This is a genomic window from Planococcus sp. APC 3900 (assembly GCF_030407735.1).
Classification (GTDB): domain Bacteria; phylum Bacillota; class Bacilli; order Bacillales_A; family Planococcaceae; genus Planococcus; species Planococcus notacanthi.
Genome location: NZ_JASDCT010000008.1, coordinates 1 through 57671, shown reverse-complemented (window position 1 = coordinate 57671; position 57671 = coordinate 1). Strand labels below are relative to the sequence as shown.

At 44.8% G+C, this 57671-nt stretch carries 62 protein-coding genes and 2 tRNA genes (1 of these 64 running past the window's edge); 48 read left to right on the top strand and 16 right to left on the bottom strand.

Annotated elements, in window-relative coordinates:
- Positions 1-106, bottom strand: the start of a protein-coding gene (locus tag QMA04_RS15230; protein WP_290186766.1) for a SulP family inorganic anion transporter. 1361 nt of this gene lie to the left of the window's left edge; 106 of the gene's 1467 nt are visible here — the first part of the coding sequence; the start codon lies at positions 104-106; its stop codon lies beyond the left edge, outside the window.
- Between the two features lie 254 nt (positions 107-360).
- Between QMA04_RS15230 and QMA04_RS15225 the strand changes: the two genes are divergently transcribed.
- From QMA04_RS15225 to QMA04_RS15215, 3 genes are read left to right on the top strand one after another with little or no spacing between them, the layout of a single operon-like run.
- Positions 361-717 (top strand): ArsR/SmtB family transcription factor, encoded by a 357-nt coding sequence (locus QMA04_RS15225; protein WP_191715533.1) that lies wholly within the window; start codon positions 361-363, stop codon positions 715-717.
- Positions 710-2779 (top strand): heavy metal translocating P-type ATPase, encoded by a 2070-nt coding sequence (locus tag QMA04_RS15220; RefSeq protein WP_290186764.1) that lies wholly within the window; start codon positions 710-712, stop codon positions 2777-2779. The genes QMA04_RS15225 and QMA04_RS15220 overlap by 8 nt, the downstream gene beginning before the upstream one ends.
- Before the next feature lie 21 nt (positions 2780-2800).
- Positions 2801-3919, top strand: a complete 1119-nt coding sequence (locus tag QMA04_RS15215) for a GNAT family N-acetyltransferase (protein ID WP_191715535.1) — start codon at positions 2801-2803, stop codon at positions 3917-3919.
- Between the two features lie 165 nt (positions 3920-4084).
- Here QMA04_RS15215 and QMA04_RS15210 read toward each other — a convergent pair whose 3' ends face one another.
- On the bottom strand, positions 4085-4240 hold the full coding sequence (locus QMA04_RS15210; RefSeq protein ID WP_146558271.1) for a lmo0937 family membrane protein: 156 nt from the start codon (positions 4238-4240) through the stop codon (positions 4085-4087).
- A gap of 174 nt (positions 4241-4414) precedes the next feature.
- Here QMA04_RS15210 and mntR point away from each other — a divergent pair, with 174 nt between their 5' ends.
- The 6 genes from mntR (at position 4415) to QMA04_RS15180 (ending at position 9096) form a co-directional block, all read left to right on the top strand.
- Complete coding sequence (gene mntR, locus QMA04_RS15205; protein WP_191715536.1) at positions 4415-4837, top strand: transcriptional regulator MntR; 423 nt, start codon at positions 4415-4417, stop codon at positions 4835-4837.
- Positions 4838-4858: 21 nt separating this feature from the next.
- On the top strand, positions 4859-5719 hold the full coding sequence (locus tag QMA04_RS15200; protein ID WP_203340441.1) for a CvfB family protein: 861 nt from the start codon (positions 4859-4861) through the stop codon (positions 5717-5719).
- Positions 5720-5773: 54 nt separating this feature from the next.
- Positions 5774-6661 (top strand): DUF1002 domain-containing protein, encoded by an 888-nt coding sequence (locus tag QMA04_RS15195; protein WP_290186759.1) that lies wholly within the window; start codon positions 5774-5776, stop codon positions 6659-6661.
- Between the two features lie 131 nt (positions 6662-6792).
- On the top strand, positions 6793-7761 hold the full coding sequence (locus tag QMA04_RS15190; protein WP_191715539.1) for a ring-cleaving dioxygenase: 969 nt from the start codon (positions 6793-6795) through the stop codon (positions 7759-7761).
- A 17-nt stretch (positions 7762-7778) separates the two neighbouring features.
- On the top strand, positions 7779-8060 hold the full coding sequence (locus QMA04_RS15185) for a GNAT family N-acetyltransferase (protein ID WP_203340438.1): 282 nt from the start codon (positions 7779-7781) through the stop codon (positions 8058-8060).
- Between the two features lie 448 nt (positions 8061-8508).
- The gene (locus QMA04_RS15180; RefSeq protein ID WP_191715541.1) at positions 8509-9096 is read left to right on the top strand and encodes a DUF4064 domain-containing protein; all 588 of its coding nucleotides are present in this window, start codon (positions 8509-8511) and stop codon (positions 9094-9096) included.
- 85 nt (positions 9097-9181) lie between these two features.
- On the opposite strand, the gene QMA04_RS15175 is transcribed toward QMA04_RS15180, so the two are convergent.
- Entirely contained in the window at positions 9182-9679 is a 498-nt protein-coding gene (locus QMA04_RS15175) for a GNAT family N-acetyltransferase (RefSeq protein ID WP_191715542.1), read from the bottom strand.
- A 94-nt stretch (positions 9680-9773) separates the two neighbouring features.
- Between QMA04_RS15175 and QMA04_RS15170 the strand changes: the two genes are divergently transcribed.
- Positions 9774-10226: a GNAT family N-acetyltransferase gene (locus QMA04_RS15170; RefSeq protein WP_191715543.1), complete on the top strand. Its 453-nt coding sequence runs from the start codon at positions 9774-9776 to the stop codon at positions 10224-10226.
- Between the two features lie 89 nt (positions 10227-10315).
- Positions 10316-10708, top strand: coding sequence for a hypothetical protein (locus QMA04_RS15165; protein WP_290186755.1), 393 nt, complete (start codon positions 10316-10318; stop codon positions 10706-10708).
- Positions 10709-10746: 38 nt separating this feature from the next.
- Here QMA04_RS15165 and QMA04_RS15160 read toward each other — a convergent pair whose 3' ends face one another.
- Positions 10747-11877, bottom strand: a complete 1131-nt coding sequence (locus QMA04_RS15160) for an MFS transporter (RefSeq protein ID WP_290186753.1) — start codon at positions 11875-11877, stop codon at positions 10747-10749.
- Between the two features lie 105 nt (positions 11878-11982).
- Between QMA04_RS15160 and QMA04_RS15155 the strand changes: the two genes are divergently transcribed.
- The 5 genes from QMA04_RS15155 (at position 11983) to QMA04_RS15135 (ending at position 16475) form a co-directional block, all read left to right on the top strand.
- Positions 11983-12882, top strand: coding sequence for a diacylglycerol/lipid kinase family protein (locus QMA04_RS15155; RefSeq protein ID WP_191715607.1), 900 nt, complete (start codon positions 11983-11985; stop codon positions 12880-12882).
- A gap of 331 nt (positions 12883-13213) precedes the next feature.
- Positions 13214-13999 carry a helix-turn-helix domain-containing protein gene (locus QMA04_RS15150; protein WP_191715546.1) on the top strand — a complete coding sequence of 262 codons (786 nt, stop codon included), beginning with the start codon at positions 13214-13216 and terminating at the stop codon, positions 13997-13999.
- Positions 14000-14162: 163 nt separating this feature from the next.
- Positions 14163-14942: a membrane protein insertase YidC gene (gene yidC, locus QMA04_RS15145; protein ID WP_191715547.1), complete on the top strand. Its 780-nt coding sequence runs from the start codon at positions 14163-14165 to the stop codon at positions 14940-14942.
- A 53-nt stretch (positions 14943-14995) separates the two neighbouring features.
- On the top strand, positions 14996-15241 hold the full coding sequence (locus QMA04_RS15140; RefSeq protein ID WP_191715548.1) for a hypothetical protein: 246 nt from the start codon (positions 14996-14998) through the stop codon (positions 15239-15241).
- Between the two features lie 403 nt (positions 15242-15644).
- A complete protein-coding gene (locus QMA04_RS15135; protein WP_191715549.1) occupies positions 15645-16475 on the top strand; it encodes a M15 family metallopeptidase in 831 nt (276 codons plus the stop codon).
- 93 nt (positions 16476-16568) lie between these two features.
- On the opposite strand, the gene cls is transcribed toward QMA04_RS15135, so the two are convergent.
- The 5 genes from cls to QMA04_RS15110 all read right to left on the bottom strand — a co-directional run bounded on the left by cls (position 16569) and on the right by QMA04_RS15110 (position 22286).
- The gene (cls, locus tag QMA04_RS15130) at positions 16569-18023 is read right to left on the bottom strand and encodes a cardiolipin synthase (RefSeq protein WP_191715550.1); all 1455 of its coding nucleotides are present in this window, start codon (positions 18021-18023) and stop codon (positions 16569-16571) included.
- 217 nt (positions 18024-18240) lie between these two features.
- Positions 18241-19071 (bottom strand): squalene/phytoene synthase family protein, encoded by an 831-nt coding sequence (locus QMA04_RS15125; RefSeq protein ID WP_191715552.1) that lies wholly within the window; start codon positions 19069-19071, stop codon positions 18241-18243.
- A 187-nt stretch (positions 19072-19258) separates the two neighbouring features.
- Positions 19259-19960 (bottom strand): HAD-IIB family hydrolase, encoded by a 702-nt coding sequence (locus QMA04_RS15120; protein ID WP_290186747.1) that lies wholly within the window; start codon positions 19958-19960, stop codon positions 19259-19261.
- A complete protein-coding gene (locus tag QMA04_RS15115; RefSeq protein ID WP_290186745.1) occupies positions 19923-21185 on the bottom strand; it encodes a glycosyltransferase in 1263 nt (420 codons plus the stop codon). The genes QMA04_RS15120 and QMA04_RS15115 overlap by 38 nt, the downstream gene beginning before the upstream one ends.
- A 255-nt stretch (positions 21186-21440) precedes the next feature.
- The gene (locus QMA04_RS15110; RefSeq protein ID WP_191715555.1) at positions 21441-22286 is read right to left on the bottom strand and encodes an MBL fold metallo-hydrolase; all 846 of its coding nucleotides are present in this window, start codon (positions 22284-22286) and stop codon (positions 21441-21443) included.
- A 170-nt stretch (positions 22287-22456) separates the two neighbouring features.
- On the opposite strand from QMA04_RS15110, the gene QMA04_RS15105 reads away from it, so the two are divergent.
- Together QMA04_RS15105 and QMA04_RS15100 are read left to right on the top strand one after the other, a co-directional pair.
- Positions 22457-23572 (top strand): NAD(P)/FAD-dependent oxidoreductase, encoded by a 1116-nt coding sequence (locus QMA04_RS15105; protein WP_290186743.1) that lies wholly within the window; start codon positions 22457-22459, stop codon positions 23570-23572.
- A gap of 17 nt (positions 23573-23589) precedes the next feature.
- Positions 23590-25143 (top strand): GNAT family N-acetyltransferase, encoded by a 1554-nt coding sequence (locus QMA04_RS15100; RefSeq protein ID WP_290186741.1) that lies wholly within the window; start codon positions 23590-23592, stop codon positions 25141-25143.
- 13 nt (positions 25144-25156) lie between these two features.
- Here QMA04_RS15100 and QMA04_RS15095 read toward each other — a convergent pair whose 3' ends face one another.
- Complete coding sequence (locus tag QMA04_RS15095) at positions 25157-26380, bottom strand: helix-turn-helix domain-containing protein (protein ID WP_290186739.1); 1224 nt, start codon at positions 26378-26380, stop codon at positions 25157-25159.
- A 115-nt stretch (positions 26381-26495) separates the two neighbouring features.
- Here QMA04_RS15095 and QMA04_RS15090 point away from each other — a divergent pair, with 115 nt between their 5' ends.
- The 3 genes from QMA04_RS15090 to QMA04_RS15080 all read left to right on the top strand — a co-directional run bounded on the left by QMA04_RS15090 (position 26496) and on the right by QMA04_RS15080 (position 29472).
- Positions 26496-27788, top strand: a complete 1293-nt coding sequence (locus tag QMA04_RS15090) for an MFS transporter (protein WP_290186737.1) — start codon at positions 26496-26498, stop codon at positions 27786-27788.
- Between the two features lie 93 nt (positions 27789-27881).
- A complete protein-coding gene (locus tag QMA04_RS15085) occupies positions 27882-28739 on the top strand; it encodes an SDR family oxidoreductase (protein WP_191715560.1) in 858 nt (285 codons plus the stop codon).
- A 412-nt stretch (positions 28740-29151) separates the two neighbouring features.
- Positions 29152-29472 carry a DUF5658 family protein gene (locus QMA04_RS15080; protein ID WP_191715561.1) on the top strand — a complete coding sequence of 107 codons (321 nt, stop codon included), beginning with the start codon at positions 29152-29154 and terminating at the stop codon, positions 29470-29472.
- Positions 29473-30029: 557 nt separating this feature from the next.
- On the opposite strand, the gene QMA04_RS15075 is transcribed toward QMA04_RS15080, so the two are convergent.
- From QMA04_RS15075 to QMA04_RS15060, 4 genes are all read right to left on the bottom strand, one after another.
- On the bottom strand, positions 30030-31211 hold the full coding sequence (locus QMA04_RS15075; RefSeq protein ID WP_290186735.1) for an MFS transporter: 1182 nt from the start codon (positions 31209-31211) through the stop codon (positions 30030-30032).
- A gap of 113 nt (positions 31212-31324) precedes the next feature.
- On the bottom strand, positions 31325-33712 hold the full coding sequence (locus tag QMA04_RS15070; RefSeq protein ID WP_290186733.1) for a heavy metal translocating P-type ATPase: 2388 nt from the start codon (positions 33710-33712) through the stop codon (positions 31325-31327).
- Between the two features lie 76 nt (positions 33713-33788).
- On the bottom strand, positions 33789-34010 hold the full coding sequence (gene copZ, locus QMA04_RS15065) for a copper chaperone CopZ (protein ID WP_191715564.1): 222 nt from the start codon (positions 34008-34010) through the stop codon (positions 33789-33791).
- 16 nt (positions 34011-34026) lie between these two features.
- The gene (locus QMA04_RS15060) at positions 34027-34350 is read right to left on the bottom strand and encodes a metal-sensitive transcriptional regulator (protein ID WP_191715565.1); all 324 of its coding nucleotides are present in this window, start codon (positions 34348-34350) and stop codon (positions 34027-34029) included.
- Positions 34351-34582: 232 nt separating this feature from the next.
- Here QMA04_RS15060 and QMA04_RS15055 point away from each other — a divergent pair, with 232 nt between their 5' ends.
- Complete coding sequence (locus tag QMA04_RS15055; RefSeq protein ID WP_191715566.1) at positions 34583-34723, top strand: Lmo0850 family protein; 141 nt, start codon at positions 34583-34585, stop codon at positions 34721-34723.
- Between the two features lie 30 nt (positions 34724-34753).
- On the opposite strand, the gene QMA04_RS15050 is transcribed toward QMA04_RS15055, so the two are convergent.
- Entirely contained in the window at positions 34754-35935 is a 1182-nt protein-coding gene (locus tag QMA04_RS15050; protein ID WP_191715567.1) for an FtsW/RodA/SpoVE family cell cycle protein, read from the bottom strand.
- A 159-nt stretch (positions 35936-36094) separates the two neighbouring features.
- On the opposite strand from QMA04_RS15050, the gene QMA04_RS15045 reads away from it, so the two are divergent.
- From QMA04_RS15045 to QMA04_RS15005, 9 genes are all read left to right on the top strand, one after another.
- Positions 36095-36865 carry a hypothetical protein gene (locus QMA04_RS15045; RefSeq protein ID WP_191715568.1) on the top strand — a complete coding sequence of 257 codons (771 nt, stop codon included), beginning with the start codon at positions 36095-36097 and terminating at the stop codon, positions 36863-36865.
- A gap of 87 nt (positions 36866-36952) precedes the next feature.
- Complete coding sequence (locus tag QMA04_RS15040; RefSeq protein WP_191715569.1) at positions 36953-37300, top strand: DMT family transporter; 348 nt, start codon at positions 36953-36955, stop codon at positions 37298-37300.
- On the top strand, positions 37300-37617 hold the full coding sequence (locus QMA04_RS15035; protein WP_191715608.1) for a DMT family transporter: 318 nt from the start codon (positions 37300-37302) through the stop codon (positions 37615-37617). Before QMA04_RS15040 ends, QMA04_RS15035 begins: the two co-directional genes overlap by 1 nt.
- Positions 37618-37690: 73 nt before the next feature.
- The gene (locus tag QMA04_RS15030) at positions 37691-38761 is read left to right on the top strand and encodes a D-alanine--D-alanine ligase (RefSeq protein ID WP_191715570.1); all 1071 of its coding nucleotides are present in this window, start codon (positions 37691-37693) and stop codon (positions 38759-38761) included.
- Between the two features lie 13 nt (positions 38762-38774).
- Entirely contained in the window at positions 38775-40133 is a 1359-nt protein-coding gene (locus tag QMA04_RS15025) for a UDP-N-acetylmuramoyl-tripeptide--D-alanyl-D-alanine ligase (RefSeq protein WP_191715571.1), read from the top strand.
- A gap of 86 nt (positions 40134-40219) precedes the next feature.
- Positions 40220-40918 carry an alpha/beta hydrolase gene (locus QMA04_RS15020; RefSeq protein WP_191715609.1) on the top strand — a complete coding sequence of 233 codons (699 nt, stop codon included), beginning with the start codon at positions 40220-40222 and terminating at the stop codon, positions 40916-40918.
- A gap of 334 nt (positions 40919-41252) precedes the next feature.
- A complete protein-coding gene (gene cshA, locus QMA04_RS15015; RefSeq protein WP_191715572.1) occupies positions 41253-42767 on the top strand; it encodes a degradosome RNA helicase CshA in 1515 nt (504 codons plus the stop codon).
- Between the two features lie 147 nt (positions 42768-42914).
- Complete coding sequence (locus QMA04_RS15010; protein ID WP_191715573.1) at positions 42915-43394, top strand: PH domain-containing protein; 480 nt, start codon at positions 42915-42917, stop codon at positions 43392-43394.
- Positions 43387-44898 (top strand): PH domain-containing protein, encoded by a 1512-nt coding sequence (locus QMA04_RS15005; RefSeq protein WP_191715610.1) that lies wholly within the window; start codon positions 43387-43389, stop codon positions 44896-44898. Before QMA04_RS15010 ends, QMA04_RS15005 begins: the two co-directional genes overlap by 8 nt.
- A 55-nt stretch (positions 44899-44953) precedes the next feature.
- Here QMA04_RS15005 and QMA04_RS15000 read toward each other — a convergent pair whose 3' ends face one another.
- Complete coding sequence (locus QMA04_RS15000; protein ID WP_191715574.1) at positions 44954-45562, bottom strand: rhomboid family intramembrane serine protease; 609 nt, start codon at positions 45560-45562, stop codon at positions 44954-44956.
- 68 nt (positions 45563-45630) lie between these two features.
- Here QMA04_RS15000 and acpS point away from each other — a divergent pair, with 68 nt between their 5' ends.
- From acpS to QMA04_RS14915, 17 genes are all read left to right on the top strand, one after another.
- Positions 45631-45987 (top strand): holo-ACP synthase, encoded by a 357-nt coding sequence (acpS, locus tag QMA04_RS14995; protein WP_191715575.1) that lies wholly within the window; start codon positions 45631-45633, stop codon positions 45985-45987.
- Positions 45988-45999: 12 nt separating this feature from the next.
- On the top strand, positions 46000-47157 hold the full coding sequence (alr, locus tag QMA04_RS14990) for an alanine racemase (RefSeq protein ID WP_290186725.1): 1158 nt from the start codon (positions 46000-46002) through the stop codon (positions 47155-47157).
- 43 nt (positions 47158-47200) lie between these two features.
- The gene (locus QMA04_RS14985) at positions 47201-47485 is read left to right on the top strand and encodes a transcriptional regulator (protein ID WP_191715577.1); all 285 of its coding nucleotides are present in this window, start codon (positions 47201-47203) and stop codon (positions 47483-47485) included.
- 4 nt (positions 47486-47489) lie between these two features.
- Complete coding sequence (locus QMA04_RS14980; RefSeq protein WP_008432415.1) at positions 47490-47840, top strand: type II toxin-antitoxin system PemK/MazF family toxin; 351 nt, start codon at positions 47490-47492, stop codon at positions 47838-47840.
- A 168-nt stretch (positions 47841-48008) separates the two neighbouring features.
- Positions 48009-48836, top strand: coding sequence for an RsbT co-antagonist protein RsbRA (locus QMA04_RS14975; protein WP_191715578.1), 828 nt, complete (start codon positions 48009-48011; stop codon positions 48834-48836).
- Positions 48836-49198, top strand: a complete 363-nt coding sequence (locus QMA04_RS14970; protein WP_008432419.1) for an STAS domain-containing protein — start codon at positions 48836-48838, stop codon at positions 49196-49198. Before QMA04_RS14975 ends, QMA04_RS14970 begins: the two co-directional genes overlap by 1 nt.
- A gap of 2 nt (positions 49199-49200) precedes the next feature.
- Complete coding sequence (locus tag QMA04_RS14965) at positions 49201-49602, top strand: anti-sigma regulatory factor (RefSeq protein ID WP_006830184.1); 402 nt, start codon at positions 49201-49203, stop codon at positions 49600-49602.
- Positions 49603-49614: 12 nt separating this feature from the next.
- Complete coding sequence (locus QMA04_RS14960; RefSeq protein WP_191715579.1) at positions 49615-50616, top strand: PP2C family protein-serine/threonine phosphatase; 1002 nt, start codon at positions 49615-49617, stop codon at positions 50614-50616.
- A 94-nt stretch (positions 50617-50710) separates the two neighbouring features.
- The gene (locus tag QMA04_RS14955) at positions 50711-51040 is read left to right on the top strand and encodes an anti-sigma factor antagonist (protein WP_290186722.1); all 330 of its coding nucleotides are present in this window, start codon (positions 50711-50713) and stop codon (positions 51038-51040) included.
- Position 51041: 1 nt separating this feature from the next.
- Positions 51042-51512: an anti-sigma B factor RsbW gene (gene rsbW, locus QMA04_RS14950; protein WP_191715581.1), complete on the top strand. Its 471-nt coding sequence runs from the start codon at positions 51042-51044 to the stop codon at positions 51510-51512.
- The gene (gene sigB, locus QMA04_RS14945; RefSeq protein WP_191715582.1) at positions 51490-52272 is read left to right on the top strand and encodes an RNA polymerase sigma factor SigB; all 783 of its coding nucleotides are present in this window, start codon (positions 51490-51492) and stop codon (positions 52270-52272) included. Before rsbW ends, sigB begins: the two co-directional genes overlap by 23 nt.
- Positions 52272-52871 (top strand): PP2C family serine/threonine-protein phosphatase, encoded by a 600-nt coding sequence (locus tag QMA04_RS14940; RefSeq protein WP_191715583.1) that lies wholly within the window; start codon positions 52272-52274, stop codon positions 52869-52871. The genes sigB and QMA04_RS14940 overlap by 1 nt, the downstream gene beginning before the upstream one ends.
- Before the next feature lie 201 nt (positions 52872-53072).
- Entirely contained in the window at positions 53073-54320 is a 1248-nt protein-coding gene (locus tag QMA04_RS14935; RefSeq protein ID WP_203340418.1) for an MFS transporter, read from the top strand.
- 230 nt (positions 54321-54550) lie between these two features.
- Positions 54551-56716, top strand: a complete 2166-nt coding sequence (locus tag QMA04_RS14930) for a Tex family protein (RefSeq protein WP_290186720.1) — start codon at positions 54551-54553, stop codon at positions 56714-56716.
- A gap of 22 nt (positions 56717-56738) precedes the next feature.
- Positions 56739-57191: a SprT family protein gene (locus tag QMA04_RS14925; RefSeq protein WP_203340417.1), complete on the top strand. Its 453-nt coding sequence runs from the start codon at positions 56739-56741 to the stop codon at positions 57189-57191.
- A 175-nt stretch (positions 57192-57366) separates the two neighbouring features.
- Positions 57367-57441: transfer RNA gene (locus tag QMA04_RS14920), tRNA-Asn, on the top strand.
- A gap of 5 nt (positions 57442-57446) precedes the next feature.
- Positions 57447-57521 (top strand) — tRNA-Glu (locus QMA04_RS14915).
- Positions 57522-57671: the final 150 nt, after the last annotated feature.

Sequence of the window (57671 nt, the reverse complement as noted above, 5' to 3'; positions counted from 1 at the left end):
AGAAAGCGATGGCTTCCGGAATAAGCGCAAGGGCTACCACAATTCCCGACAAAATGTCTCCGCGGATATTGCCAAACCATTGCTCTTTATAAGATAAGGTATTCAAACAAGTGCACTTCCTTCTATATAAAATGAATTGATGATTCTCTTTACTATGCTTGCTTAGCATAGCAGAGAGAATGGGGTAACATGACTCCTTACTCTCAAAGAAGTCCCGGGGCACAGCAACAGCTAAAACTGTACCACCTTTTTTTCAGAGTGTAAATATGCTTCATTCAAATCAGCGTTTGACTGTAATTGCAGAGGCATATATACTGAAGTTAACAATCAAATGCTCGTTTGAATGAAAGAGGTGGCAGTATGAAAGAATTGTGTGAAGTGACCAAAGTCAATCCGGAAGTGGTGGACCATGTGCAGGAGCGTATGGCCGATTTGAGTGAAGTTGCCAACCTGTTCAAAGCGTTGGCAGATGAAACAAGGCTGAACATCGCGTATGCCTTAACGATAGAAGAAGAAATGTGCGTCTGTGACATTGCAGCAGTCATTGGCTCCTCCACAGCTACGGCTTCCCATCATTTGCGTTATTTGCGGGAGCGCGCCTTGGCGAAATCCGAGCGCAAAGGAAAACAGATTTATTATTCCTTGTCTGACGACCACGTTCGTCAATTGGTGACAATCGCTCATGAACACACGAAAGAAGGTGTGGAAAATGGTTAAAACCTATCGTCTTGAAAACTTGTCGTGCACCAGTTGTGCAGCCAAATTCGAAAAGAATGTCCGCGAATTGCCGGAAATCAGAAATGTCAATTTGAATTTTGGTGCCTCTAAATTGACGGTTGATGGAAATGTATCCATTGAAGCGCTTGAGAAAGCGGGAGCGTTTGATCATATCCGCGTCTATCCGGAAAAAGAAAAAGTAAAGCAAGTGCCATTTTACCAACGCCGCCAGACAATCGAAACAGCTTTCTCCCTGTTGTTGCTGATTGCAGGAATCATCGTTTCGTTCCAAGCGGGTGAAACACACCCTTGGTCGATTGCGCTCTTTGGCGGGTCTATGGCAATCGGCGGTTACCATATGTTCTGGACAGGGCTGAAAAACCTCAGCACATTCCAGTTTGATATGAAAACCTTGATGACGATTGCAATCATCGGTGCGGTGATCATCGGCGAATGGCGTGAAGGAGCGGTTGTCGTGTTCCTGTTCGCTGTCAGCGAAGCATTGGAGTCTTTCTCCATGAACAAAGCGCGCCAGTCGATCCGCAGCCTGATGGATCTGGCTCCGGCACGGGCATTGATTCAGCGCGACGGGGAATTAGCCGAAATGGATACGGAAGACATCCGTATTGGAGACATTCTACTTGTGAAGCCAGGACAAAAAATCGCTATGGACGGCACAGTCCTGCGCGGACAGTCCGCCGTCAACCAGGCAGCGATTACAGGAGAGTCGATTCCTGCAGTCAAAACGGTGGGAGATGAAGTTTTTGCCGGTACGATGAATGATGAAGGGGCGCTTGAAGTCACTGTCACAAAGCGTGTCGAAGATACAACCATTGCGAAGATCATCCATCTCGTCGAAGAAGCGCAGGCTGAAAAAGCACCGACACAGAAATTCATCGATCAGTTTGCCAAATATTATACACCGGCGATCATCGCCATCGCCTTTTTGGTTGCATTGGTGCCTGGCTTTATAACGGGGAACTGGGAGTTGTGGGTGTACCAAGGCTTGGCGGTTCTGGTCGTTGGATGTCCATGTGCACTGGTCGTCTCCACTCCGGTAGCTATTGTGACGGCCATCGGCAATGCTGCGCGCCAAGGTGTGCTCATTAAAGGCGGCGTTCATTTGGAAGAAACGGGCCGTATCAATGCGGTCGCTTTTGATAAAACGGGAACATTGACCAAAGGGTATCCGGAAGTGACAGATGTTCTAGTCCAAGGGACTGTCACGAAAGAAGAGTTGTTGAAACTTGCGGCATCGGTGGAAGCCATGTCGCAGCATCCTTTGGCGAGAGCCATTACAAAAGAAGCGACAGGTGTTTATGCTTCTGAAAACTTCAATTCCGTAACAGGCAAAGGCGCTTATGCAGACGTCAATGAAGAACTCATCTGTGTCGGCAGCCTGACATGGGCCGAAGAAAAGGGCTTACACATTCCGGAAAAAGCGCGTAAACTTCAGGAGAGCGGAAAGTCTGTCACTGCTGTGTTTTCAGAAACAGCTTTATTGGGCATTATCGCAGTAGCGGATGCCATCCGCACAGAAAGCCCTTCCATCATTCAAAAACTGAAGGAAATGGGCATCGGCCAGACTATCATGCTGACGGGGGACCATCCTGCAACAGCTAAGGCTATTGCGGAGGAAATCGGAGTGACCGATGTCCGGGCAGGATTGATGCCGGAAGACAAACTGGCCGCGATTAAAGGTCTGCAACAACAATATGGCCGTGTGGCGATGGTAGGCGACGGCATTAACGATGCACCGGCTCTTGCTGCATCAAATATCGGCATTGCCATGGGTGGAGCAGGGACAGATGCAGCGCTGGAAACAGCGGATATTGCATTGATGGCCGACGATTTGGAGAAATTGCCTTATACGATTCGACTCAGCCGAAAGACATTGCGTATAATAAAAGAAAATATCGTCTTTGCATTGGGGCTCAAGATCCTTGCATTGCTTTTGATCATCCCAGGTTGGTTAACCTTATGGATTGCGATTTTCGCAGATATGGGTGCCACCTTATTGGTGGTTTTGAATGCATTGCGTCTTGTGAAAGTCCAGAAGTAAGGTAGGTTTGGAGGGTAACCATTGAAATTAACAGAGTGGACAATGGAAGAACAAGAACAGCTGATTCATTTTATGACAACGAATTCATGGCCATTTCACGGTCACGAACATCCGGTCCGCGCCTTGATTGAGAAGACCATCGAAGAAGGCGGATATAAATCAGATCAAGTCACGACTTTTTGGATAGAAAACGAGGAAAGCCAGCAAGTGGGCTTAGTCAAAATCTTTGACCTGCAGGATGATATCCCGCTTTTCGATTTGCGGATTGCAGATCCGTACCGCAATAAAGGTTACGGCCCGAAGGCGTTGAAAATGGTTGCTGACTTCGTCTTTTCATTGCCGGAAAAGAAAATCCGTCTGGAAGGCAATACGCGTCATGACAATTTTGCAATGCGCAAAGCTTTTGAACGGACAGGATTTGTCAAAGAAGCACATATGCGGCAAGCCTGGTTTTCTCCGCGGGAAAACCGCTATTACGATGCCGTAACTTATGGGATGACGCGCGAAGATTGGCAGGCTGGCATCACGACACCGGTCCTGTGGGATGATGCGGTGGTGGAAGCGAAAGAACCGCCTTTCAATCCGGTATTGCTCGATTTTCCGGAAGAATTCGAATCGGAACGCCTGCTGATACGGGCGCCAAGAAGAGAAGATGCACAGGCGAGCTATGAAGCGGTTGTGCATTCATTGGAAGCTTTTCGCCCCTGGTTGCCATTTGCGCAACAGGAGCCGGATCTTGCAGAAACGGAAGCGACGCTGATTGAAGCTGAGGCGAATTTCAAATTGCGCAAGGATCTGCGTCTGCATTTCTTTTTGAAAGAAACCGGGCAATTTATCGGTTCTACAGGGCTTCACCGGATTGATTGGGAAGTGCGGAAATTTGAAATCGGCTATTGGGTCGATAACCGTTATGAAGGCAAAGGCTACGTCACGGAAGCAGTTGAGCGCATTACTCGATTTGCTTTTGAGGAGTTGGAGGCCAATCGGGTTGAAATCCGTTGCGATCCGGACAATGTCCGCAGCCGCGCAGTAGCCAACCGCCTGGATTTCGAGCTGGAAGGCATCTTGCGCAATGATACGATTTCTAAAGTAGGAAATAAACTTCGGGATACATGCATCTACGCCAAAATCCGTCAATAAAGTATATGGAGTTCCCTGACACTGAAAAGCAGGAAGGAAAATCACTAACTTTTCCTTCCTGCTTTTCCTATGGGGTTGTTGAATAACAGACATAAAGAAAGGGTTGTCCCAACAGCCATTTACAATGACTGTTGAAACAACCCTGTTGTTTAATTAACGCTGTGGCTATACGCCCTTACGTCCAGTTACTAAATTGATAACTAAAACGATTGCAGCAATAATTAAAAGAATGTGTATAAGTCCGCCTGCTACGTCCATTAAGAATCCGATAAGCCATACTACAATAATGACTGCTAAGATAATCCAAAGAATACGTCCCATGTTTTTCACCTGCCCTTTCGATAATAACTATTTTGCTTATAGTAATAACTACCCTGACAGTATTTAGCTTAAACCTTTCTGAAAAAACGGACTGTTTTAAGGACGGCAAGTCCAGTTGTTTCAATGATGGCGGTATAGTAAACTGAACATAGCTACGTGAGGGAGGAAAGAACTTTGCCTACTCCAAGTATGGAAGACCATATTGAAATCATTTATTCATTAATTGAGCAAAAGGGCTATGCGCGTGTTTCGGATATCGCGGAGGCCTTATCTGTGCTGCCTTCTTCTGTCACTAAAATGGTGCAGAAGCTGGATAAAGACGGCTACTTGATATACGAACGCTACAGAGGACTGGTTTTGACGCCAAGGGGCCAGAAGCTGGGCAAACGCCTATTGGAGCGGCACAGCCTGCTTGAACAATTTCTTCGGTTGATCGGTGTAGATGAAGAACGGATCTACGGGGATGTTGAAGGAATCGAGCACCATTTAAGCTGGAATTCAATCGATCGGATTGCCGATTTGGTCCAACTGTTGGAAGAAAGCCCGGATTTTATGGAAAAGCTGGAACAGCTGAATAAAGAAGAAAAAGAAAGTTAAGAGAAATAGGAGGAGCTAATTATGGCTTTACACCCAGGATTGAAAGCGACATTGCAAGTGAAAGACCGTTCAACGTCTCAGTGGATTTTATCGGATGGTTCAGGCGACGAAGTAATGATGAACGCATCAGAAATAGAAGAAGGTCAGGAAATCGGAGAAGAAATTGAAGTCTTCCTTTACCGCAACCGCCAAGGAGGCGTTTCGGCAACACCGATGATTCCTCATATTCTGCCAAGTGAATATGGCTGGGCAAAAGTATTGAAAGTTTCTCCACGTGAAGGTGCAGTAGTGGATATTGGTACGACTCGTGAAGTGTATCTGCTGCCGGCTGATCTTCCGCAAATCATGGAATTGTGGCCGAAGCAAGGCGACCATATTTTCATGACGCTTCGGACAGACCGCCATGGCGATTTATACGGACGCCTGGCAACGGAAGAAAAAGTATTGGAATTGATGCAGCCTGCACCAGAAACCGCTTTTAATCAAAACCTGCAGGCACGCGCTTACCGGTTGTTGCCAGTCGGGACCTTTATGCTATCGGTTCCTGAAATGTACCGTATTTTTATTCACGAAACAGAACGCCATGAAGAACCGCGCCTTGGGGAAGAAAAAACTGTCCGCATTATCGATGTAAAAGACGATGGCACACTTAACGGCTCGTTGCTTCCAAGAAAACAGGAACGTTTGGCAGATGACGCGGAAGAAATCATGCGTTATCTCGAAGAATCGGGCGGCAAGATGCCATTCACCGATAAATCTTCTCCGGACGAAATCCAGGAAATTTTCGGCATGAGCAAAGCGGCATTCAAGCGTGCACTTGGCAAATTGTATAAAAATCGCCAAATTATCCAGGAAGATGGCTGGACCAAGTCAACGAAGTAAAGGAACCTTTTCAAATTGATTTCGTATTAATTTGGAGAAAGGGGCAATATACTAATGAAAAAATTACTCACTGCCATAGCATTACTGTTTACGCTATCTGCTGTTTTGCCATCACACAGTTCGGCAAATGTCGGCATCAACGAAAAATTCGGTCTGCCGATCGTGGTTTACGGAGGCAATTTATCAGCAGATGAAAAAGCAACTGTTGCTGAAAGCCTGGATGTAGCTGGAGAAGTGGATGTAGAAGAAATTGAAGTGACGGGCCAGGATCTGATCAAGTACATTAAAGATGGCGATTCTCGTGCCAATATGTATTCATCTGCAAAAATCACGCGCAAAGATGAAGGTGCTGGACTGGTGATTGAAATTGTAACGCCTGACAACATTACTCAGGTAACCTCTGAAATGTACGGCAATGCCATGCTGACTGCGGGTATTGAAAATGCTACCGTGGAAGTGGCAGCACCCAAAGCGGTAACTGGCCACTCGGCACTTGTAGGGATCTATAAAGCCTATGAAGTAAATGGTGAAGAGCTCGACCCGGAACGGACATACGTCGCAAATGACGAATTGACCGTTGCAACGGAACTTGCAGACGGCGGCGTGGAAGACGCTAAAGTCAGCGAATTGTTAACTGAAATCAAAAAACAGATTGCTGAACAGAATCCAGCTTCGCGTGAAGAAGTGGAGCAGATTGTGGAGGAGCAATTGAGTAAGCTCCAAATTGAACTGAGCCCGGAAGACCGCCAATTGTTGGTGGATTTGATGGACCGCATTCGTAAGCTTGATATCGATTTTTCCAAATGGTCCACACAATTAGAAGATTTGAGTAAGACCATCGAAGACAAAATCGGCAAAGTCGTCAATGATGAAGGCTTTTGGGAAAGTGTAAAAACTTTCTTCAGAAATCTTGCTGATACTGTCCGCGGCTGGTTGAATTAATTTGAACAGGCAAGTCCCATTTATGGGGCTTGCCTGTTTTTGGTTTAAAGTGTGATAGCTTGCGCGTGTGAAAAGACAGTGATAATATGAAATTAATATCTCGAATTCAAGATAATTAGGAGGAAATTGATATGAAATTAGAAGGAATTCACCATGTTTCAGCTTTAACAGCCAACGTCGATGCCAATCATGACTTTTTTACACGGATCTTAGGAATGCGTTTAGTGAAAAAAAGCGTTAACCAAGACAATCCGTCATCCTATCATTTATTTTATGCAGATGCGGTCGGAACCCCAGGCACAGATATGACGTACTTTGATATTCCAATGGCTGGACGTACGCATCCAGGTGTTTCGAGCATCAGCAATACGGCGTTCCGCGTAAAAAATGAAGGAGCGTTGGATTATTGGCTCGCGCGTTTTGATGAATTTGAAGTTCCACACGGAAAAATTGAACAGCGTTTTAATCGTCCAACTTTGACTTTCCAGGATTTCGAAGGTTCCAGATTAATGCTGGTTGTTGATGATGGGAGTGGCATTGAGCATGGTATCCCTTGGACAAAAGCCGGTATTCCCGAAGAGTTCGCCATTGTCGGATTAGGCCATGTACGCTTGACGGTCCGAAAAAGCGATAAAACAGCTGCCGTTCTGACAGATATTATGGGGTTTGAACAAATTGGCCATTATCCGTCCACAGTAGACGGGCAAAAAGATATTTTAGTCTTTTCGACAGGAAAAGGCGGTCCCGCTGGCGAAATACACTTAGAGGAACGTTCAGACCTACCGCCCGAAAGACCGGGACGAGGCAGCGTCCACCATGTGGCGTTCCGTGTCAAAACGTACGAAGACTACAGCAAATGGAATGAATACTTGCGTTCCAATGGTTTTATGACTTCCGGAGAAGTAGACCGCTATTATTTCAAAGCGATATATTTCCGTGAGCCTAATGGCATTCTTTTTGAATTGTCAACAGATGAGCCAGGCTTTGCAACGGACGAACCGATGGACGCTTTAGGACAAACCTTGGCATTGCCTCCGTTTTTAGAGCCTAAACGTGCTCAAATCGAAGCATCTCTTCGTCCGTTGAGTATTAATCAATGAATAGGAGGAGAATGGAAATGGATTTTAAATTAATCGAATTAGGCAGTGACGAATTTGCGTATCGGCTTGAAGAAGATGGCCAAACAAAAGCGGAAATTACGTGGACGGAACTAGCGAATGTTATGGTCATTGAACATACCTTTGTAGACGAATCAATGCGCAACCAGGGACTTGCCAAAAAACTATTAGATCGGGCGGCCGACTATGCCCGTGAAAACAGCTTTAAAATGGAGCCGGTTTGTTCTTATGCTGTAACGGCTTTTGACCGCTATAAAGAATACGATGACGTTAAAATATAAAGGACCTACACTTTGGTGAAGGTTTTCGGCTTTGCTGAATTTTTTTAGGCACGCAAAAAGCAATCCTCTATCAGTTGAGTGGATTGCTTTTGCTATGTTATACATATGTAATTGATCATTCGTTACCTCCGTTTTTAAATGCTTGTCATAAAGAATACAATGGCAGTTAAAATTGAAGCTCCTCCAACACCATACATGAAATCAGCTTGACTAAAAATTAGATTTTTTTCCATTTTTTAGAACTCCTTTCAAATCTTTGTTATTAATATTCTACCCTTTTGAAACGTCATTAAACATTTTTTTGACAAAAGTCTATTGCTTCATCTACTTGGGATGCTGGACAGTCCTTACAGGTTTTATTAGTTTTTTTAAGGGAACAGAATAATTAAGTAACCAAATCCTTATTTGTACGTATACTGATAAGAGACTATAGGAAGAGGTGGAATGAATGAATCAAGAAACAGTTAACAGAGCGGGAGAAAAAGTGCTCGGGATCATCGGCATCGTCTTTAACATTTTGGCAATTGCCTTAATCGGATTTGGAATGGCGAGTTATTCGAGTGTTCAAGGTACACCGGAGTTTCAACAATATATAGAAGATGAAATTATGGCAGATCCTGCATTCTCCAATCCGGAAGAAGCACAAATGGTTATTGATATGATGTCTTCAAGCTTCAATATCGTAGGATGGGTATTGATTGCGCTGTTGGCGTTAAGTACAATTTTCGCCATTGTTGCTTTGGTCAATCTCCGTAAACGAGGAAAAGCGTCTATGGCAGGAGTCTTCTTTATTCTTGCCGGATTATTTGCCGGACTTCTATCGTTAACATCTATCTTGTTCTATATTGCCGCTATTATGTGCTTTGTTCGCAAACCGCGTATATCAAACAATCAAAACTTGCGCGATGATGACTTCAAGTACCAGGAAGATCAGCTGCGCCGCAAAGAAGAATCCGTTCGTCGAGAAGATGAATTGCGCCGCGATGACACAACCACAACACGCAATGACGACGATACACCTTATCGTCCGTTGTAAGTGAATGAGCTTTAAAAGAACGAATAGGCACCTTGGCAATAGTTGCCAAGGTGCCTATTTTGATGAGTGCACAAAAAACAGCTGCCTATAAAGCAGTGGCAGCTGTTTTCAAATTGTAAACGTATTTGGCTGTTTGCAGTGGATGGCCTTCGAATAATTCCTCGAACTCTTCCAGCAGCTCGAAGCCATTTGCTTCATAAAAGTTGCGGCCTTTACTGTTTTCGCTTTCGACATAAACAAAGAGCTGGTTGCCGTTGAGCAGATAGCTCAAACCGCTGTTCAACAATTGTTTGCCATAACCCGAACGCTGAAATTCGGGTTTCATGTAGATGGCGATCAATTCGGCATCACCATCTTCATCGACTTTCGTGAAGTTGGCGAAGCCGACGGGCTGGCCTTCATGTTCCGCAAGCAATATGATTGTTCTCTTTAAACGCATCTCCATCATCGGAGTAGAATAGGATTTATCTAAAAAGCTTTGTTGGATGGTAGAGGGAATGATTCCGGCATACGTATCATTCCAGCTAACTTTGGCAATCTCTTGAACAGATGCAATATCTGCAGATGTACCGGTACGAATCATGTAATCACCTCTAAATTCTTTTTGTAATCATATCAAAAATACAGCCCAATAGCCACTAATGTGGAATAATAGAAACAAAAGGAGGGTGCTGAATATGGACTGGAAGACCTATTATTTCGAAGAGTTGACGGCAAAAAAACTATATGAGGTACTGAAGCTGCGAGTTGATGTATTTGTAGTGGAACAAAACTGTCCATACCCCGAGCTGGACAATCTGGATCAGCAATCCATTCATTTGCTTTACACTGAAGATGGGGTCATCCAAGCTTATGCACGTCTAGTCCCAGGTGGTGTAAAGTACGACCTGCCATCCATTGGCAGAGTCATTGTCCGACAAGAAGCCAGAGGACGCGGATTGGCCAAGCAACTGCTTGAACACAGTATTGATTACATACTAACCGAGTGGAAGGCCCCGGCAATTCAACTGCAGGGGCAAGTCTATCTTCAGGAGTTTTACCAATCTTTCGGATTCCAACCGATTTCTGAAAGCTATGACGAAGACGGCATTCCGCATGTGGATATGAAATTAACGAACAGCAAAATGTAATACTTTTGACATACAATAAAGGATTAGCTTCATAAAAAAAGGGTAAATATATTGTAATAACCAAATTGATTGATGAAGGAGTGCTGCAAATGGCAAGAGGAAGAGGTCTCTTATTAGCAGGATTAGCTGCGGGAGCATATGCATATTTCAAAAACCCTGAAAACCGCGAAAAAGCCACAAAGGCTTTTAATGAAGCGAAAGTGAAGGTGAACTCTTACATGGAATCACAAAACCTGGATAAAGACGGCAACCCGATTTCAAAAACCACGGATACGCCAAGCACTACCGAAAAACGTGAAAACAAAATGGTCGCTGAAGGCGGAGCTTCCGCAAGTGTCCAGTATTACAACGAGCAGCAACAGAAAAAACAGGACAAAGAGAAGGGTGACGTAAAATTATCATCAAACGATGTCGGCAGCGAAAAAGCTGAAAATACGGCATCAGCATCTCCGGAAAATAAAATAAGCACAGATAACTTATAAGAAAAAGGATGGTCCAGGACCATCCTTTTTACTGCCGATTATTCTTTCTTAACCGTCAACCCATTCAATAAGGCGATTGCCAATAAGAGAAGGCTGCTGACGATAAATCCTTGATTGGGGTTTAAAGCAAATGCTCCTGTAATGCTTGAACCAGCAACAACACCGATGGAAAAGAACGCGTAAAAATACCCATAAGCCCGTCCGCGCGATGCTTCATCCGTTGAATCAATCAACAGAGAATTGATTGAAGGAAACAGCAGAGCAAAGCCGATTCCATACGTACCCATGCTAGCGTACAATAGGGATTCAATGGATGCTGCACTCAAAAAAAGCAGCGATGCACCCATCACAGTAAAGCCGGCGATTAAAGTATAGATAGGTTTTGTGACATCAAAAATGCGATTGATGGGGAGCAGAAAAACTAGAATAGCTGAAATTCCGAAAACGCTTAATAACAGACCGCTCAGCTGAGAATCCAAACCAAGCGCTTCAACTTTGAGCGGCAGCATATAGGCCAAAACCCCTTGGGAAAACATCAGAAAGAATGCGCCTGAAAAAGAGCGGATCAACCCTTTGTTTTTCAGAATATCCATGAGCGCAACAGTTTTCCTGGCCGTTTTGTTTTTGGTTATGGCTGTTTGCCGCAACAAGAAAAATGCAGCTATGCCAATCAGCAAAATCAGCATACCGGTAAGAAACATGGTTTGTGGAACGTCATTGCGGCTGGTATATACTGCGCCGTAAGCTGGACCGACGATAGCGGCGAGCCCGACGAATGCACCTGACAACGCTGCGCCTTTTCCTCGTTTAGTGCTTTCTGTCCGATTGGCTAAGTATGTGAAGGCAGCCGGAACAGTCAGTCCTGCCGCAATTCCGTGGAAAAAGCGGATAGCTAAAAGGCTGTAAGGACCTTCTATTGCTGAATAGCTGAACAATGCAAAGCTCGTAGATAATAGGCCAACAACTAAAATCTTAAAAGGTCCTTTACGATCGGAAAAAATACCGGAAATGACGTTTCCGAATGTATTGGAAAGCGAATACATGCCCACCGCCAATCCGGCGATAAAGGGACTGGCGCCTAAAGACACTGCATACGTGCTCATGATGGGCAGCTGGGCAAATAAATCAAAAAAAGCAAAGAAGATAATGAGATAAATAAAAATACGCAAGGCGGCTCCTACTTTCCTGAACAAATTGCAGTTTTCTGGAGTTGCTCGCCCCAAGGCAAGGGACGAATATAACTATAGCCGTATTATACCATCGGAGGTCTGATGATGAAAAAAGCAATGTTCATATTAAATCCATCTGCAGGAAAAGAGCGTGCGTCCGAATACCGGGAGCAAGTAGAAGAAACACTTGCATCCATGGGATATGAAGTCGATACAAGAGAAACGGAAAAAGCGAAAGATGCCACGCATTTTGCAGCTGAAGCCTGTGAAAAGAAATATGATTTTGTTGTAGCCATGGGTGGGGATGGCACCATCAATGAGGCGGTATCAGGAATAGCAGAGCAAGAGCATCAACCTTTATTTTCCTTAATTCCTCTTGGCACCGTCAACGATTTTGCGCGTGCATTGGGAATTTCACTCGACCCGCCGGAAGCGATTGAAGCCCTTAAAACAGGATATGAAAAGCGCGTAGACATTGCCAAGGTTGGAGAGCATTTCTTCATGAATATCTTGGCAATTGGTGATATTGCCGAGTCCACGTATGATGTGGATCCAGAGCAGAAAACCAAATTGGGCGCATTGGCCTATTTTATTGAAGGCGTTAAAGCCATTACAGCAGATACAGAAACATACTTTGAAATTGAGCATGACCATGGAACGTGGTCGGGAGAAGCAAAACTGGTGCTGGTGGCATTGACCAATTCAGTAGGTGGCTTTGAGAAATTAGCCCCTGAAGCTTTAACGGATGACGGCCTGTTGCATCTGTATATCGTGAAAAATGCAGCTCTGCCGGCATTTCTCCGCATTGCAACTTCGGTGCTAAGAGGAAAACTGGAAGAAGATCCAGCGGTGGAAGCAGTCCATACGACCAAAGTGTCCATTAAAACGAATGAACCGATGTCCTGTAATATTGATGGTGACGAAGGGTGCACGACTCCCTTCATGATTGAGGTATTGCCGCAGCATATACGTGCACTCATTCCACCCGATGATGCCGGGGAATAAAAAAATGGAATTCACCCTTTAAAGGGGCTGAAACGATGGCGTACGGAACAGGAATACAGGACAAGTCATTTTTCTGCTGTGGCTTGTTTTGTCATTCTGTTAAAATCGAGTTTTTAAAAGTAGGAATGGAACCTTTTTAAAACGATTTCGTTTAATATAGTATAAATTTTGTATTAAAACGTTACTGAAGGCGCAAGACTGTGTTTTTTATACTAGAGCAAATTACATAAAAAATATACAATAATAGCAGCATATCTCTATTATTTTGCGCTATTTCAGTATATAGTTGAGAGATGCAGCACAAACTTGTACAAAGAAAGACGGGGAAACGATGAATCTTATCACTGCACCATCTATACAAGAAACGATTTCAAAAATATTTATGAACGAGACAGAAAACTTAAACCAGGTTGAGGGATTGGATAAGTTTTTTGAAATTGAAACGCAATTGATGTATGAAATTCACCATTTGGAAAAAGAGCGGGCAAAAGAAACATTGAGAGAATTGATTGATATGCTTTCGCTTCGTCCAGAAAAAGATATCATCCGCTCTATCCGCAATTATTTCATCATCCTATCTTCCGTTATGGCACGTAAACTTTATGAAATGCGTGTACCACCTAAGAAAGCATTTGCCTTTAACTCCGCTTGCGTAGAGTTAGTGGACAAACATATGAACGACTCTGAATTCATGTTCGTTGCAGATGAGCTGATTGAATTTTTTGTATCGATCATTTCTGAACGCAAGCAACCTTCTTTCGGGCACCAAACCGTCAACAAAGTCGTTATTTACATCAATGACGAAGTAGAACGCGATTTGTCTGTTGAAGAAATTGCTAAGCATTTTAATATTTCAACCAGCCATTTGTCGCGTATTTTCAGAGAACATGCCGGCATTACGCTTGTTGAATATTTGAATGTCCGTCGTGTGGAAGAGTCGCAATACTATCTTCGCCATTCGGATAAAGGCATTTCAGACATCTCCAAGCAGTTCCACTTCTGCAACCAAAGTTACTTTACGCGGATTTTTAAAAAATACACAGCCGTCACACCAAAGCAATTCCGTGACAGCCAGCACATTCCGTATTTCCGCTATACATTGCCGAATGCCAAGTAAGGAGAAGAAATTCTCCTTTTTTTCTTGCATACGAATAGGAAGAAGACATGCCGTAATTTCGTCACAAAAATGAAAAAATCCATCGGTCTTTTACTCACGGATTGAATTTTGCAGCGCTTATCGTTATACTTCTTAGTAGTTGAAAAAGGTGAAGGTGACTAATTTGAAAAAGAAAATTACATTATTGATGATGATGGCGGTAGCTGCTGTTTTATTGAGTGGATGTGCCGCTGTTGAAAACAAAGAAGGATTCTTTTATTCCATCTTTGTGAAGCCATTTGATTTCTCATTGGATTATTTAGGGGGATTGTTCGGCGGTAGTTATGGTATGGCTATTGTTGTAATTACCATTATTATCCGTTTGGTGTTAATGCCATTCATGCTGCGTACCTATAAACGCCAGCAAGGAATGAAAGTCAAGATGGATAAGATGCGTCCTGAAATGGAAGATATCCAAAAGCGTTTGAAAGAAACGAAAGATAAAGAAGAACAGATGAAATTGCAGCAGGAAATGATGGGACTTTACAAAAAGCATGAGGTAAACCCGTTGAACATGGGTTGTTTGCCTGTTGTTATCCAAATGCCGATCATCATGGGTCTTTATTTTGCCATTCTATACTCGCCAGATGTCCGTTCACACGAATTCCTATGGTTTAACCTGGGTTCACCGGATGTTATCATGACATTGATTGCTGGTGCGGTTTACTTCTTCCAAGCCAAAGTATCTTTGTGGACGATGCCAGAACAACAGCAAAAGCAGATGAAGCTGTTTGTTTACATTTCTCCAATTATGATTATGTTCATTTCATTCACATCGATGGCAGCTTTACCGGTTTACTGGGCAGTTGGAGGAATCTTGTTGATCATCCAAACATTCATCGGCCGTAAATTCTATTCGAATCATCCGGAAAAAGCGCTTGAAGCAGTAGAAGATAAAAAATAATTTAGAAGAGGCCGGCAAATATTGCCGGTTTTCTTTTTTGGGGAGATACTTACATGAATATGAAACTTATACAGGGAATAGGCATTGCCTTATTAAGTATCACTGCCTTGACCTTCTTGATCTTTGGTTACCTGGAAGTGGCAGTATTGTTTATGACGCTGTTGTTTGTGTTGACAAACAGTTTTCGTTATCGACACATGAAAGCACAAGGAATGCACCGGGAGGCAAAATGGATGCTCGGTATGGCTATCATTTTCGGACTGCTGTTCTTTGTCGTGTTGGCAACCATTTTAATGTAGAATGAAAAACAGCGCGATCTCATTGAGATTGCGCTGTTTCTATGTATTCGTACTTTTCTTTCGAGCGTTCTTCTAATAGTGTATCCAACCGGTTCATCAACACCTGGATATCACGTTCCGATATATGATTCAATGTTTACAGCTCCTTATGTGTTTATACTTAGTTATTCGTAAAAAACATGGGGCTTAGGGGGGTGTTTAAATAAATATAAGTAAAAATAATGGCCGTTAAATTTTTAAGTGAGTCAAAACTGTTTACAGATTGTTCGAAGAGTTCTTTTCTAGAAAAAAATTCGATCCATTAGAGAAGAAAAAAGCTTGGGAAAAATGCTACTTGTTACGGAAGAAATCCACCAACAAGAATGATAGAATAATAAAGAAGCTGATAGAAGGAAGGCCTAGTATGAAATCTATGGGTACAAAAAAACCAAAAGATAAAAAGTTCTATATAAAATGGATGGTGATTAGTTTGTCAGCAATAATGGCTGTTTTAGCAGCGGCGTGGTTTTACATACATGACTGGGATATGGAAAAAAGCATGACAGCTTTAGCAGAATCGATGACAAGTGAAGAACCCGCTGAAGAGATGAAGAAAGAGGAGCCTGTAGAAATACCGGCTGAACCTAAAGAAACAGAAGAACCCGCACAAGAAGAACCGGCATCAGAAGAAAAAGCAGATGCGACCATTTATCCTGAAGACAGTGTGCTGCCCGCAGAGCCCACTTTAATCAATGGTGTACTTATCGCCAATAAGCAGCATCCATTGCCTGCAACATACGCTCCTGGGGAAGTCCCGGAAGCACGTGCAGCTTTTGAAACCATGAAAGCGGCAGCTGCTAAAGATGGCCTCAACCTGAATGCATTCAGCACGTATCGCGATTTTGCACGCCAAAAGCAATTATATGAAGGCTACACAGCAAAAGACGGCCAAGAAGCGGCAGACCGCTACAGCGCGCGCCCTGGTTATTCGGAACATCAGACGGGCCTCGCATTTGATATCGGTGAAGCAGGCCAAGAACAGCACTGGGCTTCCTCGTCCTTCGGTGATACTGAAGGAGGCAAGTGGCTGAAAGCGCACGCCCACGAATACGGGTTCATCCTTCGCTATCCAGAAGGCAGTGAACACATTACAGGGTATATGCATGAAGCTTGGCATTTCCGTTACGTAGGGAAAGAAATTGCTGAAGAAATTCATCAAAAAGGAATCACGCTTGAAGAATATTTAGGTGTATAGAAAGGAAAAACGTCTCCGGTTTATCGGAGACGTTTTTCTTTGAGTAAAATATTGGGGACTCTTTATCATTTTTTAAGTCGTAACTTTCTATTGTTATAAAATAGGCGCCAGTAAACGGGCAATCGACTCTTTGGTTTTAATCATGCGGGTGCGGTCCAAATACATCATATAGGTTAATTCCGTCGAAAGCTTCATATCCCGGTGGAATAGTTCTGCAAGATCGGTGGATACTTTTTCATCGTAAATGAATGCATTCACTTCGAAATTCAATTTAAAGCTTCTGACATCGATGTTAGCAGTACCGACGGTAGACGCTTTGTTGTCTGTAACAATCATTTTTGTATGCAGAAAGCCGTTGTCATAGATGAAGACGCGGGCTCCTGCGCGCAACATTTGGCCAGCGTAGGAATAAGTAGCCCAATAAACGAAAGGGTGATCGGGTTTGTTTGGAATCATAATCCGAACATCGATTCCTGACAAAGCCGCAATGCGGATAGCATCATAGAAACTGGCATCCGGTATAAAGTAAGGAGTTTGTATGTAGATATAATCGCGCGCCAAGTTGATGAGCTTCAAATAACCGTCCTTAATCTGTTCCCATTCTTCATCCGGTCCACTCGAAACAATCTGCATGGAAGTGTTTCCTGTTTCCTGTTTTACTGGAAAGTAAGCTTCGTCATATTCGATATCATGACGCGCAGATGCTTGGTTCCAGTCTCGGATGAAACGCGTCTGCAATGGGTAAAGGGCACTTCCAGTTATTCGCAGATGCGTATCCCGCCAATAGCCGAATTTTCGGCTAAGCCCTAAATATTCATCTCCGACATTAAAGCCGCCGAGATAACCGACGTCCCCATCAATCACCACGATTTTCCGGTGATTTCGGTAATTGAGCCGCGGATTGATAATCGGCAAGATGGAAGGGAAGAAGGTTTCGACTTCTCCGCCTGCCGCCGTGAGTTTCTTGAACAGGCGTTTGCTTATTCTTCTGGAACCCATATCATCATAAAGCAAGCGAACCTTAACGCCTTCTTTAGCTTTAAGAGTCAAAGCATCTACAATTCGGTTGCCCAGTTCGTCCAAACGGAAAATATAATATTGGATATGGATGTGATCAGTGGCATTTTCGATATCCTGAAGAAGCGAATTGAACTTTTTTCGACCATCATTAAAGATCTGCAAGTTGTTGTCTTGTGTCAACAAAGCTCCGTTGTTGCGAAGGTGGAGGTAAACCAAGTCCGTATAGTTTTTTGCATTGGGATCCTGAAATTCAAAACTGTTGTCATGCAGTTCGTTCATTTGCGTAGCGATCAAGTGTTCAATACCGACGCGTTTGCTGCCTTCCCATTTAAAAAGAGTTTTCTTGCGGAGCTGCCTTCCTAAAAGCAGGTAAATAAAGAATCCTAAAATAGGAATGAAAAATAGGACCAGCAGCCATGCCCATGTGGAAGAGGCATCCCGTCTTTCTAAGAAGACCAGAGCTGCTGCCAGAATAACGTTGAATATGAAAATCGCGGCAGTTAATACACTGAAAATAGTTACAGTCATTGTCATTCTCCTAACTTATCAATCTATGGGAGAAACCAAACCAATAAAATTAAGGGTTTCAAGCGGAATTACTCGCTTTTTCTTGGATAGTTCAAGTATAAACTACCCGGGTTATAGAGAGAAGAAACTAATGGTATAGAAAAAACTTCCTCTTGTCTGAAGGGAAAACTAAAAGATTTAAAAAAACCGGCCTCCTGATAAAGCGAGGCCGGAAAAATCAACTTAAACGTTCTTCTTGTTTCAATTGTTCGACGATGCCTTCGACTTCCTGGCGGCTCATCTTTTCTTTTCCGGATTTCAATGCTTTCAACGTACTATGGGCTAAAGCTAACGGAACTTTACAGAACATGAGAATTCGTTTGTTTTTGATCGGCTTGACGTAAAGGTCTGCTTTTGCCAAATTGTCTTTAGCGTAGTTGAACATATCTTCGCGCGTCCAGCCTTCAGGAACAAACGTGACGCCCCGTTCGAAATCTTCATCGTAATTGCGCAGCATGTTGACAGCTTGCAATCCACGGCCGAAAGCAATGGCGTGGTCATCATTTGTTTCTGTTCCATCGTACCAGCGCCAGATATCCGAAAGCATCGTTCCGACAAGGCCAGCTACATAATACGTATATTCATCCAGGTCTTCTTTTGTTTTGATAACCCAGTCCTTTTCAACCCATTTGGCCATGCCCCCGGCCATGATGGCAGTGGACTCCATCACTTTTCCTCTTATTTCTTCAGGGCAGACACTGATCCAGTCAGCTAAACGCATAGTGACAGGGGGCAGGGATGCTTCATAAGGAGAAACGAGTTCCAAGTAGCGGATTTCATCAAAATCTGTAGCCAGCATTTCTTGAATGCTGCGCAGCAGGTTGATTTTCACTTGATCTTCAAGCTCCGGATGGTCTTCAATTTCATCAATCGCCCGCATACAAAGATAAGCAGAACCGACTGTTTTCTTTAAGGTAGATTCCAAAAAGCTGATTGGGATGAAAAAGGTCCGGCTTGTTTCTTTCAGCATAAGCAAGGACTCTTTCTGTAAATTCGAAACTTTGCTCATCTCAATTTCCTCCTGTTGTGGATTGACGTTTATTCTTCTTATGTACAAAAATTATCTGGTCTAAAAATGGCTTCCTACTAAATATAAACCATACAGGCGAAAAAACAAACGATTACCCATAAACGCCAACTTTTGAATAAAAAAATAGCCCCTTTGAACACATTTTTCATGCTCGTAAGGGGAAAGGTCAGTCGGTATGGAAATGGTTCCAGGCTTCCAAGATGCCTCCTGCATATTTTTCTTTGGCTCGGTAAATGAATGGATGTTCTGCTTGTGCAAGCAATTCCGGTTGAGCGTTCCCGACGATGACAGATGGAAAACCCATCGTGAGCATTTCAACGTCATTTCCGGAATCACCAGCTACCAGCAATTTGGATTCGGCTAGTTGGTATTTGTCCAGAATATATTGAAGGGCTTGTCCTTTTCCGCTTCCTGGAGGAAGAACATCGACATCGCGGCCGCCGCTGTAAACGAGTTTATGTGGAATTTCGGCTCTATTCAGTGCTGAGCGAAATGCTTCCACAACAGCGGAATCGGACGTGATATAAGAACAGCGGTTAGTTAAAGGAAGATCTTGGGGAGTCAGCCCAGGTATGCGCTTGGCGATCTCCTTTACTTTTTCAGGCTGCCACCTTTCCTTCAGCTGTTCTGCCCATTCCAAATCTGCTTCCAATGATTGGCCTGTGTAAATGCCAGTCCCGACGTCTGTAACCAGTACGTGAGGAACTGGTAAATTCTCTTCTTTTATCAAAGACAAGGCGGATTCATAATAGCGCCCAGTAATGTAAACCAGTGAAACCTTGTAGGTCTGGCTGTCGTAGAAGTCCAGCAATGCTTTTAAATTGCCTTTATCACCGACCAGCGTCCCGTCCAAATCTGTTGCTAACAAATGCGTTGCTCCGTGCACCAATGATCACCTCATACAATGAATTTATCCGATTGGAAATTGAGTCCCAATCAAAGTCTTTACGGGCTATTTGTACCGCTTGTCGGCTTAAACGTTCAGTCAAAAGAGTATTTGCTGATAAAACACCCATGGCGATCGCCAAATCGATTTCGTTTTCTATTTCGACCAGTAAGCCGGTAACGCCGTTTTGGACAACATTCTTCAAACCGCCGACATCTGATGCAATCACCGGACTGCCGCAAGCCTGGGCTTCCGCGGCAACCATTCCAAACGATTCGTAGAAGCTTGGTACGATTGTAGCTGTAGCTGAATTGAATAGCAACGCCAACTGTTCCTGAGACTGTGGCCCGATGAATTCTACCATGTCTTCGATGCCTCTAACGGCTTCCCGTAATTTTTTATCTCTAGGCATTTTAGTTTCCAGGTCAATAGCTTCTGCATCTCCTCCTGCAATAACCAGATGTGGAGTATTAGAAGAATCATTTTTTTCCACCAACAACTGAAAAGCTTTTAACAAAGTGAAAATGCCTTTGGTTACTTCCAATCTTCCGGCAAAGACAAAGAGGGGATTGCTGTAGCCAAATTTTTTGCGCAAATGCGCCCGGTTGCCACGCACTTTAAATGCCTGGTCCACTCCGATGGGGATAACTTTGATGGGAGAAGGAGAATCAACAAATCTTTTAATCAGCTGCTTTTCGTTGTTGGTAGTGGCCAAGACCTGATCAGCATTTTTTAAAATTGCTTTTTCCGCATTGATGCGGCGCTGGTCATGGACTCCCGTTGCTTTTTCTTTTGCCCAGCCGAGTGAATGCGCAGTATGCACATAAGGCAGACCGAAGTCTTTCTTCAATTTTTTCCCGATTAGTCCTGATAACCAGTAATGGGTATGGGCAATGTCATAAGAATCAATATCTACCATGCTCTTCAACTCTTCGTAAAAAGCAGGGAGCATAGAATACATTTCGTCCTTAGAAACGAATCCTCTATGTCCAGCCTCAAGTCTAATGACGCGGCATGAATTTCCGAATTCTTCTATTTGAGGTGCTGAGGAATCGCACCAATGAGTTGCTACATCTACCTGCCAACCTTTATCTTCTAATGCAAGTGCTAGTTGTTTTACGTAATTATTTTGGCCGCCGGCTTGCTTTCCGCCTAACTTAGCCAGTGGATCGCCATGATCCGAAATAAATAATGCTTTTTTACTCATCAGAGCTCAACTCCTTTTCATCGTCCTGATGTCCCTAATAAAACAGAGACTGCTTTACTGTTATACCCGTATTAAATAAATGTTAAACATCGTATTTCGAATTTTCCTTTTTTTAAGATAACATGAAAATCAGCAAAAAACAGCAGAGGGTTAATCTCGCTGTTTTTGCCGGAAATTGAATGGCGCTGTTTCTATAACTGACTAAATCTATGGCTCCATGGGATATTCCTTTTTTCTCTCTGTAACAGACTTTCTTTATTTTGTATGGACATACTTTCCGTAAGCAGGCACCGCTGTCTTCTGGAAGTTTTCCGCGAGTGAAACCAATCCTTTGGCGAGTGCCGCCCCTTTCATTGGTTTGCCGTGCCCAGTTGCTGCGATAGACGGTTGGAGGTCCGCCAGTTTGCAGACAGATTCCCAAGCAGCCCGCCAATTTGTCGTTAAATAGACCGGGGGACCGTGAACTTCTTTTTTCTGGCGTATCACTTTGTAGAGGGAATCCTGTTTAACCGTCACAAAAGCATCTCCAGCAATCAGAACGCGACCTTGTTCCCGGAACAAGGAAACGTGTCCTTCTGAATGGCCAGGCGTATGGATCCATTGCCAGCCAGACATACCCGGCACACTGCCATCTGAAGGCAATTCATGAAGGTGGGCCGTGATATCGATGGCCTTAACGGGGAACATCTTCGACATTTTTGCGACCATGCCACCTTCCACAGACGAATCAGGCTGTGGATAGTCGGTGATGCCTTTCAAATACGAATATTCAAGCGGATGTGCGTAAACCGGTACTTTGTACTGTTCCAGAATATCAATCAGTCCGCCGACATGATCAAAATGGCCATGGGTTAAAATGATGGCTTTCAATTGATGGTCAGGCCCAAAGCGGTTCTCTGCCGCCTTGAGGATTTTTTTTGCGGAATGCGGCATGCCTGCATCGACCAATACCCATTCGTTGCTGACTTCGGGGTTGCCGATAAAGAAGACATTCGCGATTTGTACGGTATAGCAGTAAACATCAGGGGTCATTTCGATTCCCGATCCGCTTCGGATGGACGTCATAGGCAAAATGCTTTCAGTTGCTGAACTTCTTTCCATAAGACTGATTCCTCCTCTTAAAAACTTCCGTTTACTTTCTAGTATGTTAAGCTTTACCCCAAAAACTAACATTTGAATCCGTTGACGGACAAATTCATGGAATAGGTTTGAGTCTCCTTGCTTACTGGATTAGAATGAAGACACAAGTCTTTGTGAAACTGGGTGTTTAAATGAAATCATTGATTATTATTGGATCAGGAATACTAGGGGCTTCTGCTGCATATCATGCGGCTAAAGCCGGAGCACAAGTACTATTGATAGATCGGGGCGACAAAGGGCAAGCTACGGGAGCGGCGGCAGGAATTGTCTGTCCATGGATTTCGCAACGGCGAAACAAAGCGTGGTACGGACTGGCAAAGGGCGGTGCCAAATATTATCCGGAACTGATTCGTGAGCTGGAAGCTTTAGGGGAAACGGATACGGGTTATAAGCAAGTGGGAATCGTCAGTATCCATGAAGACAGCAAGCTGGATAAGATGGAGCAAAAAGCTCATGAACGGCGTGTAGATGCACCGGAAATGGGGGACATCCAGCGGTTGTCGCCGGATGAAACAAGAGAGCTCTTTCCGTTTGCAACGGAAGAATATGGTTCGTTGTGGGTCAGCGGTGCTGCACGTGTCGATGGCCATGCCATTCGCGATGCGTTGATTTCAGCAGCTGTAAAACTGGGAGCGCGACGCCTGACAGGCAATGCGGAATTGCTTATCGAAGAATCGCAGGTGATAGGGGTCACCATAGGCGGGGAACGTTTGCTGGCAGATCGGGTCGCTTCAACAGGAGGCGCCTGGGCAGCTGACTTGTTCAAGCCTTTGGGGTTGGATTTGGACATTGTTCCTCAGAAAGCCCAAATCCTTCATTTGCAGGCGGAAGGACAGCCGACCGGCAACTGGCCGGTTGCAATGGTTCCTTACGGCCAATACATCGTCCCTTTTGATGACGGAAGAATCGTGGCAGGAGCCACACATGAAAATGGCGCCGGTTTTAATGAGAAATTGACGGCAGGCGGCATGCACCACATTCTCGATAAAACATTAGAAGCAGCTCCAGGGCTTGCGGAGACTGAAATCGCGGGAGCGGCTACAGGCTTCCGCCCTGCAACGACAAGTGCCTTGCCCTTTATCGGACGAGTGCCGGGACAGCCCAACTTTTTTGCAGCAAATGGGCTGGGAGCTTCAGGGTTGACCGCTGGACCTTACCTGGGAGAGCAACTGGCAAAGCTGGTGCTGGGGGAACCTGTTGATATCGATTTGAGTCTTTATCAAGTAGAAGAAGCAATCAAGAGCTGAAAAGGGGGCGGACAGCTATGTATTGGTGCAAGATTGCCCGGACACAAGCGGAATTCGATGAGATCGCACGCCTGAATTATGAAACCTTTGTCGAAGAGATTCCCCAACATGAGAAGGATGCCAGTGGTAGGCGCACCGATCCTTTCCATGAGCAGAACACCTACTTGATTGTATTGTCGGGGACGGACCTTGTGGGTATGATTGCGCTGCGTTCTGAGCGTCCTTTTTCTCTGGATCTGAAAATCGGGGAAGTTGAAGCATTATTGCCGGACGTCGGCCGCATCTGTGAAATTCGCCTATTGGCAGTCCGTAAAGAACACCGCAACGGCCGTGTCTTTTTCCTTTTAGCCAGCGCATTATCCGATTTCTGCCTGGAGCTGGGCTTTGACTCGGCAGTCATTTCCGGAACGACTCGGCAATTGAAGCTGTATGGCCAATTGGGTTTTCGGCCATTTGCGGATCCGGTTGGAAAGGGTGAAGCCATCTTTATTCCAATGGTCACCACTGTAAGCCAATACAACGCTTCTGTCGCAGCAAGGCTGCAGGTGAAACGCCGGTTGTTCGTCCCTGGACCTGTCGCATTAACTGCGCAGCTGGGGGAACCTTTTCAACAACCGCCGGTTTCCCACCGGTCAGCGGCTTTCCACAACATTCGGAAGGAAGTGGACCGCTTGCTCTATGGCATGGCAGGCTCGACGCCTTATTTGCTCGCTGGAAGCGGAACCTTGGCCAATGAAGCGATGCTTTCACAAATCAAGCGGCTGGACGCTAAAGGTCTGGTTCTGGTAAACGGGGAATTTGGCAGGAGACTGGCCAATCAGGCAGAACGCCTCAACTTGGATTTTAAAGTGAAGGAAGAAGTCTGGGGCCAGGCATTTGATTTTGACATGATAGCGGAACAGCTGGAAGCGGGAGGCTATGGCTGGGTGCTGATGGTTCATGGTGAAACCTCAACCGGCCAACTGAACGATTTTCGTCGGTTGGCGAATGTCTGTAAACAACAGAAGATCCGGCTATGTCTGGACTGTATCAGCAGTTTTGGCGCATTGCCATTTTCGTTGGAAAATGTCTGGATGGCGACCGCGGCAAGCGGCAAGGCCATCGGAACAATGAGTGGAATCGCCATCGTCTTTGCCCACCATGAGATTCAACCGGATCCCAACTTGCCGAGCTATTTGGACTTGGGACTTTATTTCGCCAATATCCCGTTTACGTTTCCTGCCAGTTTGCTGGAAAGCCTGAAGCGGGCATTAGGTGCTTACCCCTTGCGCTGGGAGCTTTTGGAGCGACGCTTCAGGCAGCTGGAAGCAGATACAAAGGACTGGCCTGTGCTGGCTGCCGGCTACCCGACATCCCGAACTTTCCAGACAACAACCAACACTGAATTTTTGGCTCAGGATGCCCATCTATCGGGATTTGAGCTTCATTCAGCAAGTGGTTATTTGAGGGAACGGGGTCTTTTCCAGGTATCCTGCATCCAGCCGGAATTTGAAAAAGACTGGGCGCAGTTCCTGGAATTCCACGATTGTTATCAGCGTTATCATACAACAGCAAAAGCCCGCCATAGTTGATGGCGGGCTTTTGCTATGCGGTCACTTGTTCATAAACTTTGAAGATGAATATTTTGTGAGGCGAATCGGGCATAGGTTGGATCAGCTCTTTAGCGATTGTGGCGTGCTTTAGCGCCAATTCATTTTTGCCAAGCTCTGCATAAACCAGTGCCAGATAAGCGTCTTTTTCATAATGAACCGATAAATCATAAGGGTGATGCAAGAACTCCCAAAGCTTATGTTTATTCAGCCATGTCAAAGCATCTTCGAACTGTCCAAGCCCGTATAAGGCTTTTCCTTTTTCCAATGCGAATAGAAAGATGCTGTCTTCCGGATGTTTTTCCAGGTTCCTTTCAACTAAAGCCATGGCTTTTTCGTAGTCGTGAGCAAAAGAATTCAGGTAATGGATTTCAAGGGCATCCGCAACCGCGTTGATTTCTTCGTCATCGGTAAAATCAGCGAACAGGCGGAGCTTGGAAATGTAGAAATCCTTATTGACGATATCTCCGTTCAAGATAGCCTGAAACCCAGCCAAGCGATAAAGCGCATCAATTCGGTAAAACAGCTGTTGTTCTTTGGAGTAAGTGATGGCTTCTTCCATTAAACGTTTCGAGTTTTCTCCATCTCCGACAGCTGAGTAAAGAATAGACTCGTAATAATCAAAATCCAATTTCTTCAAGGGATCCAACATACCGGTGCGTTCTTCAAAAGTGCTCCGGGATTCCTGGATGATGGCCAGGGCTTCCTTATAGCGATGTTCTGTGAAAGCCATTAATGCCCGGAAAATGTAAAGGTCGGCACTTTGATTGATCATGTGCAGGCTTTCGTAAATTTCTTCAGCCCGTGCTAAAGAGGCTTGCCAATCATTCTGCTTGGTATGGTAGCTGCAGCGGCTGTAGATTTCAAGGAGCCGTGCAGATTCGTAGCGAAAAGGCAGTTTGCCGATATAAGGTTTTATTTTGCCGACAATTTTTTTGTACTTTACGATTAGTTTATCGCTGATCATTTCTTGTGTATAAAGCTGTTCAATCTCTTTTAATAAATCCCGCAATTCGTGCGTCGGAATATCTTCCAACAATTCGTTTCGGTCCACTTCCAAGCGTTCAGCTATATAAGCAAGGCTTTCCATTGAAGGGTTTGCCTTATTGTTTTCAATCAAACTCAGCATGCCTTTTGTCAGTTGGTCGCCTGCCAGAGCCTGCAGCGTTAATCCTCTTTGCTTGCGTAAATTCCGGATGCGTTCACCCAAAGTAGCCATTCACTCACCTGTCCTTTCGGTAGTTTAATTATATTAAACTTTTTCTTGCAATGCTAGTTTTCTCGTGTTATATTTTGTTTAATTATATTAAACTTTCACTGGGGAGTGGAAAAGAATGAATGAGGCAGCGCGCATCAAACAAGCAAGTTATCATCTGTATACGTTTACAGCCAGCAAGTTGATTTCGACATTCGGCAGTTCTGTCTACGCATTTGGCATCAGTTTATATGTATTGGCGTTAACTGGATCAGCTGCGAGCTTCGCGATTAATTTGATCTGCAGCATTTTGCCGCGATCGCTAATGGCGCCTTTTGCCGGATATGCTGCAGATAAGTATTCGAAAAAAACCATCGTCGTTCTGTCTCAAGTGGTCAGTATGTTATCAGTTGCAGGATTGCTCATTTACAGCCTGCTGAATGGCTTGTCACTGACGGCCATTTACACAACGACTGCGCTGCTGTCCATCAGTTCTATGTTTACCGGTGTCACATTTTCTTCTTCAATCGCCAATCTGATTGACCCAGACCGAATCCAACGGGCAATGGGCTTTAACCAATCAGCGATTTCCATCGCTGCAATCGGTGGGCCGGTGGTCGGTGGCATGCTCTTTGGATTTGTTTCGATGAATGTCTTTTTAATGATCCAAGTGTCAGCTTATGCGATTGCGGTTCTGCTGGAGTCGACAATGAACTTCAAGTTGTACACCGTCCGCGCTGAACGAGCAGTAGGCGAAGCGACAAAGACCATGCTGACAGAAATGAAAGAAGGATTCTCTTATTTAAAATCCAATCGCGTCATAACCGTTATTGTAACGGTTGCTATTGGCATCAATTTCTTTTTCTCCTCTATGATGATCGGTTTGCCCTTTATCGCAGTTCAGCAATTAAATGTAAAAGCCACGCATTTTGGGATGATTGAAGCGATGATCGCAGTAGGGATGCTGGCAGCTTCCATCTATTTTTCAATCAGCAAGGAAGTGAGATTTCCTTTGCTGTTTGCTAAGAGGGGAATACTGGGGATGTCCGTGTTGCTTGCGGGGATGGCAATTCCTTTAATTGTTGGCATGTCCTATGGGGTAATGGTCGTTTATTTCCTGTTGCTCATGCTGACTTTCGGTATGACAAACGTGTTTGTCAACACGCCGATTGGTGTCATGATGCAGAAAGATGTGGATGAGGAATACCGCGGTCGTGTTTTCGGCATTCTCGAATTGATGGCGATGGCTATGATGCCGCTCGGTTATCTTTTATTCGGCTTGCTGTATGATGTGGTGCCGGCAGAATATGTGGTAGGGGCAAGCAGCTTTTGCCTTATTGTGTTAACCGGATACTTGATGCGCCCGTCCGTTCTTAAGGAAGCCCATCCGGAGCTGCAAAAGAATCTTTCAAATCAGCCAGAACCTCTGTGAAAACAGAAGTTCTGGTTTTTTATTGGCAGGTTTATTTTGTAAGAATAAGGGAAAAACGTAAAACAATCTGAAATAAATAGTTGGAGGGATAAAATGGAGAAAAATAAACCTGAAAATATACCCGCGCAGGAACAGGAACGGCAACCGGGATTTGAATCGGAAATGGAGCCGAAACCTGATTTTAAAGGAAATTTGGCCGGACAGGCACAGCGGCTGCCGAATAAGACAGCTTTAATAACCGGTGGCGATAGCGGAATCGGCCGTTCAATTGCGCTTGCTTTCGCTAAAGAAGGAGCAGATGTGGCAATTGCTTATCTGGATGAACACGAGGATGCTGAAGAGACGAAGAAATTTGTCGAACAGGAAGGACGCCGTTGCCTGTTGATTTCAGGAGATTTGGGAGATGAATCCTTCTGCCAAGAAGCGGTCGGAAGAGTGGTCGATGAATTCGGAAAATTGGATATCCTGGTCAATAACGCAGCAGAACAGCATGTCCAGGAATCTTTGAAGGATATTACTGCCGAGCAGTTAGAGCGGACATTCCGCACCAATGTATTCAGTATGTTCCACCTGACAAAAGCCGCACTGGATCATCTGAAGGCTGGCGCATCCATTATCAATACGACATCCATTACAGCTTTTCGCGGAGAGCCGACGTTGATCGATTATTCCTCGACCAAAGGAGCCATCCTGGCTTTTACACGCGCGTTGTCAGGCTCACTTGTAAAAGAAGGAATCCGAGTCAATGCCGTAGCGCCGGGACCTATCTGGACCCCGCTGATTCCGGCATCTTTTGATGCAGAAACGGTAGAAGGGTTTGGCAGCGACTCGCCGATGCAGCGCCCGGGACAACCGGACGAACTGGCGCCCGGCTATGTCTACCTGGCATCCGACGACTCCTCTTACGTAACTGGCCAGGTCCTGCACATAAACGGAGGATCACCTTACTAAGGAAAAGCGGAAGCTGCCAATAGCAGAAGCTAACCTAAGAGCGCGACGTCGTGTCGCAACGGTTAGCTGACTCGCATCCTGCGAGCCTCCGACAGGCGTAAGACGATCTGGCGAAGCGTCGTACTTTGCCGCATAGCCAGAGTGGCTTACGACCCGAGGAGCTGGCAGCTGGAGTCTGGACAATGAAGAAAAGCGGAAGCTACCGCACAGCTCCGCCCACTATAAGCACCGTGTAAAAAAATAGGTCTGCATCTTCTCAGATGCAGACCTATTTTTATGCGCTTCTTTTTAGAATCTATCAAAACCGAAAATATATATTATTAAATACCTATGATTATTGTCTAGAACACCTCTTTTGTGGGTAGCCCATTACTAAGGATACACAGCCGGTTAAAAAGGGGAGGTGTCGAGTATGGGGACGGAAGAGCGGAGTACGCCGTTGAAAAAGCATATTTGGAGTTTGGTGATTTTGAATTTCCTTGATGGCTTTTTGACGTATATGGGCCTTTCTTTTGGCGCCATTACAGAGGCCAACCCACTGCTGGCTTCCTTTTCTCCACTGGCTCTCCTGGTGACTAAATTCCTGTTGTCCCTGTGCCTATTCGGCTTTCTGTATACACCGTTTGTCCGCATACAATCCCGCAACTGGCGCTACACCCTCATTTTAGTCAATACACTTTACTCCCTCATACTCCTTCTTCATTTATTCTGGCTATTGATTTTATTTACCTGACAGATCAGATCCGCTAGCTATTGAACATAAAAAAAGGCGTCGCGGAAAGCGACGCCTCAGACTGAAGACAAAGTCTTTACAAAATGAATAGTGGTGCATACCCCCCAATCGGTCCGGCCACTTCGCGTTCCATGGGCTCAGCTTCAGTCTCCTCGTCACTGCGTTCCTGCGGGGTCTTCAGCTTCCGCTGTCCCACAGGAGTCTCGGTGGTCAGCCCGATCGGGGACGTGCAGCTCCAATCAAAGAAAAGGGCTTGCTAGTCAGGATCCGCAAACCATCGTCTCAATAAACTTGATAACTCCTTCATACAAAGATCCGTAGCGCAAGGCGGCGTCTCCTGCGGAAGAACGGAGTGATGAGACCCCGCAGGAGCTTGCGACGAGGAGGCTCAGCGCTTCGTCCGCGGAAAGCGTCCGTCTGGAGCGCAGGATCCGGCATAACGATGCCCGTTCGGCTATTCATTCTAGAAATAACATAAATATTCTTTTGTCTACAAGCTCAGGCGTCGCGGAAAGCGATGCCTTTTCTTTATTGTGGTAAATAAAGCGGCTGTCCATTTAAACAGGGGCGCCGGCTTTTTCGGTCGTGCGCAAAGTTTTATTGGAAGCTTTGTAGAGAACAATCAAGAGAATGCTGGCGATGGCCAAGGCTGCAGATAAATAATAGATACTGCCAGCTTGGATGGTCAAGAGCCAGGTGAAGGACAACGGGCCGATGATGCGGCCGAGATTGTCCATGGAATACGTCATGCCTGCAGCTGTGCCGTATTTGCCGCCCGATTCTTTTGATGTCAACGATACTAATGCTGTCCGTGCCAACGCATTTCCAGCCGTAAAGATACTGAGTGCAACACCGGCAAAGACCAGGCTGCTGGTAAAGGGAAGAATCACCAATCCAAGAGCGGTGACGACTTGTGCGCCGATGATCCATTTCGTTTCGGTGCCGTCTTTAATGCGGCGAACGACACCGCCTTGGATGGCAGCATCCACAAATCCGCTGGCCATAAACAAATAACCAAGTTGAAGCGGCGTGATTTCAATTTGATCGATTTGAAATAATTGAAAAGTCGATTCCAATCCCGCGAGCAGAAACGTCACCATGAAAGAAAACAGGAACAGATAACGGATGCGGAATTGCCAAAGCGTACTGGAGCCTTTGGGCAAAAGGGCACGCTTCACCGCTTCACCTTTGCGGACCGGTTCTTTTAAAACCAGGCTCGCATAACCCATCAGCAATAAGATCAGAACTGCGGAAGCCGTAAATGGCAAGGACAGCGACACGGCTCCCAGCAGACCGCCGATTGCAGGTCCGAAAATAAAGCCGAGGCCGATGGACATGCCAAGCAGGCCCATGTATTTATTGCGCTCTTCATTTGTTGTGATATCTGCTACATAACCGGTAACAGCTGTATACAGTGCGCCAGAGAACAGACCGCCGACAATTCGTGAAGCATAAAGCAGCACGAGGTTATCAAGAAAAAGCGAAAACAGGAAGAAGCTCAAGCTGAATCCGGCCAAGCCTAGAAGAATCAGTTTCTTGCGGCCGGTTTTATCAGATAGCTTGCCCCAAAGCGGCGCTGTGAAAAAGGAAGACAACGCATAAATAGTGATCAAGCCACCAACGTGAATTTCCGAGTATCCTTGCTGGACGATGACTTCGGGTAAAATAGGTATGATAATGCCGAATCCCAGGTAAACGAAAAACTGGACAGACATCAGAAGTAGAATAGTTTTTTTCATAATAAGGAATTCCTGCTTTCTCAAAAGAATATGCCCTCATTTTACCCTTGTTTCAACGTTAGGACAATGACATAAAAAAGAGGCCCATTTCTGGGCCTCTTAGCGCTTCATCATTATTTATTCAATTTTACCCGCTGGAGGCGCAAAGCATTCATGACAACCGATACGGAACTGAACGCCATCGCTGCACCAGCAAGCCATGGAGCCAGAAAACCGGCTGCGGCAATCGGGATGCCGATGGTGTTGTAAGCAAGGGCCCAGAATAGGTTCTGTTTAATATTCCGGACGGTCAACCGGCTCATCTGTACCGCATCGACCACTCTCAATAAATCGCCCTGCATCAAAGTAATATCAGCAGCTTCCATGGCGATGGCTGTTCCTGTGCCCATCGCCATGCCGACATCAGCGCTTGCTAACGCAGGAGCATCATTCAATCCATCGCCTGCCATGGCGACGCGGCGGCCTTGGCCTTGGAGTTTCAAAACGACATCCGCTTTTTCGGCAGGCAGGACGCCGGCAAATACTTCATCGATTCCGACTTGTTTGGCGATGGCTAAAGCTGTCCGTTCTTGGTCTCCAGTAAGCATGACCACGTGAAGTCCCATGTTCTTCATTTCCTGAATCGCTTGCTTCGCTGTTTCCTTGATGGTGTCAGCAACGGCGATCAAGCCGACATACTGTCCATCAACTGCCATGAACATAACGGTTTTGCCATCCCGTTCCATCGCTTCAGCTTTGGTTTCATCTACTGCATGCCCGTCCATCAAACGGCGATTGCCCATGACCACTTCATGGCCACTAACCACAGCACGGATGCCGTGTCCGGGCACCGCTTTGAAAGAATCGACATTCAAGTTAGCTTCGCCAAATTCGGAAATAGCTTGAGCTACAGGGTGTTCAGATTGGCTTTCGGCACTGGCTGCCAGGTTTTTTAAGTTTTCCAGATCAAATCCATCTGCTGGGATAAAGTCCGTTACCACTGGACGGCCATTGGTGATGGTGCCTGTTTTATCCAAGACAATGGTATCGATATGCTTCGTATTTTCCAGGGATTCGGCTGTTTTAAACAAAACGCCTTGTTCAGCAGCTCGTCCGGATCCCGCCATGATTGAAGTTGGTGTTGCCAAACCAAGTGCGCAAGGGCAGGCGATGACCAGCACTGCAATGGTGCTTTCAAGGGCAGCCGCAAAATTGCCGGGTGCAACTAGGAAATACCAAACCATGAACGTGATAATGGCAATTCCCACAACAATCGGAACGAAGATGCTGGAAATCTGATCAGCGAGCCGTTGGATTGGTGCTTTGGAACCTTGCGCCTGTTCGACGACGCGGATGATGTTTGACAAGACGGTATCTTTTCCAATTTTATCGGCACGTACACGCAAAGAACCATTGGAATTAACGGTGGCCGCAAAGACGGCATCGCCTTGTTCCTTATCGACCGGCAAGCTTTCACCGGTCAACATGGATTCATCAACAGCTGAGTTGCCGGAAAGGACGGCGGCATCAACCGGGATGGATGCACCCGGTTTAATCAGCAGGATGTCTCCAGTTTTAACTTCGGAAATCGGCAAACTGATGAAATCATCGCCGCGTTCAACTAATGCATGCTGCGGCTGCAGCTTCATCAGCTTTTTAATGGCATCGGAAGAACGTCCTTTGGCTCTTGCTTCAAAAACTTTTCCTAAAATGATCAACGTGATCAGGACAGCGCTGGTTTCGAAGTACAATCCCATATTATGGCCCATATTCCAATTGGCTAAAACCAGGTAGACGCTATAGAAGTAAGCAGCGGATGTTCCGAGTGCGACCAGGACATCCATATTTGCTGATTTGTTTTTTAAAGCAAAATACGCACCTTTATAGAAAGAAGCGCCTATCCAAAATTGGACTGGTGTAGCCAACGCCCACTGCACGAGTGGATTCATGAGGATATCCGGTACATACATCCAGGATGTAAAAGAGAAATGGCTGAACATGGTCCACAGCAATGGAAAGGAGAGGACAGCTGAAATCCAGAACAAACGGGTTTTCTTTTTTATTTCCTGTTGTTTATGGTCCGTTGCTTCATCGCTTTCCTGATTAAGGACTGCGTCATAGCCGAGCGATTGGATCCGCTTAACAAAATCTTCTGGAGTGACGGTGCCGGGATTATACAAAACATGACCGGTTTCCATTGCCAAGTTAACGTTGGCCAGTTGAACGCCCTCCATTTTATTCAATACTTTTTCAATGCGGGCAGAACAATTGGCGCACGTCATGCCTTGGATTGAAAAATCGATTTCTTCCTGTTGGACACCATAGCCCAATTGCTCCACTTTCTTCTGCATATCGGTCATCGAGGCCTGTTCATCATCGTAGACTACAGATGCTTTTTCGGTAGCAAAATTGACGCTGGCTGCTGAAACGCCGGGTAATTTTTGGAGGCCTTTCTCTACGCGGTTGGCGCAGGCAGCACAGGTCATACCGGTAATGGCCACTTCCGTTTGTTTAGTACTCATCACAATCCCACCTTTTCCATCGGCATATACCTAATGGGGGTATATTATTTTCAAAAAAATAACTGCGTTTCCGCAGTTATTCACTTAAAGTAGCTACATCGTATCCTTGATCTTCGATTGCTTCTGCAATTTGGCTAACTTCCACTGCGGAAGCGTCATAAGCGATATCTACTGAACCATTTTCCAAAGAAACTTCTACTTTATCGATTCCTGGCAATGCCATCACGCTGTCTTTTACTGAGCTGACACAATGTTGGCATGACATGCCGCTGACTTGCAAGTTGATTTGTTCTTTCAAAATGAATTCCTCCTTGTTATTTACGCATCATTTTTTGAATCGTGACTAACAGTTCGTCCAAAACTTCTTCTTCGCCATTTTCAAGGCGATCTTTGACACAGCCTTTTAGATGGCCTTCAAGCAGCACTTTCGTGACACTGTTCAATGCTGACTGAGTAGCCGCGAGCTGCGTGATGATATCATCACAATAAACATCTTTATCTATCATACCTTTTATGCCCCGGATCTGGCCTTCCACACGATTGAGCCGAGTGGTCAAATCGCGTTTCACAGAAGGAGGATGATGGCTTTTTCGGCAAGATGCATCGAGTGCAATGGTTTCTTCGATCAATTCGCTCATCTGAAGATCCTCCCATACTTAATTTCTAATTCGATTATACCTCACAGGGGTATGTGAATCAAGAGATTTACACATCCTTATTATTTGTCATCAAAATGATAAGTTTAAAATCCTGAAATGATGGTATTATATGCATAGACACAGAAAAGTCAACAATAATACTTCTGCCTGTGAACATGGCAGTTTGAAATACGTCTTTATAAGTACTAGAAATGACAAAGAGGTGATATGGATGGCGAAAAATGTAGATGTTCGCAGCATTGTTTCAAATTTATCGAAACTGGGAATCCAAGCAAAAATCACAAAATCTCGCGTGGAATTAATAAAAGCGATTGCCTTGCCTCAACCGATTCAAGCGCAGTCTCAACAATAATAAAACTCCGACGCACGGCGTCGGAGTTTTTTATTTTTTATTTTTATCGAACATATAGTTCTTATGATGGAACTTCATACTGAAGACAATTCCAAGCGCCAGCATATTCCCGATCAATGAACTGCCTCCGTAACTGATGAAAGGCAAAGGAATTCCTGTAATCGGCAAAAGCTGGATAGTCATTCCGATGTTCTGGAATACGTGGAACGTCACCATGGCGATGATTCCTGCGCATACATAAGTGCTGAATGTATCTTTAAACTGCAAGGTGATTTTGGTCAAATGATAGATCAACATGAAGAACAGGATAATCACTGCGCTGGCTCCGATAAATCCGAAGTCTTCCGATATAACAGTAAAGATAAAGTCCGTATGGTTTTCTGGAACGTAAACTTGGCGCCCTTGGTAACCCTTGCCGAAGACTTCTCCTGAACCGATGGCATTCATCGCAGCAATCAGGTTATATCCACCGGATTCCGCATAGGAATAGGGATCAAGCCACGTATAAATTCGTTCGAACATATAAGGTTTTAACCCAAAAGCATTGGACAGGAAGTCTTGTGCGTTGATGGTCATCCATAACAGTAATCCGCCGATGACCGCGACTCCTCCGAAACTTGGTACAATGATCTTCCAGGAGATTCCTGAAACAACGACGATAGCCAATGTAATGGCAATAAACACGAGTGCAGTACCAAGGTCGGGCTGAAGCAGGATAAAACCGAGCGGAATCCCTACACAAAGAGCGATTTTTCCGAGTAAATAAAAGTCGGATTTGATGGTTTTCAGCAGGTTTTGCTCGTGATGGGAAGAAATCATTTTTGCCAATGCCAATATATAGAAGGTTTTCATGAACTCCGCTGGCTGGATATTGACGAATGGCGTATGGAACCATGCTTTGGCGCCGTTGACCGGTTCGGCGATCTGACCGACACCGTCTGGCGATATCATCAACAGGATCAGCAGCAAGATGCCGAAGCCGTATAAATAATAAGCCATTTTCTTATATTGTTCAGGATCGAAATACATTAAAACGCCAATCATGCCCACAGAAATAATGTAAAATAAAGCTTGTCGCGGAACAAAATTCGTTAAATATTGCCCTGAAGTCTGGGCAGAAGAAATAGCCACTAAACTGACGATGAAGAAGAGGAATAAAATGAAAGCCAGCGACCAATCGATTCGGTCGGTGAAGCTTTTGTTAGTTTGCATGTATTTTCACCTGTACTTTTTATTATTATGAGTCGCACTATATTATAACGTATAAATCTGTAATATGCGCATGACAAAAGTAATGACGCAATTAGAGCAGAGATGTTTCATATTTACTCATTTTGGACGTATAATAGAAAATGGAATGGAGGTGGGGATATGGTGAAGAAACCGCTGAACGCGGATGCTTACATACAGCATTTATATATTTATTTGAACGAATCCGATCATTTTGCCTTATTCAGTGGACTTACCTTCGCCCATTTTTTGGACGCCATGAAATTGCCTAAAAACCTGTTATTGTTGAAGCACCCGTATGAAGATGCCTCTTTCAACATGCATACCCATATGGAATTTGCTACGCAAGAAGAGTTTGGGCAGCTGCGGAAAGCACGTGCAAACAAAAAAAGCGAGTTCTGCTGGGTCGATTTTAAAAACGAAAAACAATTGAACTCCCTGACGCCTCAAGAACAAGCGGAATTGCTGTATATCGGCCATAAAAAAGAACCGGTTAAATCGCCGTTCTATGCCACGCTGCAAAATGAATTTGTCTATCTGTCCAGCGAAGAAGAAGAAACCACAAAAATATACTTCCGCAATTTAGAACGCCTGAATGAGCTTGTCGGAAATTATTTTACGTATTTGATTCGGCGCGAAGAAAACGGACAAAATTTTTGGCGCCGAAAATCAAAAGACCTGATTCCTGAATTGCCTACCGACATCCTGAAATCCTTGAAAAAGAATTACAGAGAAGGCGTACTCATTTCATTGGTGGACCCCGAAAAAACAAAAAATACAATCGAGTTGCATATCCGGCCGGTCGAGGAGATTTCCTTTTTGGATGAATTCTGGTCCGACATCGAGGAATACACCAAACAAGGGATTTCGCGAAAAATCATTTATGACAGAAAACAGAAAGTGTGGCAATGATACCTGGAAACAGGTATTATTTTTTTGGGCTGACAATAAGCCCGCGGTCAGAGAAAACGTAATCTGCAAATGAAAGAAGGCAATTAGATGGCTTGGATTTACCTTATGATTGCAGGGATAACGGAAATTATTTGGGCGATCGGCTTGAAACTGGCTGATGGTTTTACGAATGTTGTTCCTTCTATTGTCACATTGATTTTTATTGTCATCAGCTTTCTGCTGTTCGCTATAGCCATGAAGACCATTCCCATCGGTACAGCTTATGCGGTTTTTACAGGCATTGGGGCTGCAGGCACGGCGGTTCTCGGCATTTGGTTATTTGATGAGAATGCAAGTTTGGAAAAGCTGTTCTTTTTAGGCTTGCTGCTGTTCGGAATCATCGGTTTAAAGGTAATGGATGGAAAAGAAGCTTCCGGTAAGGGCGTGGAATCATGATGGCTTGGTTGATTTTGATTGCCGCTGGATTATTTGAAGTGGCTTTTGTCACCACAATGAAATTATCGGATGGTTTTAAAGTGAAATTCTATACAGTCTTGACCATTTTATCTGGTGCACTCAGCTTTTATTTGCTGTCCCTCGCTTTGACGACGATTGCATTGGGGACAGGCTATGCTGTATGGACCGGCATTGGAGCGGCGGGCAGTGTCTTGGTCGGCATGCTGTTCTTTAAAGAAAGCCGGCAACCGGCGAAAATGTTTTTCCTGTCCTGCATCATTGCAGGTGTAGCCGGTCTGAAAATATTCGGCGGCTGACAGGAAAAAATTATTAGTCACCGTAGGTTCGTGATAAACTAAGCAATATGGAAAATGAAATGAGGTTTCTTTGATGAAAAAAAGAATTGGTTTATTATATGGAGGCAAATCGGCAGAGCATGAAGTTTCTCTGTCCACAGCCTTGGCAGTTACAAAAGCACTTGATTTTGATGCGTACGAAGTTTACCCAATCTACATTACGCATGACGGCGAATGGAGAAAAGGGGAACGCCTTGAAAAAATGGCGGAAACGATTGAACAGCTTCAATTGGCTGGCGATCTTTCCAAGCCGAATGACATTTCGAGCTTCCTTCCATTGCAAAGCGATAAAGCATTGGATGTCATTATTCCTTTATTGCATGGACCGAACGGGGAGGACGGCACTGTTCAAGGATTGCTGGAAGTGATGAATCTTCCTTACGTCGGAAACGGTGTCCTGGCTTCTTCGGCTGGTATGGACAAAGTAGTGATGAAGCAATTGTTCGAGCAGGCAGGTTTGAACCAGACTCCTTATGTGTACTTTATTAGAAGAGACTGGGAAACGAATCAGGATTTTTGGGTAGAGAAAGTAGAAGCGGAACTGGCTTGGCCGGTTTTCGTCAAACCTGCGAATTTGGGGTCGAGTGTCGGAATCAGCAAAGCGGATAACCGGGAAGAATTGGTTGCTGCAGTCAAAGAAGCGCTTAAGTATGACCGTAAAATCGTGGTGGAACAGGGCGTGGTTGCCCGTGAAATCGAAGTTGGCGTACTTGGAAACGACGAGCCTGAATGCTCAGTAGCCGGCGAAATCAAACCATTGAAAGCTTTCTATGATTACCAGGCAAAATACAAAGATGGCAATACGGCGATGGTCATACCAGCTGAATTGGACGAAACGGTCTATGCGAAGCTGGAAGAAGATGCTAAAAAAGCCTTTAAGATCTTAGATTGTTCAGGACTTGTCCGTGCGGACTTTTTTGTGACAGAGGCCAATGAAATCCTGATCAATGAAGTCAATACATTGCCAGGCTTCACGCCTTACAGCATGTTCCCGTTGCTATGGGAGAATACGGGGCTTCCGTATCCACAATTAATCGAACGCCTCGTTTCTTTGGCGATTGAACGGCACGAAGAAAAACAATTACTTCAAGTTAAAATAGATTGAGTGGAGAAGCCAAATGAAAAAAAAGATTGAGCAAGTAGCCAAATGGCTGGATATCAAAACGAATTTAAAAGGTCTGGACGTTACAGGGGTTTCGATCAACACAAGAACACTTAAACCGGGTGATCTGTTCATTCCTTTCCGTGGCGAACAAGTGAATGGGCATAAATACGTCCGTTCAGCCATCGAACTGGGGGCGTCTGCTTCCCTGTGGCAACGTGATGAACCAGGAGCACCGGATGATCTGCCTTTGCTTTTTGTCGATGATTGCGAAGTTGCGTTGCAGGAAATGGCCCGCGCATACCGCGACGAGCTGTCGGCGATCGTAATCGGAATCACCGGTTCAAACGGCAAGACATCGACAAAAGATTTGGTGGCAAGCGTTTTGAAACCTTATTTCAAAGTGCAAAAAACACAAGGCAACTTCAATAACGAGTTGGGTTTGCCGCTTACCATCCTGTCATTGGACGAAGACACGAAAGTCGCCGTTCTGGAAATGGGGATGAGCGGCAAAGGGCAAATAGAATTCTTATCTGAATTAGCTCGACCTGATTATGCAATCATCACCAACATCGGTGAGGCGCATTTGCAGGACTTGGGATCGCGTGAAGGCATTGCAGAAGCAAAATTCGAAATCACTGCAGGGCTTCAACAGCATGGAAAGCTTTTCTATGACGGCGATGAGCCTTTGCTGAAGCCGTTTATGGAAGACTTCCCCCAAGGCGTTTCGTTCGGATTCGATGACAATAACGAGTTGACGGTGACGGACATCAAAGCTACCGAAAATGGCAGCAGCTTTATGGTGAGCGGAATTATAGATGCAGCTTTCACAATTCCGGTTTTAGGTGAGCACCAGGTGAAAAACACCTTAGCAGCCATTTTGATCGCTCTGGAAGCTGGATTGTCAGAAGAACAAATTCGTAAATCCTTGAAGGATGCGGTATTGACGGATATGCGTATGCAGATGATCCAAGCGGACAATGGCGCCATTTTTATAAATGATGCTTATAACGCTGCACCTTCATCAATGAAAGCAGCTTTGAATTTCATTCGCGAAACGACGATGAAAGATAAAAAATGGATTGTCCTTGGCGATATGCTTGAACTTGGAGATGACGAGCAAAGCTATCACGAAGGGCTCAGTAAATACATTTCCGATAACTTAAAAGGTGTCTGTTTGTATGGCCCACGTATGAAGTGGCTTTACGATGAGTTGAAGCCTGTCTATGGAGGCAAATTGATCTGGAGCGAAAATGATTACGCACCGATTGTCGACTTTTTGAAAAAATACATCAATAATGATGCGGTCATTTTAGTGAAAGGCTCGCGTGGCATGGCTTTGGAGAATGTCATTGAACCGTTTACTGCTCAATAATGTCTGCAGCAATGCCGTTGATGGCGAATAAAAAAGCGCAGCCTGCTCCATTAGCTATGGGCAAGCAGCGAAAAGAGGGAAATGATTTGAAGACCGGCGTTCTTTGTATCCACGGTTTTACAGGAGGTCCGTTTGAAGTTGAACCATTTGCTGATTTTTTGGTTGATCAAACCGATTGGATCGTAGAAATACCGACGCTTCCAGGGCATGGTGAAAAGCTGGCATTAAAGAGCATTTCAGCTGAAAGCTGGATGATGGAAGCGGAACTTGCGTTAAAAAGATTGAAGAAAGTCGCGGATCGTATTATTGTTGTCGGATTCTCGATGGGCGGGTTGATCGCTATGTATTTGGCGATGCGCTACAAGGTGGACCGGCTGGTCCTGCTGAGTGCCGCTGCCAAATATATTAGTCCGGCGCAAATTTTTGTAGAAGTGCAGGATGCTATGAGAGATGTGCTAGCCGGAAAAATTGCGGAAAATGCATCTTTTCATCTTTACGAATACAAGCTGATGAATACGCCCATCAGTTCAGCTGTCGAATTTCTGCGTGTAGTAAAGATGGTCCAGCCCTATTACGATAAGATCAAAGTTCCGGTTTGTATTGTCCAAGGCGGCAAGGATAGTGTTGTCCCGGCTTCAGCAGCGGATTTCATCTACGATCATATCGGGTCGGCTGAAAAACACATGATCCACTCGGAAACGGGGAAGCATCTGATCTGCTACAGCGATGATTGCGACGATTGGTTTAGAGAAGTTTTGGAGTTTATGAATAAAGGCGCAGATTAAACTGATTATTAGAACCTTTGTGTATTGATTGCAAATAGAGGGGATACGTGTTATTCTTTTGAAAGCAATGGATACATTTTTGAAACACTCTTCCCTGTGAAGAGTATTTTTTTGAGCAAAACGGTTTGTTCTATAGATAGGGCATCAAACACCCGCCGATCAGACCGCTCGGCAAAGCCCGAGCTTTTCCTGTTCACACATCCCCTCTGACTTAAAACTACAGAGTATGATTTTCGACGTGAAACTTCCTCATAAAGGCTCGACCTTGTCACTAATTCATCTAAAATGTACACCATTTGTAAATAAGATGAAGACAAAAGGAGATTGAAAAAATTTGGTTAAATTTTCAGAGTTAAATATCAGCGAAACAACTTTAAAGTCCGTAAAACGTATGGGGTTTGAAGAAGCAACACCGATTCAAGAGGGCACAATCCGTCTTGGAATGGAAGGCAAGGACATCATTGGACAAGCACAAACCGGTACTGGTAAAACAACCGCTTTCGGGATTCCTTTGATTGAAAAAATCGACACTAAAGACGGTAATGTTCAAGGATTGATCATCGCACCAACACGCGAATTGGCAATCCAGGTTTCTGAAGAACTTTACAGATTGGGCCAAGATAAAAACGTGCGTATTCTTTCAGTATACGGCGGCCAAGAAATAAGCCGACAAATCCGTGCACTTAAAAACCGCCCGCAAATTATCGTTGGTACTCCAGGACGTCTATTAGACCATATCAACCGCCGTACTCTTAAATTGGATAATGTAAACACATTGATCCTTGACGAAGCAGACGAAATGTTGAACATGGGCTTTATCGAAGACATTCAAACAATCATGGCAAGTGTTCCTGATACTCGCCAAACATTGTTGTTCTCAGCGACTATGCCGGATGCAATCCGCCGTATTGCAGAGAAATTCATGAAAACTCCTGAAATCGTTAAAATCAAATCAAAAGAAATGACTGTTGAAAACATTGAGCAATTCTATGTTAAATCAGTAGAACGCGAAAAATTCGACATTCTTTCACGTCTTTTGAATGTTCAACAGCCTGAACTGGCAATCATTTTCGGACGTACAAAACGCCGTGTTGACGAATTAGCTAAAGCTTTGAACATCCGTGGATACCTTGCAGAAGGAATTCATGGCGACTTGAGCCAAGCAAAACGTATGTCAGTTTTGAAACAGTTCAAAGCAGGCAAAATCGACATCCTAGTTGCAACAGACGTAGCAGCTCGTGGACTGGATATCTCAGGCGTATCACACGTATACAACTTTGATATTCCACAAGATCCTGAAAGCTATGTTCACCGTATCGGCCGTACTGGCCGTGCAGGTAAAAAAGGAGTCGCAGTCACGTTTGTAACACCTCGTGAAATGGGCTACTTGGGCATCGTTGAACGTACAACTAAGAAAAAAATGGAAGCTTTAGTTCCTCCAACTGCTGATGAGGCTGTACTTGGCCAAAAACGCGTTGCTATGGAGCAATTGCAAGAAATGACAGAGAAAAACAATCTAGGCGATTACCGTGAATTTGCGGCTAAAATGCTGGAAAACTTTGACGCTGTTGACTTAGTTGCTGCTGCAATTAAAACAATGACTAAAGAACCGGAAGATGTTCCAGTCTCTATTTCCGAAGAACGTCCTTTGCCATCACGCGGAGGCGGCGGATATAAAGGTAAAGGCGGAAGCGGACGCAGTGGCGGAGGCGGCGGCTATAAAGGCAACCGTTCTTCATCAGCACGCCCATCTTCAAGCCGTGGAGCAAGCTCAGGCGCAAGCCGTCGCCGTGAAGGCGGAAGCGGTGGCGGACGTCCAGGACGTACAACTCGCCGCAGCGAATCTTAATACCGATTATTTCAAGGGTGTATGCCGAACAGGAAACTGTTTGGGCATGCGCCCTTTTTTGCTGTCCAAATTTCATGTACAATTGGATGAAACGTTCCATTGGGTAAACCGTATAATGAATAGGGAAACGTGATTGGAGAGAAGAAAATGGATAACCAACCAAAAAATCAAATTTCACGAAAAGGACTGACGGTATGGCGTGTCTATGGAAGCATGGAAACGGCGGTCCTCGCATTGCTTGCGGTTGGAGCAGGTGTTTTAACATATTTTTTTGAATGGCCACAATGGCTTTATGCCCTTTATGGAGGGGTGATTCTGTTATTCGGTTTTCTGTTTATTTACCTGTTTCCGAAAATCCGGTGGCAACGCTGGCGTTACGAAGTGCGGGAACAAGAAATCGAATTGCAGCATGGATTGTTTGTGGTTACCCGGACACTCGTGCCGATGGTGCGTGTCCAGCACGTGGATACGGAACAAGGTCCGATTTTGCGGAAATACGATTTAGCGGAGATTTCGATATCCACAGCGGCGACCACACATACCATCCCAGCTTTGATCACTGCCGAAGCCGATGAACTGAGAGCCAGAATTTCCGTATTAGCAAGGGTGGCGGAAGATGATGTATGAAGAACGTTATAAACTGCACCCCATTTCTGCATTCATCAATTTCGTTAAAGGCTTAAAAGAATTGATTCTCCCGTTCATCATTATTTTCGGTGTCAATATATTCAGGGACGGCGGCGTCAGTTCAATGTTCAACCAAGGTTGGCAAGGCCTGATTCCAATCATAATAGGCAGTGTCGTTCTGGTATTCCTGTTGGTCGGCGGAATCATCAAGTGGAAACGTTTTGTCTATTGGTTTGAAGATGGGGAATTGCGTATTGAATATGGCTTGTTTGTAAAGAAAAAAAGATATATTCCGTTTGATCGGATCCAAAGCTTGAACTACACGGAAGGCATATTCCACCGTCCTCTTGGCTTAGTGAAAGTGAAAGTGGAAACAGCAGGCTCCGGAAAAGTAGGTCAGGCGGAAGCGGAACTGACAGCAATTTCGAGAGAAGATGCGGATCGCATTGAAAACGAAATGGAAAAAGCTAAACGCCAGCTTCCTGAAGAAACGGCCGCAGAAATGGGGCCGCATGAACAAGTCGAGCCACTTCCGAAAAAAGAAGCAAAAGTGCTTTACCGGATGTCGATGAAAGAACTGCTGATTCTGGCAACAACGTCCGGCGGCATCGGTGTGGTAATTTCAGCAGTGGCAATCTTCTTATCGCAGTTTTCCGAATTGATTCCTTATGATGCCATTTACGAAGAAGTGATGCTGTTTCTGCGTTTTGGAGCATTGATTGTAGCGTTGACGATCTTTTTTGTCCTGTTGGTGGCATGGGTTATTTCGGTCATTATGACTATTTTTGCGAATTACCAATTTACCATTCAGCGGGATGAAGACCATATCTATATCACTAGGGGATTGCTGGAAAAGAAAAAGGTTTCTGTCCCTCTCAAGCGCGTTCAAGGCATTAAAGTGAGCCAAAATCCACTGCGTGAACTTTTCGGATATGCGACAGTAATGGTGGAGAGTGCAGGAGGGTCTATTGGCGATAAAGATGAAAAAATCCGCCTGTTTCCTTTGGTGAAAACAGAACGGATGATTCCAATATTGGCAGAGCTGTTTCCGGAGCTGGAATGGACACCCGAGCTGGTCAAGGCACCAAAACGAAGCGTCCACTTTTTCTATCGCCTCGACTTGCTTTGGTTCTCGCCGGTATTCGCAGCTTTAGGGTATTTTTTCTATCCGTATGGCCTCTTGGCGTTGATTATCGTGCCAATTGTTGTGGTTATCGGAATTTGGCAGCATCGGACGGTGGGCTATGCGCTGGCAGATAAACAATTGACGATGCAATTCAGAGGGATCAGCAAGCATCGATTCTTTATGCTGAAGAAACGCGTGCAGGTTGTGCAGGTGACGCAAAGTTATTTCCAGCGCCGCAAAGAGCTGGCTTCTATAAATTCAACGATCAAATCCGGGATGATGGGAGCGACTGCATCAACTCCCCATATGGAAAAAGCCGATGCCAGCCGCATTCTTGCCTGGTTTGAACCTTCCGGCAACAAAGAGTTGAAGCATTGAATCAACCCGAATTCTTGACATAAAAAAGCAGCCGGAATCATGATTCCGGCTGTCTTTATTTTTTTGCGCGCCAACTGACGATCCGTTTCGGATGGAAATAACTGAGGCCGATTAAAAATCCGGTGATCATTCCAGCGATATGGGCCGTGACGTTGACGTTCGGTGTCAAGAAAGTCATGACTATACTAATGACGATAATTGGGAGTATAATTTGTTTGAGCTGAGGCAATGCGCGTCCGCCGTAGTACACCAATGCGCCAAATGCGCCAAACACTCCAAAAATCGCTCCGCTTGCTCCTACATGGGCATAATCGAGCGGCTGCAAAAAGTAAGTGGCCGCTGATGCGAAGAATCCAGCTACCAGGTAAATCGTGATAAAGCGGACTTTGCCGGTCAAACGTTCCAATTCAGGTCCGAATAGGAACAATGAAAACATATTAAACAGCAGGTGCATCAATCCACCATGCAGAAACATCGGTGTAAAGAATCGCCACCATTGGCCTTCTGCAATGTAAAAATTCGAGCCAACTCCATAAAAATAAAGCAGTTCGCCAAAGACAGGTAACCACGTCAATACATAAACCAGTAAATTAAGGGCGATTAAAGTGGAAACGACCGGATACATACGCAAGTATTGCTTAAAGCTTTCTGTTCGAATAAACATTTTGTCACCTCTATTTCATATTTCTAATTATACCTGTTACCTGTTTGCGATTGAAAGGAGAAACATTTATGATTACAGGAATCGGTTTGGATATCGTGGAACTTTCACGAATCCATCGGTTGGATGCCCGGTCGCCTAAGTTTCGTGAACGTGTACTGACTGAATCTGAGCTGGCCGAATACGGGCAGTTGACAGCAGCCAGAAAAGTGGAATTTTTGGCAGGGCGCTTTGCGGCAAAAGAGGCATTCTCCAAAGCCAATGGAACTGGAATTGGCGGTGCCTGTTCTTTTCAGGATATTGAAATCAGAAAAGACGCCAAAGGTAAGCCTTCCATCTATTTTCGGAATACAGAAACCGGTATGGTTTCCATCACTCATTCAAAGGACTTTGCAGCAGCGCAGGTTCTATTGCAGACAAATTATTAAGGCGGTGTAACGATGACAGAAAATTATCGGCCGACAAAAGCGGTCATTGATTTAGGTGCAATCAAAAAGAATTTATCAGCTTTTCAGCAAAGAAGCGGAGGTGCGGAAGTAATCGCAGTGGTCAAAGCGGACGCATACGGACATGGGGTTCTGGCAGTAGCGAAGACAGCGATTGAAAATGGTGTCCGCTTGTTGGCAGTGGCGACTCCGGACGAGGCTCTTTACCTGCGAGAACAAGGGGTCAGCACAGACTTGCTGATCCTCGGGGCGACTCCTCCGAATTTCATTCAAGTCGCGCAGCGGCATAACATTATCGTAACCGCTGTTTCCCTCGACTGGCTGGCAATGGCGTCCGTGAATGTGGCGCCGGAACTGCATACGCTGAAGATCCATTTGAAAGTGGACACCGGAATGCGGCGTATCGGTGTTCAATTGGACGAAGTAGACGAGGCGCTTGAATTTATCGCCGATCATGAATTTGGTTTTGAAGGCGTCTTTACTCATTTTGCCACGGCCGATGAAGCGGACTCTGGGTTGTTTCTGGAGCAAGTGCGTGCAATGAACAGCGTCATTGATAAATTGGCTGATCCTTCTATCATGGTCCACGTTTCCAATAGTGCTGCCGCCATCATGCACCCGGAGATGTCATTTGACGCGGTGCGTGTAGGGATTTCGTTGTATGGCATTGCACCGTCTCCTTATGTAGGCAAAGAAATGCCTTTTGAATTGCATCCGGCTCTAAGTCTGGAAACAGAAATTATTCACGTGAAAAAAGTGAAAGCAGGACAGGCGCTGAGCTATGGAGCTACCTATCAGGCTGAACAGGATGAATGGATTGCAACGTTGCCGATCGGCTATGCGGACGGAATGCTGCGCGGCTTGCAAGGGCAGGAAGTTTTGGTGAAAGGTCAGCGTGTTCCGGTTGTGGGCCGGATTTGCATGGATCAGTGCATGATCCGCATTTCTGAAAAACTGCCGATCGGAGAAAAAGTTCAATTGATCGGCAGTCAGGCAGGACAACGGATTTTTATTGACGAATGGGCACGGAAGCTTGATACCATCCCTTACGAAATCCCTTGTATTTTAACGAAACGGGTGCCTCGAGTATACTCGGACAGCACAGAAGTTTCCGATTTACCTTTTCAGGAACCCGATACAATGTTAAGATGAGAAAGATAAAGGCAGAAGAACGGGATTTTCGGAGGTGTCGGCTGTGTATCAGAAGTCAAAGACAAAAGAAGTGGTTGTTAAATTGCCAAAGCAATTTATCTCAGAGTTGACGACTCATTCAGATGAACGTGTTGAAGAAAGTGGAGATTATATCTACGTTTCCACACATCGAGTGACTAAAAATCTGTACGACTCATATCATATTCGGGAAGCGATGATCAAGGGCTACGTAGAGATGTCACAGATCAATCTATCGATTGCTTGTGAATGTTCTCACGCTGAGTACGAAGCGGAGCACACGACAGTGCGACTCGTAAGCGGAGGGTGACAACTTGATTGTAAAACGCGGGGATGTCTTTTTTGCAGAATTATCACCAGTTGTCGGGTCTGAGCAAGGTGGGACCCGCCCTGTCCTGGTGATTCAAAACGATATAGGTAATCGTTTCAGTCCTACTGTCATCATAGCTGCAATTACAGCACAGATTCAAAAAGCCAAATTGCCGACTCATGTAGAAATCAACGCCAAGAAATATGGCTTTGAACGTGATTCAGTTATTCTGCTTGAACAATTGCGGACTATTGATAAGTCGCGGCTGACCGATAAAATTACCCAGCTTGATGATACATTGATGGAAAAAGTGGACGAGGCGCTGGAAATCAGTGTAGGCCTTGTTAAATTCTAATCATACATACTCCTACAAAGACACCTTGAGAGCTTTTTCTCAGGGTGTTTTTTCTTGAAAATGGCTGTGCCGACAAAAAAGATGTGAAAAAAATGAATTTCCGATACAATAAAGAGTAGCAGATAAAATTTGAGATACATAGTGTCACAGGGAGGGTTTTTGATCCATATGAATAAACAGATGGCTCAATATATACAAGGCAACTTAACAGAGATTATTTCAAACTGGCAGGAAAAAATGAAAAACGAGAAAGATGAACGCGCTTTTCAAGTGATGCCTGTTGAATTGATGAATCAGACTAGCCATGAATTTGCGGAGCTGATGATATCCAATTTATTAGAAAGCCATCAGGCTTATGAAAGCCGAGTCAATGATTTTGCGGAAAAGGTAGTTCGCCTTGGCTGGTCCATCACCTTTGTTACAAAAGCGATCAATCATTTTGCGGAAATCGTCTATGAAGGAATGGTCCGGGAAGAAATCATTAACGAAGGGAATATCAAACCGTTTGTAGATGAATTCAGCAACTGGATTTCACCGATTCGGGACAGCACCATTCAGGCTTATTCCAAAACGTGGGAACGTACGGTCAGCCTTCAAAAGATTGCTTTGCAGGAGTTATCAGCCTCGCTGATTCCGGTTTTTGAAAAAGTTTCCGTAATGCCGCTCGTAGGGACGATTGATACGGAACGCGCAAAATTGATTATGGAAAACTTGTTGGAAGGTGTCGTCAAGCACCGTGCAGAAGTTGTATTGCTTGATATCACCGGTGTTCCGGTTGTAGATACAATGGTCGCCCATCACATTATCCAGGCAGCGGATGCTGTCCGTCTGGTTGGAGCGAAGTGTATGCTTGTCGGAATTCGTCCTGAGATTGCTCAGACGATTGTCACGCTCGGCATTAACTTGAATGATTTTACGACAACAAGTACGTTGCAGCGAGGCGTAGAACAGGCATTGGCTTGGACAAACCGAAAGATCGTGGAGGTTGAGGACTGATGAATTTTAGAATTCCAATTTTAAAGTTACGAGATACATTAATTGTTTCAATCCAATGGGAGCTTGATGATCAGACGGCTCTTCAATTTCAAGAGGATCTACTGACTAAATTGCACGAAACAAGTGCGCGAGGTGTAGTCATCGATTTAACATCCATCGATTTTATCGACTCATTTATTGCGAAAGTTCTTGGAGACGTCATCAGCATGTCAAGCTTGATGGGGGCCCGAGTAGTCATTACCGGTATCCAGCCAGCAGTCGCTATCACTTTGATCGAGTTGGGAATTCGACTAGAAGACGTTATGACAGCACTAGATTTAGAAAATGGCTTGGATAAACTTCAATTGGAATTGGAGGCTTAAACATGAGCGACCAGTCCTCGGTGGAAATTTTGACAGAATGGGATATTGTGGCTGCAAGACAACTCGGACGCAATGTGGCGAAAGAGCTTGGATTTGGCACAGTTGATCAGGCCCGTATTACAACGGCTATCAGCGAGCTTGCCCGCAATATATATTTATATGCCGGAAAAGGCAGGATTGAAATACAACAGTTAACAGAAAATGGCATCAAAGGAATCTTAATCATAGCTGCAGACAGCGGCCCGGGAATTCCTGATATCCGCAAAGTGATGGAAGATGGATTTACAACTTCCGGCGGGTTAGGAGCAGGATTGCCTGGTGTCAAACGCTTAATGGATGACTTTAAGATTGAAACAATATTAGGCGAGGGTACAGATATAAGAGCTACTAAGTGGCTTCGTTAGGGGGAAAACCCAATGGCTCAAGAAATTGAGAATCAATACAAAGAGATTTTAAATGAATATATGAAAAAACAGACAGAACAAAATCTGTATGTCGGCCAAAATTTTAGCCGGCAGCTGATTTTGGAAAATATTGCACCTGAAGAAGTCATCAGCATGCACAAAGCGGCAATTCAAGAGTTATACAGTGAATTGCCGGAAGTGGTGTGGCATTCATTTGATTTTCTGATTGAAATGATGATTAATTATGGGTTAGCGTTGCAAGAACGCCAAAGCTTACTCAAGCAGCAAGAAGAATTGAAAGTGGAAATGGATCTTGCTGCCAACGTTCAGGAAACCTTGCTGAAGACCAAATTGCCGTTGCTGGAAGGCTTGGATATCGGCCTTCTCTCTATTCCTGCGCGGAAAATGAATGGCGATTACATTTATTTTGTCAGTGACCATGATGGGTATGCTGGGGTGGCGGTTGCAGATGTAATCGGCAAAGGCCTTCCGGCTGCTCTTTGCATGTCTATGATCAAGTTTGGCATGGACAGCCTGAACAGTTCGCATGCACTTCCTAAAGATGTTTTGAGCGTCATCAACCGAATTGTGGAAAAAAGTGTCGATGACTCGATGTTCGTCTCCATGTTCTATAGCAATTACGATGCCAAGCAAGCGCGGTTGACCTATGGATCGGCAGGCCATGAACCAGCTATCCTCTACCGTGCTAAAGACAACGAATTCAGCGAGCTATTCGCCAAAGGCTTGCTGCTTGGAGTATCTCCTGCAGCAGTCTATGAAGAACATACCGTCGATTTGGAAAAAGGCGACTTGGTCATCATGATGACCGATGGGGTCACAGAGGGCCGTAATGAAGACGGCTTTATTGAGCGAGAAGTGATTTTTGAATTGATTGAACGGAAAAAAGATGAACCTGCGCAAAGCATTGTACAATACGTTTACGATGAGCTTGAGCGCATGCAAAATGCGCAATTCCAGGATGATTTCACATTGGTGATCTACAAAAAAGTATAAGGAATGTTTAGCAATGCGCTGATTGTGGTATTAATGCTTAGAACAGCTTTTTTTTAGCGGGGTTGAATTAAAAAAAACGGGGTGTCGAATTACAATGAATATTCAAGTTGACCTAACTGAATCAGACAATATTCTCGAGGGCTTTATCCGCGGTGAAATTGATGCGCACACTGCACCAGTCCTACGGGAAAAATTAGAAACTTATCAGAATCATCAAGGATTGAAAGCAGAGTTGGATCTTTCCAACGTTAATTATATGGACAGTACAGGATTAGGCGTTTTCGTAGCATTTTATAAATCAGTCAATGCGAATGGCGGACACGTAAAGTTAAAAGGACTTTCAGCCCGCTTGAAACGGCTTTTCGATATTACCGGTTTAGGCGATATTATGGATATCGAATCAGTCGGGAAGGGTGGTAACTAATATGCGTCCTTTCGATTATGTAGAAATGCGCGTTCCTGCCAAATCCCAATACGTTGGGGTTGCAAGACTTACCATTTCGGGGCTGGCCAGCCGCATTGGCTTTTCATTTGACGATATAGAAGATTTGAAGATTGCTTCAAGCGAAGCGGTGACCAATGCAGTTCAACACGCTTACGCAGAAGGCGAAGAAGGCGAAGTTGTCATCGGTTGCGCTTTATACGAAGACAAAATCGAGATTATGGTGGCGGATCATGGCCAAAGTTTCGACTTTGAAGAAACAAAGGCAAAAGTAGGTCCTTATCACGACCAAGAAGAAGGTGCTTTTCTTCGTGAAGGAGGTCTCGGCTTGTATTTGATTGAAACATTAATGGATGAAGTCAAAGTTCATCATCAAGAAGGCGTAACAATCTTCATGACAAAGCATGTTGAAGGAGAGCAGGTGGAGAAGGATGTCGAAACAGTCTCATCCTAATCAGCCTACTAAAGAGCAGGTGCTTGAGTGGATTGAAGCTTATCAAAAGACAGAAGATGAAGAAGCCCAGACAAATTTAGTGTTGAATTATAAACGTCTTGTTGAATCCATTGCGCGTAAGTATTCTAACGGTAAATCTTACCATGAAGATATCGCGCAAGTAGGCATGTTGGGACTTTTAGGAGCTATCAGACGCTACGACCCTTCATACGGACGTAGCTTTGAAGCTTTTGCTGTGCCTACAATTATTGGCGAAATCAAACGCTTTTTGCGCGATAAGACATGGGCAATCCATGTGCCGCGGCGCATAAAAGAGTTGGGGCCCCGTATTAAAGCGACGGTTGAAGTGTTGACTACAGAACTTCAGCGTTCACCGCAAGTATGGGAAATTGCCGAATACTTGGATGTCGATGAAGACGATGTATTAGAAGCGATGGAAATGGGCAAAAGCTATCAGGCACTTTCAATGGACCACTCTTTGGAGGCGGATTCAGATGGCAGTACCGTCACATTGTTTGACGTTGTAGGCCAGGAAGACGATGGTTACGAGAAAGCGGATCAGCGCATGCTTGTAGCTGAAGCGATGAATGTGCTTTCAGAACGGGAAAAGCAGATCATCCAATTCACTTACATAGAGCAGCTGAGCCAGAAAGAAGCTGGGGATAAACTCGGTATTTCTCAAATGCATGTATCCCGTTTGCAAAGAAAAGCCATCAAAAAATTGCAGGAAGCTATTTTAGCGGCTGGTGGGGTTTCGTAGTGGAGAAAATTCAGCATAGTTTTGTAGATGCTTTTATTTTCAACGAAGCAAAAAAAGGGAATCATGAATCCGGCGACAGTTACCATACGGTGTTGACGGATGATTACTTTATTTGCTCCGTAGCCGATGGACTAGGGAGTGGGCCTGTGGCGCGTGAATCGTCTCAGGTCATTCCGCAAATTTTGCGTGAATACCACCACGAAACAATCGATCAATTGATGTATCGATTCAACGGATTGATGCTCCAAAAACGTGGAGCTGCCGTAGCCATTTTTAAAGTTGATTTTAATAAAAAGACCCTTGAATACAGCTGTGTCGGCAATATCCGCTTTTATCTGTATCGCAAAGCGACGGATGAAATTATTTACCCATTGCCGGTTATGGGGTATTTATCAGGGCGCCCTCAAAAATTGCGCACTCAGCTATACACGTATGTGGAAGATGATTTGTTCTTGATTCATTCCGATGGAGTGGATTTAAGAAATCCAAAAGCCATGATGCGAAAAGCTGCAGTTCCTGAACAACTGTATCGAGATATATTGGCGTCTATCCAAACAGGTGACGACGCGACCTTTATAACAGGAAGTCTTCTCAAATGAGAAGGCTTTTTTTGTGGATTAAAAACCGTATAAGTTTACTTAAAATTCTGACAAAATTAAAAGGTATTTATTCTATAATTTGAAAGCGCTTTCTCATACAATTCAATTAGTACAAAAGCAGAACGGAAAGGGGAAGTGGGAACGAGTAGTTGAAAGGTAGAGTAATCGGAGCAAAAAAGAACAAACGAGGGGGTTGGCAAAATGGCGAAGATTAAAAAGGGATTAAGTTACGAAACGATACTGGTTATGCTTTTTTTCGTGGCATGGGGCTTTCTGTATTTGGATAGACAAGCAATTTCCATGCTCATGCCTTTTATTATTGAAGATATTGCATTAACGAATACGAAAATCGGCCAAATCAATATGTGGCAGACCATTGGCTTTGCGCTGGCAGCTCCGACGTTTGCAATTCTCTCAGATCGCCTCGGACATAAAAAGACCATCTTGTTTTGGGCGATGATCGTCACCTCCGTATTGGCGCTTCTGACCATGTTTGCGGAAACGTACACGTATATGCTGATTGTCCGGACCTTACTGGGAGCCAGTGAAGGGGTTATTCTTCCGATTTCGCTTTCACTTTTGGCCTCTGTCTCGCGTCCGACAACGCTGGGCCGCAACATGGGCTTAGTTTATGCGGGGGCTGCGGTAATTGGAGTGGCGATTGGGCCATTGGTCGTGACGCAATTGGGCGACTTATTCGGTTGGCGTTATGCGTTTTTATTCGTCAGTATTCCAAGTTTCATTGCAGCTTTGCTGATGCTTCGTTTTGTGAAACCGCCTGAAACTGTGGTGAAAACGGAAGCTGTTACTGCATTCAATGTCAGCACTATCTATAACAGTGTGAAAAACCGCAATATCCTGATTTGTATTTTGATCAGTATTTTCTGTATGGGTGCGATGTGGACATTTAATGCATTCTTGCCGCTGTATCTGACACAAGTGAGCCTATTGTCAAACACTCAAATGGGTTTGGTGTTCTCGCTGTTTGGTCTATTGACTATCATCTGGCAGATATTCATTCCTTACTCTTCTGATAAAATCGGCCGTAAACCAGCAATGACAGGGTACTTGGCTATGGCCATGGTAACACCTCTTGTTTTGTTCGTTTTCCCGCAATCCGCGGTAAGCTTGGTTGTTTTGGTGTTGCTGGGTGGAATTATCTTGGCGATGAATACACTTTACCAAAGCATCATTCCGGTAGAAAGTGTGCCTGTAGCGGTAATGGCTACAGCGAATGCATTGATTATGGGGATTGGTGAATTGGTGGGTGCCTTCTCGATTGGATTATCCGGCATATTGGCAGATTCCTTTGGATTGACCGCTGTTATGGTTGTCATTCCGATTTCCTACTTGATCGCTTTCCTTATTTCCTTCGGATTAATTGAAACATTAAAAGGAAAAGCAACCCGCAACAAACCGGCGCTGGTCGAAGTTCCGACAGAGACCTAAGAGAAAGGCGCTTTGCTTCCACTAAGAGAAAGCATTCTTTATAAAAGTACAATCCCATAATTAAGTTCAGCGTTTCTTTAAAATAGATCCAGTGAATAATGGAGGCCCTCAAAAAAGAGGGCTTTTTTCGTGTTTATATTACGGGTTGTTAATAGTAGCGGCAGCCCCTCTGACTGCTTGCGCTTTTCAGAATGTGTTAAAATGAAAGGGAACTGAAGGGAAGTGTCCAGATGGAAATGCAACAAATCCACACATTAATCGCAAAAGAAACGGGCGTACGAAACAACCAGGTTGCCCAGGTCATCGCATTGATTGAAGATGGCAATACTGTGCCGTTTATCGCGCGGTACCGGAAAGAGGCTACCGGATCTTTGGATGAAGTCCAAATCAAAGCAATTGACGACCGGTATACATACATTCAGAACTTAGAACAACGAAAAATAGATGTCATCCGTTCCATAGCGGAACAGGAAAAGCTGACAGATGAACTGGAAAAGGCGATTCACAATGCCACAGTCCTGCAGCGCGTTGAAGATTTATACCGGCCATACAAGCAAAAACGGCGGACCAAAGCGACCATCGCGAAGGAAAAAGGCTTGCAGCCATTAGCGGACTGGCTGATGGAACCTGGCAATGAAAAACTGGCTGACAAAGCGCAGGGATTTGTTGATGAGGAAGCCGGCGTAGCTTCAGCGGAAGAAGCGATTCAAGGGGCGCAGGATATTTTGGCGGAATTATTTGCAGATGATCCTGACATTCGGGAAAAAATCCGCTATATGACGCGAAAAGACGGAACCATTGCCACTGTCGCCAAGAAAAATCACGAGGATGAAAAACAAGTCTTTCAAATGTATTACGAATACGAAGAAGCTATCCAGAAAATCGTTCCGCACCGGATTTTAGCAATCAACCGCGGAGAAAAAGAGGATGTCTTGAAAGTATCCATTAATCCGCCTGTGGATCGCATCATCACATTGATGAAAAATAAATGGATGAAGCAGGCACGTCTGACCGGTGAAGTGGTCGCTGTGGCGATTGAAGACAGTTACAAGCGGCTAATCCAATCATCCGTTGAACGGGAAATCCGGACGGAGCTGAGCGAAAAAGGGGAAACGCAAGCCATCCACATTTTTTCGGAAAACTTGCGAAACCTTTTGCTGCAGCCTCCGATGAAAAACAAGATGGTATTAGGGGTCGATCCGGCTTACCGCACCGGTTGCAAATTGGCAGTTATCGATGAAACAGGAAAGCTGTTGGAAGTGGCAGTCATTTATCCGCATCCGCCGAAATCCGATCAAGCGGGTGCAAAGAAAATCATGGAGCGGTTAACGTCCAAATACCCGATTGAAATCATGGCGATCGGCAATGGCACCGCATCTCGGGAGACCGAGCAATTTGTAGCAGACTTTCTGTCGGAAACCTCGGCCGATATCTCATATGTGATCGTCAACGAAGCAGGGGCCAGCGTCTATTCGGCATCCGATATTGCCCGTGCTGAGTTTCCAGATTTAAAAGTTGAAGAGCGAAGTGCGGCATCGATTGCACGCCGTCTGCAAGATCCGTTGTCTGAATTGGTGAAGATCGATCCAAAAGCGGTCGGTGTCGGACAGTATCAGCACGACGTTTCCCAGAAGAAATTAGCGGATCAATTGACATTTGTGGTAGAGACTGCTGTTAACCAAGTCGGCGTCAACGTCAATTCGGCCTCTTCTTCTTTACTGCAATATGTGGCGGGCTTAAGTAAAACCGTGGCGGAAAACGTCATCAAGGTCCGTGATGAGAATGGCCGATTCACTTCGCGCGTTCAGCTTAAAAAGATTCCGCGCTTAGGAGCGAAAACCTATGAACAGGCAATCGGATTCCTACGGATCCCTGAAGGAAAGAATCCGCTCGATGCGACAGGCATTCATCCGGAGAGTTATGAAATTGCGGAAAAGCTGTTGAAGTTGGTTGGAGAAGATAAGAAATCGGTTGGAAAAGCAGGCATCTCTGAAAAATTGGAAGCACTCAAACTGACCGAGCTTAGCGAACGATGGGGAGTAGGGGAAGTTACGTTGAAAGATATTCTGGATGCGCTGAAGAAACCGTTCCGTGATCCGCGCGATGAATTCCCGCAACCACTATTGAAGAATGATATTCTGAAAATGGAAGATCTGCTGCCAGGGATGGAAGTGCAGGGAACAGTCCGCAACGTTGTGGACTTTGGTGCATTTGTTGATATCGGGGTGAAGCAGGATGGTCTCGTGCACATCTCGAAATTGAAAAAGGGCTTTGTGAAGCATCCGTTAGAAGTAGTGGCAGTGGGAGACATTGTCACAGCCTGGGTGGAAAAAGTGGAGAAAGACAAAGGGCGGATTGCTCTGACAATGCTCCAGCCAAAAGAGCAGACCCTTTAACCTTAAGCATAGGGGAGTTAATATGACGAACGAAGAATTAACTGGGCTGATCAAGGAGATTTCACTGGTGAGTTTTCGGAAACCCTTTCGGCATGAAGGTGTTTTCAATTCCAGGCTGCGGACGACAGGGGGCCGATATCTGTTGCGTTCGCATAATATCGAAATCAATCCAAGCTCTTATGAAAAGTTCGGCTATGCCGAACTTGAAGGCATTATTAAACACGAACTGTGCCATTATCATCTTCATATAGAAGGAAGAGGCTATAAGCATCGCGACAGGGACTTCCGGGAATTGTTGAAGGAAACCGGTTCGCCGCGCTTTTGTTCCACTTTGGAAAACAAAACGAGGCAGCGTCCTGTCAAGGCGTATCAGTACGAATGCGTTACGTGCAAAACGAAGTATCAGCGCAAGATCCGGATGAATACGGATCGTTACAGATGTGGACGTTGCTCAGGAAAACTGACAATGAAATGATAAACTGATAGAGTGGGGAGGCTGGCCAATCGCTGGCAGCCTCCCTTTTGCTATTGTTATTTCATGCACAATATTTAGCCGTGAAAAACAAATAATAAATTAAAGTGAAAAAGGTATTGACGATTCCTTCAGACCTCTTTATAATAGAAAAAGTCGACAAGTAATAAAACATTATTCCGAAGTAGCTCAGTGGTAGAGCACCGCACTGTTAATGCGATGGTCGTAGGTTCGAGTCCTACCTTCGGAGCCATTTATGGCCCCTTGGTCAAGCGGTTAAGACACCGCCCTTTCACGGCGGTAACACGGGTTCGAATCCCGTAGGGGTCACCATCTTATAAAAAACAATTAATCTGAAAAGTTATAGTTCGATAACTTCTGTGTTACACTAACACTCAAGCCAATCGAGTAGAATGAAACGAGTTATTGCTTTCGTTGCTTTTACAGAATGGTTATAAGGAAATTACAACTTTATTATTATTG

Coding starts and splice junctions, on each gene's coding strand:
- QMA04_RS15225 (WP_191715533.1), top strand. CDS start 361: ATGAAAGAATTGTGTGAAGTGACCAAAGTCAATCCGGAAGTGGTGGAC.
- QMA04_RS15220 (WP_290186764.1), top strand. CDS start 710: ATGGTTAAAACCTATCGTCTTGAAAACTTGTCGTGCACCAGTTGTGCA.
- QMA04_RS15210 (WP_146558271.1), bottom strand. CDS start 4,240: ATGGGACGTATTCTTTGGATTATCTTAGCAGTCATTATTGTAGTATGG.
- QMA04_RS15200 (WP_203340441.1), top strand. CDS start 4,859: ATGGCTTTACACCCAGGATTGAAAGCGACATTGCAAGTGAAAGACCGT.
- QMA04_RS15195 (WP_290186759.1), top strand. CDS start 5,774: ATGAAAAAATTACTCACTGCCATAGCATTACTGTTTACGCTATCTGCT.
- QMA04_RS15190 (WP_191715539.1), top strand. CDS start 6,793: ATGAAATTAGAAGGAATTCACCATGTTTCAGCTTTAACAGCCAACGTC.
- QMA04_RS15185 (WP_203340438.1), top strand. CDS start 7,779: ATGGATTTTAAATTAATCGAATTAGGCAGTGACGAATTTGCGTATCGG.
- QMA04_RS15180 (WP_191715541.1), top strand. CDS start 8,509: ATGAATCAAGAAACAGTTAACAGAGCGGGAGAAAAAGTGCTCGGGATC.
- QMA04_RS15175 (WP_191715542.1), bottom strand. CDS start 9,679: ATGATTCGTACCGGTACATCTGCAGATATTGCATCTGTTCAAGAGATT.
- QMA04_RS15170 (WP_191715543.1), top strand. CDS start 9,774: ATGGACTGGAAGACCTATTATTTCGAAGAGTTGACGGCAAAAAAACTA.
- QMA04_RS15165 (WP_290186755.1), top strand. CDS start 10,316: ATGGCAAGAGGAAGAGGTCTCTTATTAGCAGGATTAGCTGCGGGAGCA.
- QMA04_RS15155 (WP_191715607.1), top strand. CDS start 11,983: ATGAAAAAAGCAATGTTCATATTAAATCCATCTGCAGGAAAAGAGCGT.
- QMA04_RS15150 (WP_191715546.1), top strand. CDS start 13,214: ATGAATCTTATCACTGCACCATCTATACAAGAAACGATTTCAAAAATA.
- QMA04_RS15140 (WP_191715548.1), top strand. CDS start 14,996: ATGAATATGAAACTTATACAGGGAATAGGCATTGCCTTATTAAGTATC.
- QMA04_RS15135 (WP_191715549.1), top strand. CDS start 15,645: ATGAAATCTATGGGTACAAAAAAACCAAAAGATAAAAAGTTCTATATA.
- cls (WP_191715550.1), bottom strand. CDS start 18,023: ATGACTGTAACTATTTTCAGTGTATTAACTGCCGCGATTTTCATATTC.
- QMA04_RS15125 (WP_191715552.1), bottom strand. CDS start 19,071: ATGAGCAAAGTTTCGAATTTACAGAAAGAGTCCTTGCTTATGCTGAAA.
- QMA04_RS15115 (WP_290186745.1), bottom strand. CDS start 21,185: ATGAGTAAAAAAGCATTATTTATTTCGGATCATGGCGATCCACTGGCT.
- QMA04_RS15110 (WP_191715555.1), bottom strand. CDS start 22,286: ATGGAAAGAAGTTCAGCAACTGAAAGCATTTTGCCTATGACGTCCATC.
- QMA04_RS15105 (WP_290186743.1), top strand. CDS start 22,457: ATGAAATCATTGATTATTATTGGATCAGGAATACTAGGGGCTTCTGCT.
- QMA04_RS15100 (WP_290186741.1), top strand. CDS start 23,590: ATGTATTGGTGCAAGATTGCCCGGACACAAGCGGAATTCGATGAGATC.
- QMA04_RS15095 (WP_290186739.1), bottom strand. CDS start 26,380: ATGGCTACTTTGGGTGAACGCATCCGGAATTTACGCAAGCAAAGAGGA.
- QMA04_RS15090 (WP_290186737.1), top strand. CDS start 26,496: ATGAATGAGGCAGCGCGCATCAAACAAGCAAGTTATCATCTGTATACG.
- QMA04_RS15085 (WP_191715560.1), top strand. CDS start 27,882: ATGGAGAAAAATAAACCTGAAAATATACCCGCGCAGGAACAGGAACGG.
- QMA04_RS15080 (WP_191715561.1), top strand. CDS start 29,152: ATGGGGACGGAAGAGCGGAGTACGCCGTTGAAAAAGCATATTTGGAGT.
- QMA04_RS15075 (WP_290186735.1), bottom strand. CDS start 31,211: ATGAAAAAAACTATTCTACTTCTGATGTCTGTCCAGTTTTTCGTTTAC.
- QMA04_RS15070 (WP_290186733.1), bottom strand. CDS start 33,712: ATGAGTACTAAACAAACGGAAGTGGCCATTACCGGTATGACCTGTGCT.
- QMA04_RS15060 (WP_191715565.1), bottom strand. CDS start 34,350: ATGAGCGAATTGATCGAAGAAACCATTGCACTCGATGCATCTTGCCGA.
- QMA04_RS15055 (WP_191715566.1), top strand. CDS start 34,583: ATGGCGAAAAATGTAGATGTTCGCAGCATTGTTTCAAATTTATCGAAA.
- QMA04_RS15050 (WP_191715567.1), bottom strand. CDS start 35,935: ATGCAAACTAACAAAAGCTTCACCGACCGAATCGATTGGTCGCTGGCT.
- QMA04_RS15045 (WP_191715568.1), top strand. CDS start 36,095: ATGGTGAAGAAACCGCTGAACGCGGATGCTTACATACAGCATTTATAT.
- QMA04_RS15040 (WP_191715569.1), top strand. CDS start 36,953: ATGGCTTGGATTTACCTTATGATTGCAGGGATAACGGAAATTATTTGG.
- QMA04_RS15035 (WP_191715608.1), top strand. CDS start 37,300: ATGGCTTGGTTGATTTTGATTGCCGCTGGATTATTTGAAGTGGCTTTT.
- QMA04_RS15030 (WP_191715570.1), top strand. CDS start 37,691: ATGAAAAAAAGAATTGGTTTATTATATGGAGGCAAATCGGCAGAGCAT.
- QMA04_RS15025 (WP_191715571.1), top strand. CDS start 38,775: ATGAAAAAAAAGATTGAGCAAGTAGCCAAATGGCTGGATATCAAAACG.
- QMA04_RS15010 (WP_191715573.1), top strand. CDS start 42,915: ATGGATAACCAACCAAAAAATCAAATTTCACGAAAAGGACTGACGGTA.
- QMA04_RS15005 (WP_191715610.1), top strand. CDS start 43,387: ATGTATGAAGAACGTTATAAACTGCACCCCATTTCTGCATTCATCAAT.
- QMA04_RS15000 (WP_191715574.1), bottom strand. CDS start 45,562: ATGTTTATTCGAACAGAAAGCTTTAAGCAATACTTGCGTATGTATCCG.
- acpS (WP_191715575.1), top strand. CDS start 45,631: ATGATTACAGGAATCGGTTTGGATATCGTGGAACTTTCACGAATCCAT.
- alr (WP_290186725.1), top strand. CDS start 46,000: ATGACAGAAAATTATCGGCCGACAAAAGCGGTCATTGATTTAGGTGCA.
- QMA04_RS14975 (WP_191715578.1), top strand. CDS start 48,009: ATGAATAAACAGATGGCTCAATATATACAAGGCAACTTAACAGAGATT.
- QMA04_RS14970 (WP_008432419.1), top strand. CDS start 48,836: ATGAATTTTAGAATTCCAATTTTAAAGTTACGAGATACATTAATTGTT.
- QMA04_RS14965 (WP_006830184.1), top strand. CDS start 49,201: ATGAGCGACCAGTCCTCGGTGGAAATTTTGACAGAATGGGATATTGTG.
- QMA04_RS14960 (WP_191715579.1), top strand. CDS start 49,615: ATGGCTCAAGAAATTGAGAATCAATACAAAGAGATTTTAAATGAATAT.
- QMA04_RS14955 (WP_290186722.1), top strand. CDS start 50,711: ATGAATATTCAAGTTGACCTAACTGAATCAGACAATATTCTCGAGGGC.
- rsbW (WP_191715581.1), top strand. CDS start 51,042: ATGCGTCCTTTCGATTATGTAGAAATGCGCGTTCCTGCCAAATCCCAA.
- sigB (WP_191715582.1), top strand. CDS start 51,490: ATGTCGAAACAGTCTCATCCTAATCAGCCTACTAAAGAGCAGGTGCTT.
- QMA04_RS14935 (WP_203340418.1), top strand. CDS start 53,073: ATGGCGAAGATTAAAAAGGGATTAAGTTACGAAACGATACTGGTTATG.
- QMA04_RS14930 (WP_290186720.1), top strand. CDS start 54,551: ATGGAAATGCAACAAATCCACACATTAATCGCAAAAGAAACGGGCGTA.
- QMA04_RS14925 (WP_203340417.1), top strand. CDS start 56,739: ATGACGAACGAAGAATTAACTGGGCTGATCAAGGAGATTTCACTGGTG.